Annotated in this window: 46 protein-coding genes, 1 tRNA gene and 1 pseudogene (2 of these 48 cut by a window edge); 18 read left to right on the top strand and 30 right to left on the bottom strand. The window is 67.6% G+C overall.

The features are described 5' to 3' along the window. Nucleotides 1–272, bottom strand: the 5' end (the start) of a protein-coding gene (locus tag NV1_RS30775; RefSeq protein WP_067899350.1) for a TIGR03619 family F420-dependent LLM class oxidoreductase. Its footprint begins 625 nt before the window's first position; the window shows 272 of its 897 coding nt (coding positions 1–272); it begins with the start codon at nt 270–272; the stop codon falls past the left edge of the window. A gap of 427 nt (nt 273–699) precedes the next feature. On the opposite strand from NV1_RS30775, the gene NV1_RS30770 reads away from it, so the two are divergent. The 4 genes and pseudogenes from NV1_RS30770 to NV1_RS30750 all read left to right on the top strand — a co-directional run. Next, nucleotides 700–2,340 (top strand): class I adenylate-forming enzyme family protein, encoded by a 1,641-nt coding sequence (locus NV1_RS30770; protein ID WP_067899347.1) that lies wholly within the window; start codon nt 700–702, stop codon nt 2,338–2,340. 25 nt (nt 2,341–2,365) lie between these two features. Further along, nucleotides 2,366–3,739 carry an MFS transporter gene (locus NV1_RS30765; protein ID WP_169813444.1) on the top strand — a complete coding sequence of 458 codons (1,374 nt, stop codon included), beginning with the start codon at nt 2,366–2,368 and terminating at the stop codon, nt 3,737–3,739. Nucleotides 3,740–4,119: 380 nt separating this feature from the next. After that, on the top strand, nt 4,120–4,839 hold the full coding sequence (locus NV1_RS30760) for a DUF8020 domain-containing protein (RefSeq protein ID WP_067899340.1): 720 nt from the start codon (nt 4,120–4,122) through the stop codon (nt 4,837–4,839). A gap of 210 nt (nt 4,840–5,049) precedes the next feature. Next, nucleotides 5,050–6,011, top strand: a pseudogene (locus NV1_RS30750) (IS3 family transposase); the annotation flags it as partial. 82 nt (nt 6,012–6,093) lie between these two features. Here NV1_RS30750 and NV1_RS30745 read toward each other — a convergent pair. The 3 genes from NV1_RS30745 to NV1_RS30735 form a co-directional block, all read right to left on the bottom strand. After that, a complete protein-coding gene (locus NV1_RS30745; protein WP_067899334.1) occupies nt 6,094–7,179 on the bottom strand; it encodes a tyrosine-type recombinase/integrase in 1,086 nt (361 codons plus the stop codon). Beyond that, a complete protein-coding gene (locus tag NV1_RS30740) occupies nt 7,176–7,601 on the bottom strand; it encodes a hypothetical protein (RefSeq protein ID WP_084526002.1) in 426 nt (141 codons plus the stop codon). Before NV1_RS30740 ends, NV1_RS30745 begins: the two co-directional genes overlap by 4 nt. 173 nt (nt 7,602–7,774) lie before the next feature. Then, a tRNA-Leu gene (locus NV1_RS30735) sits at nt 7,775–7,858 on the bottom strand. A 388-nt stretch (nt 7,859–8,246) separates the two neighbouring features. On the opposite strand from NV1_RS30735, the gene NV1_RS30730 reads away from it, so the two are divergent. Beyond that, complete coding sequence (locus NV1_RS30730; protein WP_067899332.1) at nt 8,247–17,669, top strand: type I polyketide synthase; 9,423 nt, start codon at nt 8,247–8,249, stop codon at nt 17,667–17,669. A 198-nt stretch (nt 17,670–17,867) separates the two neighbouring features. Next, complete coding sequence (gene acpS / locus NV1_RS30725) at nt 17,868–18,293, top strand: holo-ACP synthase AcpS (protein ID WP_067899329.1); 426 nt, start codon at nt 17,868–17,870, stop codon at nt 18,291–18,293. Between the two features lie 287 nt (nt 18,294–18,580). Here the strand turns inward: acpS and NV1_RS30720 are convergent, their stop codons facing one another. Beyond that, the gene (locus tag NV1_RS30720) at nt 18,581–19,213 is read right to left on the bottom strand and encodes a TetR/AcrR family transcriptional regulator (RefSeq protein ID WP_373864675.1); all 633 of its coding nucleotides are present in this window, start codon (nt 19,211–19,213) and stop codon (nt 18,581–18,583) included. A gap of 322 nt (nt 19,214–19,535) precedes the next feature. Between NV1_RS30720 and NV1_RS30715 the strand changes: the two genes are divergently transcribed. Then, on the top strand, nt 19,536–20,846 hold the full coding sequence (locus NV1_RS30715; RefSeq protein ID WP_157117469.1) for a DUF7159 family protein: 1,311 nt from the start codon (nt 19,536–19,538) through the stop codon (nt 20,844–20,846). An 825-nt stretch (nt 20,847–21,671) separates the two neighbouring features. Here NV1_RS30715 and bcp read toward each other — a convergent pair. After that, a complete protein-coding gene (bcp, locus tag NV1_RS30705; RefSeq protein WP_067899320.1) occupies nt 21,672–22,145 on the bottom strand; it encodes a thioredoxin-dependent thiol peroxidase in 474 nt (157 codons plus the stop codon). Between the two features lie 134 nt (nt 22,146–22,279). Here bcp and NV1_RS30700 point away from each other — a divergent pair, with 134 nt between their 5' ends. Further along, on the top strand, nt 22,280–22,504 hold the full coding sequence (locus NV1_RS30700) for a DUF3618 domain-containing protein (protein ID WP_067899317.1): 225 nt from the start codon (nt 22,280–22,282) through the stop codon (nt 22,502–22,504). Between the two features lie 97 nt (nt 22,505–22,601). Here NV1_RS30700 and NV1_RS30695 read toward each other — a convergent pair whose 3' ends face one another. The 4 genes from NV1_RS30695 to NV1_RS30680 form a co-directional block, all read right to left on the bottom strand. Beyond that, the gene (locus NV1_RS30695) at nt 22,602–22,913 is read right to left on the bottom strand and encodes an excalibur calcium-binding domain-containing protein (protein ID WP_067899314.1); all 312 of its coding nucleotides are present in this window, start codon (nt 22,911–22,913) and stop codon (nt 22,602–22,604) included. A 172-nt stretch (nt 22,914–23,085) separates the two neighbouring features. Continuing rightward, complete coding sequence (locus NV1_RS30690; protein WP_067899312.1) at nt 23,086–23,427, bottom strand: hypothetical protein; 342 nt, start codon at nt 23,425–23,427, stop codon at nt 23,086–23,088. A 1-nt stretch (nt 23,428) separates the two neighbouring features. Continuing rightward, nucleotides 23,429–24,124, bottom strand: a complete 696-nt coding sequence (locus NV1_RS30685) for a response regulator (protein WP_067899310.1) — start codon at nt 24,122–24,124, stop codon at nt 23,429–23,431. 22 nt (nt 24,125–24,146) lie between these two features. Beyond that, entirely contained in the window at nt 24,147–25,340 is a 1,194-nt protein-coding gene (locus NV1_RS30680) for a sensor histidine kinase (RefSeq protein WP_218027243.1), read from the bottom strand. A gap of 294 nt (nt 25,341–25,634) precedes the next feature. On the opposite strand from NV1_RS30680, the gene NV1_RS30675 reads away from it, so the two are divergent. Next, nucleotides 25,635–26,336 (top strand): VC0807 family protein, encoded by a 702-nt coding sequence (locus NV1_RS30675; protein WP_067899308.1) that lies wholly within the window; start codon nt 25,635–25,637, stop codon nt 26,334–26,336. Between the two features lie 258 nt (nt 26,337–26,594). Then, on the top strand, nt 26,595–27,437 hold the full coding sequence (locus NV1_RS30665; protein ID WP_084526000.1) for a DUF8020 domain-containing protein: 843 nt from the start codon (nt 26,595–26,597) through the stop codon (nt 27,435–27,437). Nucleotides 27,438–27,718: 281 nt separating this feature from the next. Here the strand turns inward: NV1_RS30665 and NV1_RS30660 are convergent, their stop codons facing one another. From NV1_RS30660 to NV1_RS30635, 6 genes are all read right to left on the bottom strand, one after another. Further along, nucleotides 27,719–28,822, bottom strand: a complete 1,104-nt coding sequence (locus tag NV1_RS30660) for a baeRF11 domain-containing protein (RefSeq protein WP_067899299.1) — start codon at nt 28,820–28,822, stop codon at nt 27,719–27,721. Between the two features lie 272 nt (nt 28,823–29,094). Continuing rightward, the gene (locus NV1_RS30655) at nt 29,095–29,289 is read right to left on the bottom strand and encodes a ferredoxin (protein ID WP_067899295.1); all 195 of its coding nucleotides are present in this window, start codon (nt 29,287–29,289) and stop codon (nt 29,095–29,097) included. Between the two features lie 11 nt (nt 29,290–29,300). Beyond that, the gene (locus NV1_RS30650; RefSeq protein ID WP_067899292.1) at nt 29,301–30,500 is read right to left on the bottom strand and encodes a cytochrome P450; all 1,200 of its coding nucleotides are present in this window, start codon (nt 30,498–30,500) and stop codon (nt 29,301–29,303) included. Between the two features lie 100 nt (nt 30,501–30,600). After that, a complete protein-coding gene (locus NV1_RS30645) occupies nt 30,601–31,203 on the bottom strand; it encodes a TetR/AcrR family transcriptional regulator (RefSeq protein WP_218027242.1) in 603 nt (200 codons plus the stop codon). Between the two features lie 79 nt (nt 31,204–31,282). Beyond that, entirely contained in the window at nt 31,283–32,356 is a 1,074-nt protein-coding gene (locus NV1_RS30640; RefSeq protein ID WP_067899290.1) for an MCE family protein, read from the bottom strand. A 210-nt stretch (nt 32,357–32,566) separates the two neighbouring features. After that, nucleotides 32,567–33,154, bottom strand: a complete 588-nt coding sequence (locus tag NV1_RS30635; RefSeq protein ID WP_067899286.1) for a TetR/AcrR family transcriptional regulator — start codon at nt 33,152–33,154, stop codon at nt 32,567–32,569. A gap of 165 nt (nt 33,155–33,319) precedes the next feature. Here NV1_RS30635 and NV1_RS30630 point away from each other — a divergent pair, with 165 nt between their 5' ends. After that, nucleotides 33,320–34,480, top strand: a complete 1,161-nt coding sequence (locus tag NV1_RS30630) for an acyl-CoA dehydrogenase family protein (protein WP_067899284.1) — start codon at nt 33,320–33,322, stop codon at nt 34,478–34,480. A gap of 12 nt (nt 34,481–34,492) precedes the next feature. Here NV1_RS30630 and NV1_RS30625 read toward each other — a convergent pair whose 3' ends face one another. The 5 genes from NV1_RS30625 to NV1_RS30605 all read right to left on the bottom strand — a co-directional run bounded on the left by NV1_RS30625 (nt 34,493) and on the right by NV1_RS30605 (nt 38,630). After that, a complete protein-coding gene (locus NV1_RS30625; RefSeq protein WP_067899282.1) occupies nt 34,493–36,022 on the bottom strand; it encodes a substrate-binding domain-containing protein in 1,530 nt (509 codons plus the stop codon). Nucleotides 36,023–36,158: 136 nt separating this feature from the next. Continuing rightward, nucleotides 36,159–36,887 (bottom strand): 2OG-Fe(II) oxygenase, encoded by a 729-nt coding sequence (locus tag NV1_RS30620; protein WP_067899279.1) that lies wholly within the window; start codon nt 36,885–36,887, stop codon nt 36,159–36,161. Then, on the bottom strand, nt 36,868–37,362 hold the full coding sequence (locus NV1_RS30615; protein ID WP_067899414.1) for a methylated-DNA--[protein]-cysteine S-methyltransferase: 495 nt from the start codon (nt 37,360–37,362) through the stop codon (nt 36,868–36,870). The genes NV1_RS30620 and NV1_RS30615 overlap by 20 nt, the downstream gene beginning before the upstream one ends. Nucleotides 37,363–37,685: 323 nt before the next feature. Then, on the bottom strand, nt 37,686–38,135 hold the full coding sequence (locus NV1_RS30610; protein WP_067899274.1) for a Cif family virulence factor: 450 nt from the start codon (nt 38,133–38,135) through the stop codon (nt 37,686–37,688). Between the two features lie 93 nt (nt 38,136–38,228). Beyond that, entirely contained in the window at nt 38,229–38,630 is a 402-nt protein-coding gene (locus NV1_RS30605; RefSeq protein WP_067899270.1) for an NYN domain-containing protein, read from the bottom strand. Between the two features lie 178 nt (nt 38,631–38,808). On the opposite strand from NV1_RS30605, the gene NV1_RS30600 reads away from it, so the two are divergent. Further along, nucleotides 38,809–39,252 (top strand): pyridoxamine 5'-phosphate oxidase family protein, encoded by a 444-nt coding sequence (locus NV1_RS30600; RefSeq protein ID WP_067899267.1) that lies wholly within the window; start codon nt 38,809–38,811, stop codon nt 39,250–39,252. Between the two features lie 25 nt (nt 39,253–39,277). Here NV1_RS30600 and NV1_RS30595 read toward each other — a convergent pair whose 3' ends face one another. Together NV1_RS30595 and NV1_RS30590 are read right to left on the bottom strand one after the other, a co-directional pair. Further along, nucleotides 39,278–40,198 carry an MBL fold metallo-hydrolase gene (locus NV1_RS30595; protein ID WP_067899410.1) on the bottom strand — a complete coding sequence of 307 codons (921 nt, stop codon included), beginning with the start codon at nt 40,196–40,198 and terminating at the stop codon, nt 39,278–39,280. A 76-nt stretch (nt 40,199–40,274) separates the two neighbouring features. Continuing rightward, the gene (locus NV1_RS30590) at nt 40,275–42,821 is read right to left on the bottom strand and encodes a tetratricopeptide repeat protein (RefSeq protein ID WP_067899264.1); all 2,547 of its coding nucleotides are present in this window, start codon (nt 42,819–42,821) and stop codon (nt 40,275–40,277) included. A gap of 135 nt (nt 42,822–42,956) precedes the next feature. Here NV1_RS30590 and NV1_RS30585 point away from each other — a divergent pair, with 135 nt between their 5' ends. Beyond that, complete coding sequence (locus NV1_RS30585; protein WP_157117467.1) at nt 42,957–43,445, top strand: hypothetical protein; 489 nt, start codon at nt 42,957–42,959, stop codon at nt 43,443–43,445. 58 nt (nt 43,446–43,503) lie between these two features. Here NV1_RS30585 and NV1_RS30580 read toward each other — a convergent pair whose 3' ends face one another. The 7 genes from NV1_RS30580 to NV1_RS30550 are packed head-to-tail and all read right to left on the bottom strand — an operon-like array spanning nt 43,504 to nt 50,789. Further along, the gene (locus NV1_RS30580) at nt 43,504–45,180 is read right to left on the bottom strand and encodes a serine/threonine-protein kinase (protein WP_067899261.1); all 1,677 of its coding nucleotides are present in this window, start codon (nt 45,178–45,180) and stop codon (nt 43,504–43,506) included. A gap of 52 nt (nt 45,181–45,232) precedes the next feature. Next, nucleotides 45,233–45,976, bottom strand: coding sequence for a PP2C family protein-serine/threonine phosphatase (locus tag NV1_RS30575; protein WP_067899258.1), 744 nt, complete (start codon nt 45,974–45,976; stop codon nt 45,233–45,235). Further along, nucleotides 45,976–46,401, bottom strand: a complete 426-nt coding sequence (locus NV1_RS30570; protein ID WP_084525994.1) for an FHA domain-containing protein — start codon at nt 46,399–46,401, stop codon at nt 45,976–45,978. Before NV1_RS30570 ends, NV1_RS30575 begins: the two co-directional genes overlap by 1 nt. Next, a complete protein-coding gene (locus tag NV1_RS30565; RefSeq protein ID WP_067899253.1) occupies nt 46,389–47,051 on the bottom strand; it encodes a 4Fe-4S cluster-binding domain-containing protein in 663 nt (220 codons plus the stop codon). The genes NV1_RS30570 and NV1_RS30565 overlap by 13 nt, the downstream gene beginning before the upstream one ends. Continuing rightward, entirely contained in the window at nt 47,048–49,003 is a 1,956-nt protein-coding gene (locus NV1_RS30560; RefSeq protein WP_067899251.1) for an AAA family ATPase, read from the bottom strand. The genes NV1_RS30565 and NV1_RS30560 overlap by 4 nt, the downstream gene beginning before the upstream one ends. Continuing rightward, entirely contained in the window at nt 49,000–50,121 is a 1,122-nt protein-coding gene (locus NV1_RS30555) for a hypothetical protein (protein WP_067899250.1), read from the bottom strand. The genes NV1_RS30560 and NV1_RS30555 overlap by 4 nt, the downstream gene beginning before the upstream one ends. Continuing rightward, nucleotides 50,118–50,789: a hypothetical protein gene (locus tag NV1_RS30550; RefSeq protein WP_067899247.1), complete on the bottom strand. Its 672-nt coding sequence runs from the start codon at nt 50,787–50,789 to the stop codon at nt 50,118–50,120. Before NV1_RS30550 ends, NV1_RS30555 begins: the two co-directional genes overlap by 4 nt. Before the next feature lie 201 nt (nt 50,790–50,990). Here NV1_RS30550 and NV1_RS30545 point away from each other — a divergent pair, with 201 nt between their 5' ends. From NV1_RS30545 to NV1_RS30525, 5 genes are all read left to right on the top strand, one after another. Next, a complete protein-coding gene (locus tag NV1_RS30545) occupies nt 50,991–52,370 on the top strand; it encodes a hypothetical protein (RefSeq protein WP_157117466.1) in 1,380 nt (459 codons plus the stop codon). Beyond that, nucleotides 52,367–53,752: a hypothetical protein gene (locus NV1_RS30540; RefSeq protein WP_067899240.1), complete on the top strand. Its 1,386-nt coding sequence runs from the start codon at nt 52,367–52,369 to the stop codon at nt 53,750–53,752. The genes NV1_RS30545 and NV1_RS30540 overlap by 4 nt, the downstream gene beginning before the upstream one ends. Nucleotides 53,753–53,800: 48 nt before the next feature. After that, complete coding sequence (locus NV1_RS30535) at nt 53,801–55,129, top strand: CHAT domain-containing protein (protein ID WP_067899238.1); 1,329 nt, start codon at nt 53,801–53,803, stop codon at nt 55,127–55,129. A gap of 364 nt (nt 55,130–55,493) precedes the next feature. Continuing rightward, nucleotides 55,494–56,930, top strand: coding sequence for a phenylacetate--CoA ligase family protein (locus NV1_RS30530; protein ID WP_067899235.1), 1,437 nt, complete (start codon nt 55,494–55,496; stop codon nt 56,928–56,930). Further along, nucleotides 56,927–57,671, top strand: partial view of a ThiF family adenylyltransferase gene (locus NV1_RS30525; protein ID WP_067899232.1) — the 5' portion only. The gene runs 338 nt beyond the window's last position; only the first 745 of its 1,083 coding nucleotides appear in the window; its start codon is at nt 56,927–56,929; its stop codon lies beyond the right edge, outside the window. Before NV1_RS30530 ends, NV1_RS30525 begins: the two co-directional genes overlap by 4 nt.

Raw genomic sequence — 57,671 nt, 5'->3', positions numbered from 1 at the left:
ACTGCCACGCAGACGCCCAGCCTGGCTCTGGTCGTGACCGCCGACAGATGGCCGAGGGTGGCGACCCAATCGAACCAGTCCTCGTCCGGTGGGGTGAAGAAGCGGCCGTCAGTGCTGAACGGGTACCTGGACTGGGTGTCCTCGACCAGTAAGGTGTGATCGGGCACCCACAGCGAATCTGCGCCACATTCTTCGGCCAGTCGGGCCATCGCGGCAAGTTTCCCATGATCTTGGTTGTGTGGCAGGTGGACGCCGATCGATACCCGGCCCATCAGTCTCCCTCTACTGAACAATCTGACCGCATGCTATACGAACGGGTGTTCGTTCGTCAATTTTCTCCGAATCCATTGACAGAGCTGATCGTCCGTCTACGATACGAACATGCGTTAGTAGTGACGCGGCACACGTGCAGACGGTCGTCGAGTCCGGACTGCCGAGCGCCCCAGTTGAAATGACCAGATTCGCCTTCATTTCGAATGGGGATTTGTTCTCGAAAGGAATTTGCCCTTGCTGTAGCTGTAACTGCTCCTTCAAGTCCTTCCTCATCCCACAGTTCTGCCTCTACGTCCGGTCCGCCGCACACTTTGCGCTCCGGCCAGGCGATGGTGCGCGGTCCATCTCAATGGCGGCAGGTCCGCCCCAATATGTCTGACGTGAGTGTTCGGACAATGTTGTTTCTACTCCCGGAAAGAAGATCGAATGAACTACGGCCACGAAGTATTCGGTGAGGGTACGTCGCAACGGTCGATGCGGGGTGCCGGCTCGCGCGCCTGGGGGGATGCGAATCAACCTCTCCTGCCGGACCTTGTCGGAAGGCTGGCGGTCACCCGAGCCGACGGTGTTGCGTACGCCGATGGCGAGCGTTCCCTCAGTTGGGCGGAGATCGCGTCCCGCCGCCTCGCATTGACCGGGGCGCTGGCCGAGTTGGGTATGAAGCAGGGGGACGGCACCGGAATTATTGCTTCCGACCGTGTCGAGTTGCTCGAACACTGGCATGCTTGCCTGGTCGGCGGTTACGTCAGGGTGGGCATCAACTGGCGTTACTCTCCTCGCGAGATCGACCACATTGTGCAAGATGCCGACCTGCGCGTGATTTTTATCGAAGATCGCTTCTCGGATCAGCTTGCCGCGGAGATTCACCGATGGCGAGACGAGGGGCGTGTCCTGGTCGGGATCGGTGCAGGCCACGATCTGGAGCACGACATGCGAGCCCTGTGCGATCACGCTGACGGCGAGCCCGCGGCCGTCGGTCCGAATGACACTGTGGCGGTTTCCTATACCTCGGGAACGACAGGATGGCCGAAGGGCGCGATTCTCACCCACGGGGCGGCCGGTGCTGCTCTGTTCGCCACCGCGCTTGGTGCCGGGCTTCGTTCCGATGACGTGATCTTGAACAATCTACCCGGTTCGGGCTTCCCGATATTCATACACACACACGCTGTCGCAGTGGGAGCGACGACAGTGCTACCCACCCGGTTCAGCGCGGAAGGCAGCCTCGAACTGATCGAGCAGCACGGTGTCACCGTGATGTTCTGCGTACCGACGATGCTGCACGGCATCGAGGAGCTAGCGCGTGTTCGGGGAATAACGAACACCAGCTTGCGTACCGTCGTCACCCTTGGTAGTCCTTCAGTTCCCGCGGTCGTCGACCGAGTCCGGCGAACGCTCGGTTGCGAGGTCCAGAACTGGTACGGCTCGACCGAGGCGACTGGCGCCGTGTGTCAGCTGCGGCCCTGGGACCTCACCGAGTTGTCGGCAGAGCCAGAAATGGTCGGACGCTGTGTGGGGCGGCCGATGGCCCACGTCGATCTTGTCATCCGAGGGGAAGACGGCCGGGAGGTACCACGTGGAGCAGTTGGGGAGATCTGCGTCCGCGGTGCTGTGATGGCGGGCTACCTCGGTCGTCCAGCTGAGACCGCTGCTGCCCTCCACCACGGTTGGCTGCGCACCGGAGATCTCGGCAGCCAGGACTCTCGCGGGTTCGTCTACGTGACCGACCGCAAAAAGTTCATGATCATATCGGGGGGATACAACGTGTACCCCGCGGTCGTCGAGAATGCGCTGGCCGAACATCCCGATGTCGGCGAGGTCGCCGTCGTCGGTGCGCCACACGAGAAGTGGGGCGAGGTGGTGGTCGCGGTGGTGGTGCCCGTCGGGGAGCGGAAAGTATCCGCCACTGCGCTGATCGACTATTGCGCACCGCGTATGGGTAAGTGGGAAGTCCCGAAGCACATCGAATTTGTGGAAGAACTTCCGAAAGGAACTACCGGGAAAGTGCAGAAATCAGAGATCCGGCAGTGGTTCGATCAGCGTCCGGAACTTCTTCCTTGGAATTCTTGAGAACACACTGATGAGAGATTATGGCATGAATGTATCCAGTGTTCTCGATCGGTCGAAAATGAGGCCGCTGCAGTATCTGGTCGTGGCGATGTGTATTTTGTGCAACGCGTTCGACGGTTACGACATCTTTATCACCGGCTTCGCGCTGCCGCATCTGCCGCCTGGCTTCGCGTCGAGTGCAGAGAAAGGTCTGCTGGTCAGCGCAGGCTTGGTTGGTATGGGAGTCGGCGCGCTCTTCCTGGCCCCGCTTGCGGACCGTTTCGGCCGCAGGACGCTGATCGTCGCAGGGCTGGTGATCGACGTCCTCGGCATGAGTTGGAGCGCGTTGGCCGCGAACGCGACAGTTCTGATCTTCGGCAGGTTCGTGACAGGGCTGGGAATCGGGATCATCACGGCTCTCATCATGGTGGTCGCTGCCGAATACACACCCGCGCGGCGGCGAAACACCGCGATCGGCCTGGTGACAATAGGTTTTCCGGTAGGCAGCACGCTCGCTGGCCTGATCAGCGTCTGGCTTGTGGATGGAGCCGGCGGCTCCTGGCGGAGCCTTTTCTGGGTCGGTGCCGTACTCAGCTTCGTCGGATTGCTGGCCGTCCTGGTCAGTTTGCCGGAATCGCTGGAGTTTCTTGCCCTTCGCGGCACACCGCAGTCGCTGAGGAAACTGGAGCAGATCGCGGTCAGGCTGAAGCTCGATACCGAAGGTGCCGGTGAAATATCGGGCTCGACGACGTTGAGTCGAGGAGCTGCGCGGCCTCTGACCGCTGTACTCGGTCCGGGGCTGCGGGAGCAGACCCTCCTGCTCTGGCTGATGTACGGCTTTATTCTGGCCGCGTTCTATTTCGTGACCAGCTGGACCCCGCAGCTGATCGCGAAAGCGACCGGTGACGTCTCGACAGGATCTGTTGTGGGGACGGCATTGAGCGTGGGGAGTCTGGCGGGCTCGATCGTATTCGCGGTGCTCGGCGTCCGAGTACCGGCGATTCACGTCGCTTGGGTGGGCCTCGTCGTGTCGGCGGTTGGTGTCATCGGGTTTTGCAGTCTCCTCAACTCTGGGGTTGCAGTACTCATTGCGATCGTGCTCGGCTTGGCGATCTACACCGCGGTGGCTGCCGTGACAGCGATGGCGCCCCAAATGTATTCCGTCGAGCTCAGAGCGACCGGATACGGCTCGATGGTCGGTGTGGGCCGTGTGGGCGGCATCGTTGCGCCGATCCTGGCTGGCTATGCGCTGGCGGTGATGACCCCGAGAGGCATGTATGCGGCGGCGTCGGTTCCACTGGTGATCGCGGCGCTCGCGGTCATCCGGCTCTGGCAGGTCGCGCGTCGCCGGTCCCAGGTCAGTTCCATCAGCGACACGCTGGGGGCAACGACGCTCGCTGTTGAACTACCGAATGAATAGCCCGAACTTTTCATGGCATCCATGCCTTTGACCTCCATGATTTCTCCGCCCTGTGGGTGGATACGATTCCGCTCGTCGCAGAATCGCAGGAAAATCAATTATAGAAAGGTGTCGACGTTCATCAACCCGGCCTGTTACGCCCTGGTCAACGGCACCGCGAACAGATCAGCTGGATCGGAAGGGCTGATCAACACAGCATGAGCCCACACATCGACGCTCTTACGGTGTACGCACGCGCAACCGCAACGAAGCCAGAGAATCAATCAACAGGAATTTCTTCTGGCTCAGGTCTTCTCGCTCAACAATGGGCGAGAAAGTAAGAAAAGCAAGATGAGGAACCCATGAAATCAGCATCACTGAATCCGTATGACGGCGCACGAATGTCCAAGTCGACACAAGGAGCCCGATTCGCGGCGACCGCAATCCTGATATCGGCCGCACTCGGGGTCACGGCCGCGTCCGCTGGCGCCGCGCCGGCGCCCAGCAGTGCGGTCGACTACCGTGCCACGACGAACGCCCACTCCACGATCATCTCGACCGATGCGGGCTCGATGACTGCGGACCACGGCGTGTTCAAGATCAAAGCGGCGAACGGAACTGTGCTGGCCGGCACCGACCTGTCGTTCCGGGTGGACGACTTCGTGTTCCCGATCGCCGCGCAGATCCACGACCGCACTGCCACGCTGACACCGCAGTTCGACCTGGCACACGCAACCTACAAACCCGTGGATCTGCCGTACCAGGATTCGGCACCGTGGAAGACTCCGTACGACCGTGAACAGGCCGCGTGGAGTCGTCTGGCGTCGACAGTGACGACGGGTGCGACGGTCGGCACCCTAGTCGGCGGGGTCACCGGCGGTGCGGTGGGATGCCTGCTCGGCGGAATCGCCGGCGCGACCGTCGCTGCCGCGACCATCGTCGGAATGTTCGGCCCGTTCATTCCGGCCGCCGCGGTCGGGTGCCTGGGCGGGATCATCGCGGTCGGTGCGCTGGGTACTCTTGCGGGACAGCTTTTGGTGACTGCCCCTGTGGTGATCATGGCCGCGATCCAGTACTTCACGACCATCAACGCTCCGATGCCCGCCTCGCCAGCCAAGTAACCACACACCACCAGTCAACAGAGGCCACCGGACAGCGAACGGTGTCGCCCAATCCGGTCGGTGGGCCCGACGGGAGTGCGGACACACTCATCTTGGTCCACCGACCGGCCCCGAGGCAGTCGACAAAACCGTAACCCAACTATGCGGCAGGTCACGGTGTCACCTCTCCGTGCAGCAGTCCCGTCCGGTGTCACCCGGACGGAGTCCGAAGAGCTGCGTGAGCTGCGTAAACGCAACAAGTTGCTGGAACAGGAGAACGAGGTCCTGCGGCGGGCGGCAGCGTTCTTCGCTCGCGAGCTGCCCCCAAAATGATGTTCCCGCTGGTCCGAGATCTTGCCGCTGACCGAATCCCGGTGGCGGTGGCCTGCCGGGTGCTGGGGTTCACGAAACAGGCGTACTACAAATGGGCGCAAAATCCTGTGTCCCAACGTGATTGGGACGACGCGCACCTGATCCACGCCGCGCTCGATATTCATGCCGATGATCCGGAGTTCGGGTACCGGTTCATCGCCGACGAACTCGACGACCTCGGGTTCGAGGCCGGAGAGAACCGAGTCCAGCGCTTGTGCTCGCTGCAGGGCATCTACAGTGCGTTCGCCAAGAAACGCGGCCTTACCCGTCGGCCGGGCCCACCGGTCCACGATGACCTGGTCCGCCGCGATTTCACCGCTGAGGGCCCGAACCGGCTGTGGCTGACCGACATCTCCGAGCACCGCACCAGCGAAGGGAAGCTCTACATTTGCGCGGTGAAGGACGTGTGGTCCAACCGGATCGTCGGTTACTCGATCGACGACCGGATGACCGCGGCGTTGGCGTGCTCGGCACTGCGTAACGCGATCGGCTTGCGGGAACCGGCCGGCACGATCGTTCATTCCGATCGTGGCAGTCAATTTCGTTCCAGAAAGTTCGTGTCTTTGTTGTCCCGCAATGGATTACAAGGATCTATGGGCCGGGTCGCCGCATGTGCGGACAACTCGGCGATGGAATCGTGGTTCGCGCTACTGCAACGCAACGTGCTCGACCGGAAACGCTGGGACACAAAGGAAGAACTCCGCCTGGCGATGGTTCATTGGATCGAGCGGACCTACCATCGCCGGCGGCGTCAGCGTGGCCTGGCCCGCCTGACACCGGTCGAGTATGAGACCCTGAACAAGGCCTCACTCGCGGCCTGAAACCACCACAACCCGCGAGTCAATCAGATCCGGGGCAGTCCCGGTGTGTACAGGGGCGTGGACGTGTGATCGGTATGCACGCTCATGCGGTCGCGTCCTTGGCCAGGTGTGACGGTGTGTGCTCGGTGTCGTGCTGAGAGCGAGAGAGCGCCGTAGGGGCGAGGGGGTGGGGTTCGCCGGTGAGGACGGCCAGGGCGGTGGCGATTTCGGTGATGTCGGCTTTGACGTAGGTCAGGGTTGTGCCGTGGGTTTTGCCGCGGTGTCCGGCGTAGGCCTGGGCGAGGGCGTAGCTGAAGGTGCGTTCGACCCAGGTGAGTGTGGTGTGGCGCAGCCAATGTGCGGTGATGCCGTGCAGAGTGACCCAGGGCAGGTCTTCGCCGATGCGTGCCCAGAGGTGGTCGTAGCGGCGTTTGGTGATGGGTCTGCCGTCGGAGTAGCGCAGCAATTGCCCGGAGTGTGTTGCGTGCCGTTGGGTGGCGTGGTCGAGCAGGTGCCGCATCAGAGTCGGTGAGACAGGTTGCCACCGATCGGTGCCGTCTTTCTCGCGCAGCCAGATCAAGCACTGCTGAGGGTCGAGATCCATGGGCCGCAACTCCAGTGCGCCGCCGCGGCGGCAGGCGGTTTCGATGTGCAGACGTAGCAGGAGCGAGTCCAGCTCCGGGTCGTTGCCCGCGGCCGCGGCGATCTCGCAGATCTGCGCCAACTGTGGTGAGGCGATCGCGTGTCGCCGTGATGTGCCGCGCTTGGGCATCGGCACGCGCCGAGCAGGGTTGTCCGACGGCTGGATCCAGCCGTTGTCTTCGGCGTGGCGGTAGACGCGGCGAGTGGCGCTGAGGAAGTTCTCCACCGCACCGGTTCCGCCGCGCGAGGCGCGATTAGCGCGTGCGTCGCGTCGCACGGCGCGTGCCATCTCCTCCAGTTCGGCCTTGGACGGCTCGTTGACTTGTCGTGTCCCCCATGCGGTTTCCAACCGGACCAGATGGGTGTCATAGGTGCGCAAGGTACCTGGTGTCAGGGTCGCCCGAACCTGCGGCACGATCTCGGCGAAGGTCGGCACGGCGACCGGGGTGCCGGTGAGATCCTCGGGAGATACACCCAACTGCGCCAACAGGACACGGGCCGCGGTCAGGACATCGGTAGAGGCGGGATTCGTCGCTTCTGTGGTCATCGGCTCGCCTCCTCGAGCGCACGCAGGGTCGAGGCGAACAGGTCAGCCACCGCGCCGGGTGCGTGAACAGCCAGCGACGCGGCGTTCGGGTCGGCCAGCAACAGGACTCGGTCGCCGATCGTCAGGCCTGCTCGTCGGCGGAGCCGGAACGGGATGCGCATAAAGCCGTCGTGCATCGTGACCGGCCCGCCCGCCACAGGGTTTGCCACGAGGAGCCGGCGCTCGGTGACTCTGAGGGACAAGCGAGTTCCCGGTGCCCAGCCCAGCGCGGCGAACAGAGACCGGTCCGTGACGCGTCCGGCCTCGCCGACCGTCGAGATGCCGTACAGCAGATCCGTGCGCGTCGGGGGAGCGGCCGCTGCCGCTGGACGGTGCAAAATCTCGTGCAGGGTGCCCTGTGGGGGCACGATCGGCTCGATCATGCGGGCCCTCCCGCACGACGCCGGGCGACCCGAAGGGTCGGGACGAAAGGAGGTTTCCGGCAGCTTCCCCGGAAAACCTTGCAGGTCAGACACATTCTCATAGTTGGCCTCCGCGTGCTCTAGTAGCTCTTGAGCACCGTCGCCGCGGATGTGTCACGGGTGACCCCGTTTTGTGCGCGAGAGGGGACTTGAACCCCTACGTCCGTCAGGACACTGGAACCTAAATCCAGCGCGTCTGCCATTTTCGCCACTCGCGCGTGCTGGTACGACCGTCCAAACTCTACCGGGCGTGGCGGCTGGAGCGAAGCGCCGGATCGGCGTTTCGTACTCGCGAGTAACACCACCTGGCGTTATAACAATTGCATAACGGTCAATATGAGGAACCCTCAACTTTTCTGAACGGGGGTTACCGACCTCACCAGCGGGTTCAAACGTGAGGGAGGGTCATGTTTGGCGGCGTTCTTGTACGTATGTACCGAAATACTCGGCGGTAGTCGTGGAGGTACGAGGCAAACGTGAGGATTTCCTCATGATTTTGTGTCATCCTCGCCAGTGATCAGTCCTCAGGGCCGAGGAGTGCGGTGTGCACACCAGGTGCGGCTCCGAGTGCAGGGGCGAGCCACCACGAGTAGGAAGTCGAACGTCTTGACGATCAACGAGAGCACCGGGACCGGATCTACCGCCAAGGTTTCCGGGGGGGTTCCCGACACGGGCATCAAGTCGTCGCTCGTGGACCGACTGCTGGCGGGCGAGGCCTATGCGCTTGCCTTCGGCGGTCAGGGAGCGCAGTGGCTTGGCGAGCTCGAGGAGATCGGGCGCGACAGCGCCCTGGAACCGGAGCTGACCGCACTGGTGAACGAGGCGGCGGCCCTGTTGGGACCGGTCGCTTCGCAGCTGCTGGTGGTCCGGCCGGTCGGTTTCGACCCGGTGGCCTGGATGCTCGAGGACGAGCTGGCCGACGAGGACTCCGAGGAGATCTCCGGCGCGCCCTCGCCGCAGATGCTGCGCTCGGCCGCGGTCTCCATGCCGGGTGTGTTCCTGAGCCAGGTCGCCGCGCTGCGGGCGCTGCGGTTGCAGGGCCTCGATGCGGCCGGGCACGCGCCGGTCGCGGTGGTCGGCCACTCGCAGGGCCTGCTCGCGGCGAAGGCCGCGCAGGAGCACGGCGCGCGCGATGCCGAACTGCTCGTAATGGCCCAGTTGATCGGTGCGGCGGCGACTCTCGTGGCGCGCCGTCGCGGTCTGATTCCGGTGGGCGAGAAGTCCCCGATGGTCGCGGTGTCCAATGTCGACCCCGAACAGCTGCAGGCGATCGTCGCCGAGGTGGCCGAGGGCGTGGATCCGGCAGCGGCCGCGGTCCTGTCGATTCGCAACGGTCGCCGCCGGGTGGTGCTGTCCGGCACCGTCGCCCAGCTGGATCGGGTGCGGCAGCGTTGTGCGGAGATCAACGCCGAGCAGACCCACGATCGCGAGGGCAAGAAGCGCGGCGGAGCGGTGTTCTCCCCGGTGTTCGAGGATGTCGAGGTCGAGATCGGCTTCCACCACCCGGCGCTGGCCGAGACCGTGGAGCTGGTGTCCGGCTGGGCCGCCCAGTGCGGTATCGACGCCGAACTGGCCGGTGAACTCGCCCGGCAGATCCTGGTGGACCCGGTGGACTGGGTGTCCATCGTCGAGAGCACGGTTTCCGAAGGCGCACAGTGGATTCTGGATCTGGGCCCGGGTGATCTGCTGACCCGCTTGACCCAGGGATCGCTCAAGGGCACCGGCGTCGGCATCGTCGCCGCGGCGACGCGGCCCGGCCAGCGCGCACTGTTCACCCCCGGTGCGGCCCCCTCGGTTGCCGCGGCCTGGACGACGTTCGCGCCCAAGCCGATTCGGCTGCCCAACGGCCGCGTCGTGGTGGAAACCTCGTTCACTCGGCTCACCGGCCGCTCGCCGATCCTGCTGGCGGGTATGACGCCTACCACGGTCGACGCGAAAATCGTTGCGGCGGCGGCGAATGCGGGACACTGGGCCGAACTCGCCGGTGGCGGTCAGGTGACCGAGCAGATCTTCGCCGATCGCGTCGCCGAACTGAAGACCCTGCTGCACCCGGGACGTTCGGTGCAGTTCAACTCGCTGTTCCTGGACCCGTATCTGTGGAAACTGCAGCTGGGCGGTAAACGCCTGGTGCAGAAGGCCCGTGCGGCCGGAGCGCCGCTCGACGGTGTGATCGTCACCGCCGGAATTCCGGAACTCGACGAGGCCGTCGCGCTGATCGAGGAACTCACCGAGGTCGGCATCAGTCACGTCGCGTTCAAGCCGGGCACCGTCGCGCAGATCCGCGCCGTGCTGCGGATCGCCGACGCCGTGCCGGACTACCCGGTCATCATGCACATCGAGGGCGGGCGCGCCGGCGGCCACCACTCCTGGGAGGATCTGGACGATCTGCTCCTGGACACCTACGCCGAACTGCGCAACCGCGCCAACGTCGTGGTGTGTGTCGGTGGCGGCATCGGCACCCCCGAGCGCGCCACCGAATACCTGACCGGCCAGTGGTCCCGGGTGCACGGATATCCGGCGATGCCGCTGGATGGCGTGCTGGTCGGCACCGCCGCCATGGCGACCCTGGAGGCCACCACCGCACCCGAGGTCAAGCAGCTGCTGGTGGACACCCCCGGCACCCCGGACTGGGTCGGCGCGGGCACCGCGACCGGCGGAATGGCTTCGGGCCGTAGCCAATTGGGTGCGGACATCCACGAGATCGACAACGCCGCCTCGCGCACCGGCCGCCTGCTGGACGAGGTCGCCGGTGACGCCGACGCGGTCGCCGAGCGTCGCGAGGAGATCATCACCGCGCTGAACGGCACCGCCAAGCCGTACTTCGGCGATCTGGTCACGATGACCTACCTGGAATGGCTCGAGCGCTACGTCGAGCTGGCGGTGGGTCTGGATCGGCGCAAGGACTTCGACTGCGGTACCGACCTGGGCGAGGCGATCGCCGACGCGACCAGTTCGGTGTGGCTGGACATCACCTGGCGGGACCGATTCGCGGAAATGGTGCGCCGCACCGAATCCCGGCTCAACCCGGCCGACCGTGGCGAGATCGCAACGCTTTTCGCGAGCGACGACGCGTTCGAGACTCCGGTGCAGGCGATCTGCACACTGAAGGAGCAGTACCCGGCCGTCGCCGAGGCGGTTCTGCACCCCGCCGACGTGCCGTTCTTCGTCGCGCTGTGCAAGACCCCGGGGAAGCCGGTCAACTTCGTGCCGGTCGTGGACGGCGACGTGCGGCGCTGGTGGCGTTCGGATTCGCTGTGGCAGGCGCACGATCCGCGGTATTCGGCCGATCAGGTGTGCATCATCCCCGGCACGGTCGCCGTCGCGGGAATCACCCGGGTGGACGAGCCGGTCGGTGAACTGCTCGACCGCTTCGAGCAGGACACCGCGTACTCCCTGCTGCGCGAGGGGGTTACGCCTCGCGCCGTGGACGGTCGCCGTCGCGCCGAGGTCGTCGCGGGTGTCATCGATCTGGTGTTGGCCGCACCCGACGTGCAGTGGGCCGGTCGCACCACCCCGAACCCGGTGCACCGACTCGGCGATCCGGGCGAGTGGACCGTCGACGAGCAGGGCGCGCACCACCGCTCCACCGGCGCGTCGCTGGCGTCGGTCGAGGGGCCCGACGCCGACAACGCGTACGTCGAGCTGAGCGTGCCGCTGGCCCGCCTGACCGGTCGCGAGGCGAATGCCGGTGCGAGCGTGCGGATTCGGCTGACGGTGCCCGCATCGGCCTACAACGGCGGTGCGCCGGTCGTGTCCGAAGAGGACGCCGAGGCCGCGATGTCCGCGCTGCTGGCCGTCGCCGCCGGACAGGCGCTGCCGGAGGTCAAGTCCGCCGCCCGCTCGGGCGGTCAGGGCCCGGAGGAGGCAGCTTGCGTAACCACGCAGGGCCCCCGCCCGAGCGGCATCGAACACGGCACGCACGTCGCGCATGTGAACCTGGCCTGGTCGCCCGATCTGATCGCGGACCACGCCGGCGTCACCGGCTCCGGTCTGCCCGCGACGCTGAGCACCATCGGCCGGATCGTGCCGGACGTGCTCGTGGGCGCTTGCTGGCCCGCCGTCTTCGCCGTGCTCGGCGCGACCCGCACCGCACAGGGCGGCAGTGTTATCGAAGGCATGCTGGATCTGGTGCACCTCGATCACCGGATCGAACTGACCGGTGATCTCCCGGACGAGCACGCGGTGCTGGCCGTGCGCGCGGAGTCCGGTGCGGTGCTCGACACCGATCTGGGTCGCGTGGTCGAGGTGAGCGTCACCGTCGGCGTTATGCGCGACCACGGGCTGGACACCCCGGTCGCGGCGAAGCTGGTGGAGCGCTTCGCGATTCGCGGTCGCAACGGCAGCGGCGAGCTGACCGATCCGCCGCGTGCGGCCGGGACCGTCTCGGACGACGCGACCGACACCCCGCGCCGCCGTCGCCGTGACGTGACGATCCTGGCTCCGCGCGCGATGGCCGCCTTCGCCGCGGTCTCCGGCGACCACAACCCCATCCACACCTCCGACAACGCCGCCAAGCTGGCCGGTCTGGGCAGCCCGATCGTGCACGGCATGTGGCTGTCCGCCGCCGCGCAGCACGCGGTGTCGGCGGTCGATCCGTCCTCGCCGCTGCCGCCACGCAGCCTGACCGCCTGGACCACCCGATTCCTGGGCATGGTGCGGCCGGGCGCGGAGATCGACGTGCGCGTCGAGCGCGTCGCGGTGGACGCGGGCAGTGAGATCGTCGAGGTGTCCTGCCGTATCGACGGCGATCTGGTGATGACGGGCACGGGCCGGCTGGCCGCGCCGAAGACCGTCTACGCCTTCCCCGGACAGGGTATTCAGGCCAAGGGGATGGGCCTGGATGCCCGTTCGCGCTCGAAGGCGGCCAAGCAGATCTGGGAGCGCGCCGACAAGCACACCCGCGAGGCGCTGGGATTCTCGATCCTGGCCGTGGTCCGGGACAACCCGACCTACCTCAAGGCGCGCGGTGTGGAGTACCGGCACCCGCAGGGAGTCCTGCACCTGACGCAGTTCACCCAGGTCGCGATGGCCACCCTCGGGGTGGCGCAGGTGGCCGAGCTGCGTGAGGCGGGAGCGTTCGTCGAGGGCGCGATGCTGGCCGGACATTCGGTCGGCGAGTACAACGCCCTGGCCGCCGTCGCCGGCGTACTGCCGCTCGAGGCGGTGCTCGAAGTGGTGTTCCAGCGCGGTTCGGCCATGCACGAGCTGGTGCCGCGGGATGCCCAGGGCCGCAGCGACTATCGGATGGCCGCCATCCGTCCCTCGCAGATCGGGCTGCCCGACGCCGAGGTGATCGACTGGGTCGCGGAAATAGGAGCGAATGCCGGAGAATTCCTGGAGGTCGTGAACCTGAACCTGCGCGGCGCGCAGTACGCGATCGCGGGCACGGTCAAGGGCCTCGAGCGACTCGAGGACGAAATCGAGCGTCGCCGTGCGGAATTCGGCGGTAAGCGGGCGTTCATCCTGGTGCCCGGCATCGACGTGCCGTTCCACTCGACCGTGCTGCGCAAGGGTGTTCCGGAGTTCCGCGGCAAACTCGAGGAGCTGCTGCCGCAGGAGCTGCACCCGGAGGTGCTCACCGGGCGCTACATCCCCAACCTGGTGCCGCGGCCGTTCTCGCTGGATCGCGAATTCATCGCCGAGATCGCCGATTACGTGCCGTCCGAGCCGCTCGCGGCCGTGCTGGCGGACTGGGAGAGCTGGTCCGCGCGGCCGTCCGAACTGTGCCGGGTCGTGCTGATCGAGCTGCTGGCCTGGCAGTTCGCCAGCCCGGTGCGCTGGATCGAGACCCAGGATCTGCTGTTCGGCGATCCCGGCCAGGGTGGTCTGGGCGTCGAGCGGTTCGTCGAAATCGGTTTGGCCGCAACGCCGACCGTGGCGAACCTGGCGAGCAACACCCTCAAGCTGCCGCAGTTCGGCACCGCGAAGGTGGAGGTGCTCAACATCGAGCGCGAGGCCGGTGTGGTGTACTCCACCGACACCGATCCCGCCCCGGCGGACGAACCGGAGGAGATCGCCGCTCCGACCGAAACCGCTTCTGCCGCAGCGGCTCCCGCGGTTCAAGCAGCCGCCCCGGCCGCTCCGTCCGGCGGCCCGCGTCCCGATGACATCGCCTTCACCGCCGCTGACGCCACCCGCGTGCTCATCGCGCTGTGGACCAAGCTGCGGATGGATCAGATCGGCCCGGTGGACACCATCGAGGGCCTGTGCGACGGCGTGTCCTCGCGCCGCAACCAGCTGCTGGTCGACCTGGGTTCGGAGCTTTCCCTCGGCGCGATCGACGGCGCCGCCGACGCCGATATGGGTGCGTTGTCGGCCACGGTGGACCGCCTGGCCCGCACCTACAAGCCGTTCGGTTCGGTGCTGTCCGACGCGATCGGCGACCACCTGCGCAAGGTGTTCGGTCCGTCCGGTAAGCGGCCCGCCGCGATCGCCGAGCGGGTGAAGAAGGTCTGGGAACTCGGCGACGGCTGGACCCACCACGTGACCGCCGAGGTCTCCCTGGGCACCCGCGAAGGTGCGAGTATCCGCGGTGGCGACCTGGGCGGGCTGGTATCCGGCGCGCTGGGTGACGGCGCCGCGGTGGACGCCGCGATCGACGCGGCCGTGCAGGCCGTGGCCGGGCGTCGCGGTGTGGCGGTATCGCTGCCCGCCGCCGGTGGTGGCGGCGGCGCGACCGTCGACGCGGCCGCGCTGGGCGAATTCACCGAGCAGATCACCGGGCGGGACGGGGTGCTCGCGACCGCGGCCCGCGTGGTGCTGGATCAGCTCGGCCTCACCGATCGGGTCTCCGCGCCCGAGGCATCGGATGAATCGCTGGTGGATCTCGTTGCCGCGGAACTGGGTTCGGACTGGCCGCGGCTGGTCGCCCCGGCCTTCGACGCCCGGCGCGCGGTGCTGATCGACGACCGCTGGGCGACCGCTCGCGAGGATCTGGCCCGGCTGTGGCTGGGTAGCGACGGCGAGGAGAACGTCGCCGGCTTCGTCGGTGCGGGTGAAGCCGTTGCCGCGCAGGCGAACTGGTGGCGCAAGCGGGCGATGGGCGAGGCCCGCTCCGTGCTGGCCGCACAGTACGAGCGCATCGCCGAGGCCGCGCTGAACACCGCCGAGCCGGGCGCGTGGTCCTCGGACGTCGCCGTGATCACCGGCGCCAGTAAGGGTTCCATCGCCGCGGCCACGGCCGCGCGGCTGCTCGGCGGCGGTGCGACCGTCATCGTCACCACCTCGAAGCTGGACGACGCCCGTCTGGCCTTCTACAAGGGCCTCTACCGCGACAACGCCCGGCACGGCGCGTCGCTGTGGGTGGTGCCCGCGAATATGGCCGCCTACGCCGATGTGGACGCCCTGATCGAGTGGGTCGGCAGCGAGCAGATCGACAATGCCGGCGGCGCGAAGGTTCTCGTCAAGCCGGCGATGACCCCGACGCTGCTGCTGCCGTTCGCCGCGCCGCGCGTGGCCGGTGACCTCTCCGACGCCGGCGCCCGCGCCGAGATGGAAATGCGGGTGCTGCTGTGGTCGGTGGAGCGGCTGATCGCGGGACTGTCCGCGATCGGCGCGGATCACGATGTGGACGCGAAACTGCATGTGGTACTTCCGGGTTCGCCCAACCGTGGCATGTTCGGCGGGGACGGCGCGTACGGTGAGGCCAAGGCCGCCCTGGACGCGGTGGTCGCCAAGTGGCGTGCCGAGAAGTCCTGGTCGCAGCGGGTCACCCTGGTGCACGCGCTGATCGGCTGGGTGCGCGGCACCGGCCTGATGGGCGGTAACGACCCGCTGGTCGAGGCCGTGGAACAGGCCGGTGTGCAGACCTGGTCCACCGAGGAGATGGCCGAGCAGCTGCTGCGGTGGTGCACCGGACAGGCCCGCGTGGTCAGCGAATCCGGTCCGCAGCAGATCGACCTGACCGGCGGTCTGGCCCGCGCCGAGCTGGATCTGCCCGAGCTGGCCAAGCAGGCCCGCGAGCAGGCCGAGGCGCAAACCGATGCGGACGAGCGGGATTCGGCTCCGACGATCGCGGCGCTGCCCTGCCCGCCGACCCTGAGCTCGGCGTTGCCGACACCCGAATGGGGTTCGGTCACAGCGGATCTCAGCGACATGGTCGTGATCGTCGGCGCCGGTGAGCTGGGCCCGTACGGTTCCGCGCGCACCCGTTTCGAATTCGAGGTCTCCGAGGAACTCTCGGCGGCGGGTGTACTGGAGCTGGCCTGGACGACCGGTCTGGTCACCTGGGAGAACGACCCGAAGCCGGGCTGGTACGACACCGAATCCGGTGAGTACGTGGACGAATCGGAGATCGCCGAGCGCTACCACGACACCGTGGTCGAGCGCTGCGGCATCCGCCGCTACGGTGACGACGGCGCCATGGCCGAGAACACCGCGCCGCTGCTGACCTCGGTGTTCCTGGACAAGGATCTGACCTTCGTGGTGAACGGCGAGGCCGAGGCGCGTGCGTTCCACGCCGCGGACCCGGAGCACACGGTGATCACGCCCGTCGCGGATTCGAGCGACTGGCAGGTGATCCGCCAGGCGGGCACCGAGATTCGGGTGCCGCGCCGGGCCAAGCTCTCGCGCACGGTCGGCGGGCAGATCCCGACCGGCTGGGATCCCACCAAGTGGGGTATCTCCGCGGATATGGCCGCCTCGATCGACCGGGTCGCGCTGTGGAACATCGTGTGCACCGTGGACGCGTTCCTGTCCTCGGGCTTCAGCCCGGCCGAGCTGATGAGCTGGGTGCACCCGTCGCTGGTGGCCAACACCCAGGGCACCGGTATGGGCGGCATGTCCTCGATGCGCTCGCTGTACATCGACAACCTGCTCGGCGAGCCGCGGGCCAACGACATCCTGCAGGAGGCGCTGCCGAATGTCGCTCTGGCGCACGTGGTTCAGTCCTATGTCGGCAGTTACGGCGGCATGATCCATCCGGTCGCGGCGTGTGCGACCGCGGCGGTCTCGGTCGAGGAGGGCGTGGACAAGATCCGGCTCGGCAAGGCCGATCTGGTGGTCGCCGGCGGCTACGACGATCTCGGCATCGAGGGCATCGTCGGCTTCGGTGACATGTCCGCCACCGCCGACTCGGCGGCCATGAGCGCCAAGGGAATCAGCGATCGCTACTTCTCCCGCGCCAACGACCGGCGGCGCGGTGGATTCGTCGAATCGCAGGGCGGCGGAACGGTTCTGCTGGCCCGCGGTGACGTCGCGCTGGAGATCGGCCTGCCGGTGCTCGGCGTCGTCGCCTACGCGCAGTCCTTCGCCGACGGCGTGCACACCTCGATCCCCGCGCCGGGCCTCGGTGCGCTGGGCGCGGGCCGCGGCGGTCCGGAGTCCCGGCTGGCGGCCGCGCTGCGCAAGCTGGGCGTCACCCCGGACGAGGTCGCGGTGGTCTCCAAGCACGACACGTCCACGGGTGCGAACGATCCCAACGAGTCCGAACTGCACGAAAGGTTGGCGGACGCACTGGGTCGATCGCAGGGCGCGCCGCTGTTCGTGGTGTCGCAGAAGTCGCTGACCGGTCACGCCAAGGGCGGTGCGGCGGCATTCCAGATGATCGGTCTGTGCCAGGTGCTCGAACAGGGCGTCGTCCCGCCGAACCGCAGCCTGGACTGCGTCGACGAGAAGATGAGCGAGTACCCGCATCTGGTGTGGGCGCGGGAGCCGCTGCACTTCGGAGATCGCTTCGCGCTCAAGGCCGGTCTGGTCACCTCGCTGGGCTTCGGGCACGTCTCGGGTCTGCTGGCGATCGTGCATCCGCAGGCATTCCTCGAGGCGATCGACCCCGAACGTCGCGAGGACTACCAGCAGCGGGCGCAGCAGCGCCGGCTGAACGGGCGGCAGCGGTTCGCCGAGGCGATGTGTGGCGGTGCGCCGATGTACGAGCGTCCGGCCGACCGGCGGCTCGGCGGCGACGGCACCCCGGCCAAGCAGTCCCGTCAGCTCGAGGCCGACGTGCTGCTCTCCGAGCAGGCGCGCCTGGGATCGGACGGGCTGTACCTGGCCCAGGACGGCTGCGGCACCGGCGCACTCGCCGAATAGGAATGATCGGCTCGGCGCCGTTCGTCTCACGAGGCGAACGACGCCGAGCCACAACGCATATCAACTCGTTTCCGCCGCGGCGGCGCGCCGATACCGTAAGGTCGGCGGGTGGTCGCGGCGGAAACGCCTCGCAGCACAACCCGTCCGTATCACGTCGCCCGCACCTCACCCCGTACTACTACGAGGAGCTCGTACGCCTTGACGATCCTGGGTATCGGTTTGGACCTGGTCACCATCTCCGAATTCGCCGAACAACTCGACCGCGCCGGAACCACCATGCTCCGGGAGAGTTTCACCGCCGGTGAACGGCGCTACTGCCAGAGCAAAGGCACCGATCCCGCGCGCAGTTACGCCGCGCGCTGGGCCGCGAAGGAGGCGGTGCTCAAGGCGTGGGCCACCTCTCGTTTCGCCCGCAGCCCGCAGATCGGCGACAACCCCTATCCGCTCATCGAGGTCGTCAATGACGCCTGGGGCCGCCCCAGTATCAAATTGCACGGTCTGGCAGCCGAATTCCTGCCCCGGGTCCGGGTACACCTGTCACTGACCCACGACGGCGATACCGCCGCGGCGATGGTGGTTCTCGAGGATCCGGGCGAGCTCGCCGATCTCATCGAGCGGTCCTAGCTCCCGGCAATTCCACATCCGGGCACGCCGGCGTCGCAGCGCGCTCCGTGCTCGGGTACACGGCATCTGTTCGACATGCCGGTCCGGCGGTGTCGTAGCCGAGTATCGGGCGCATTCGGGTCGCAGCGCTTTCCGGGCGCGCGAGGCGCTCCCGGCCCGCGGACCGAATTCGGTTGTGCGACTTCGGAGTAGCGTCTTCGGCCCGCAGTGTGTGCGCGACGCAGCGGGTGGTCGACGCTGGGCCGACCGGTGTTGTGCTGCGTCGGCCGTCCGGCCTTGCGCGGGCCTCAGTCCTCGGGCCGGCGTTGTCCGCCGCTGCGGGATTCCTTCTCCGCCACCAGGAGATAGGCGACCATCAGGCGCTTGAGCTCGCCGACGGCATCCTCGTGACGCAGGCCGTCCTGCACGGAGAAGTTGAGCATCGAATAGACCACGTGCACGAGTACCTGCGCCATCATCGAGCGGCGGGCGCGGGGCGTGCGCGGCATCAGCGGGCGCAGCATCTGCTGCACGACCTCCGCGAACTCCTTCTCGTGAATGGTCCCCGTGGCGCGGGTGGACGGGGTGGACTGCATGGCCAGCCACACCTCGCGCCGGGACGGGTCGGTCATCCACAGATCGGCCATGTGGTCCACGAACTTGTTCATGTGCCGCAGCCAGTCCATCGAGGGGACCTCGCCGTTGAAATCCGACAGTTCGCGGGTCACCGCGACCAGGTCCTGCCGATTCAGCTCGCACACGATGACGTACTTGTTGGCGAAGAACTGATACAGCGTGCCGATCGGCACCTCCGCGCGCGCGGCCACTTCCTCACAGGTGAACGATTCGAATCCGACCTCTACCAGCAGCTCTCGGGACGACTGCAGCAGGGCGTCGAATTTGCGTTTACTGCGTTCCTGGGTGGGGCGGCGCCGGGGCATGAGCTCCTGTGGATCGTCCTGCAACTCCAACGCAGGGTCCGGGCGTCGGTTGGACCTCGTTGCCGTGCGCGCTTCCACCACGTCCACCAGGCTAGCGGTAGCGACACGCTGATGACACGCGGCTGCGCCGTTGGATTCCGGTTTCGTTGCGGCTCACGACCCATCCGGGCCGGATGTCGTGACGAAGACATACCGAGTACGCGTGCATCTAGGCGACTCCCCGCGCTGAATTCCGCATTCCGCGTCCGGCACCTCGGCGCGCGGCGCGCGGAGCGCGTATCGCAGGAACCCGGCTTCACCGGCACGTCGAAAGGCATGATCTGTGGTAGCACGATCTGTGGTCACCTTCGGTGTTTGCACCGAGCGCGGCGCGGTCCACGCGGTAGCCCTGTCCGAGGGGGACGGCGCACTGTCCGATCGGCTGCTGGTCCAGCGCACGTTCACCATCGGCGACGGTAGGACCGATCTGGCGCGGGCGGTCGAGGCCGCGCTGGAGGCCTTGGCCGAGGAGATCGACGCTGATCAGCAGGTCGCCGGTGCGGCTGTCACCTATCGTGACTCGGCCGAGCGGCGCGCGATCGTGACGGGCCTGGCCGCCGGCCCGTGGCGCAGCGCGTCGATGGTCTCGGCCAAATCCGCCCATCTGGCCCTGGCGCGAGCGATGCCGTGGACCGACGAGTTCGAACATCTGCTGATCTGCGAGGTGGTTCGGGGATACCAGTGCTTCTCGCTGATCTCCCCGGGCCGGGATCGGGTGGTGGCCTCGATCGCGGCCTCGGGGTCCGCGCTGAGCGAGGAGTCCCTGCGTCCGGCGGTGACCGCGGCGTGGGATCAGTTCGATGCGGCGGGTGTGCAACCCGATGCGGTGGTGCCGATCGGCTCCGGCGCGCGCACCTCGGTGGTCGAGGGCAGCTTGGCCAGGGGCTTCGGGGTTCCGGTCATACCGAGCCGGAGGGGTTCGGCGGCCGCGGCGATGGGTGCGGCACTGGCCGTGCAGCCCGAGCCGGAGGTGGCGGTCCACCGTCCGCGGGTGACTCGCGGCGCCGCGGTGCTGGTCACCACGGCCAGTGTGCTCGCCGGTGGGTTGGTCGCGGGCGGTGTGTACGCGGCGACCTCGGATTCGCGCACGAGCACCGCCCCCGACCTGGCCGATGCCGCGAACGCAACCCCGCAGCGGCATCGCGCGGTCCCGGCGCCGGAGCCCGCCGCGCGGCCCGCCCCCGCGAGATCGCCTCGCCCGCAGCCGTTCTCGGTGCACCCCGCGCCGAGGGTCGATGCGCCCGGCGGGACTCCGATCGATTCTGCGGGAATGCTGTGGGGGCCGTCCGGGACCCACCGGATGGATCAGCAACAGCGAACCCCGCAGTTGATGAAGGTGACCCCGGGCCCGGCCGCGGTCGGCCCCTCGACCGAATTTCCCCCGCTGCCCGAGCCGAATTCGCCGGTGGTCGGGCCGAATCAGCAACTGTTGTTCCCGGGCGAGACGCCGCCGCCGACACTCACCTCGCCGGAATTCGCGGCGTGGTGGAACAACCACTGGCGGCTGATGCTCGCCTGGGCCGCCGAACTGATGCCGCACCCGGCGCCGCACGCCGTCCAGCCATCGAGCCCGGCCGCGGCGCAGCGCATGTGACTTCGCGGCCGTCAAAGACGTGGATGCTTCGTGGACGACGCATCCGCGAACAACGGTGTGGCCCGGATGTTTCCGGCGTCCGGGCCACACCGCTTCGCAGCCGGGCTCGCACCGTCTCGCCTCCGGTGCGAGCCGTAATCCTCGCTCTACGGACCGTACAGAGGGTCAAACGACGTGTATCCGCGTGACAGACAACGGAACTCCGACACAGCAAGCCCCGGACGGAGGAACATCCGGGGGTTGCAGGTTCGGGGGATTCGGTTTCGGAGGCTTACTTCTCGGGGTCGTACTCCGCGTACCGAGGGGTGAACGGAGTTGTGATCATCAGCTCGTGAGCAGCTTGGTCCAGCACCTTGATTGCTTGGTGCACCGGAACGGCCCACGCAGGCGCTGAGAAGCAAGAGGGGCCGGTAACCATCTATGTACCCGAGCAACCAGGGCCGCAATTCTGGGTAGGCACATCCGATGGATTTCCGGCCTTTGTCGGCGTCAGGTTTCCTGCCGATTTCCCGGGTATCGACATCGAGACAACGCAGCGGGTTGTCAGGGGCGAGGCTGAGCAGACGGAAGCGCACTTCGGGATGCGGTACTACGCAATGCCACTCGAAGACGATGAGGAACTGTTCGCGTCACCGGCGGAGGTGAACGCAAGCGGCATATTCCGGCCCCTGTGATTGGGTCAGGAGAGACCGGGTTCTATCCCTCCGCGCGTTGAATCCAACAACCCGACGCGTAGGCATACCGGCGAAAGTGGACGACAACCTCGGCGAATGCAGTGCGGCCCGGCCATTTCCGGCTTCGGACCGCACCGCTTCGATTCGACGGCTATACCGACAGATCTCGCCGCAGCTTGGCCACGTGTCCGGTGGCCCGCACGTTGTACTGCGCCAACGCGATCCTGCCCTCCTCGTCGACCAGGAAGGTGGAGCGGATCACGCCGGTGATCTTCTTGCCGTACATCGTCTTCTCGCCGTAGGCGCCCCACGCGCTGAGTACCTCGCGGTCCGGATCGGACAGCAGTGGGAAGGTGAGCTTCTCGTTGTCGCGGAATTTGGCCAGCTTGGCCGGTTTGTCCGGCGAGATGCCGACCACGTCGATGCCCGCGCCGCCGAGTTCGGCCAGATTGTCGCGGAAGTCGCAGGCCTGCTTCGTACATCCCGGGGTGCTGGCCGCCGGGTAGAAGTAGACGATCACCTTGCGGCCGCGGTAGTCGGCCAGGGACACCGGCTTACCGTCGGCGTCGGAAAGGGTGAAGCCGGGCGCGATATCGCCCGGAGCGAGCCGGGAATTCTCGGTCATGCCACAGCACGGTAGCTCACTCGTGCGCCGGCCGGGGCCGCAGGCGGCGGCGGATACTTCGGCGCTCCCGCGCCGACGGATAGACTCCACGGGCAGCGACGCACGCCCACCGGACGAATCACAGGAGATATAACGTGGCGAAGGATACCGAGAGCATCGAGCGGGAGATCGAAGCCGCGCGCAACCGGCTCGCGAACACACTCGATGAGCTCGCGGTTCGGGCCGACCCGCAGCGGATCGCCGACAAGACCAAACACGCGGTGCTCGCGAAGTTGAACGAGCCCAAGGTGAAGTACAGCCTCATCGGCGCGGGCGCCGTGGTCGTCGCGGTGACACTGGTGAAGATCTTCCGCCGCTGAGGCCGGCGATCTTCCGCCGCTCGGGCGTATCGGGCCCGAACGACGAACACCCGGTGTGGCGTTGCGCCACACCGGGTGTCGTGTATCGGGGCAGGACTTAATGCGTAGGGCAAGCCATTCCGGTGCCGTCCGGGTCCAGGTACGGGGCGTAGCCCGGTTCGCCGCGGAACAGCGGCGCCTTGCCCGCCCTGCGGACCTCGTCGCAGTTCTTGTACACATGGCCGCCTGCGGAACCGGTCTGGGCCAGACCCGCGGATCCGGTGGCGCCGATCAGGTCGTCGATGCTCGAAGACCCGGTGCCCGCCGAGCCCGACGGGATATTGGGGCTTCCGGCAGATGCGGAGGGGGCCAGCGGGGCGGCGAGTGCCAAGCCCGTGCCCACGGTCACGATGAGCCTGCGAACGTTCATGTATTCCTCGATAGTAGCTACGGATGACTGGGCGGGACCCGACCGGCACTCCCCGTGGTGCTCGGGCCGGGCTTGCGAGTCTACTGTTCTGTCGGCGTGGGCCGTTGTCAACCTGGTGTCCCGAGTGCGCCCGAATCTCCCAGCCGGTTCCCAGGGTGCGGACGCGCCGGGATCAGCCGCCGGGCGGCTCGGGCGGGGCCGCGTGCCACGGCTTGACCGGCGGTTTCACCCAGAGAATCTTCTCGTCGGAGCAGGCGCGTTGCGCCGCAGGGTGATTCGGATGGCGCTGGGCCCAGGAATCCTTCTCGTCGAGTAATCGTGCTGTCAGGGACCAGGTTTCGTCGGTGCTCGGGGGATTGGTGTCCGCGGCGCGGGCGAGTTTGCGGCGGGTTGCCGGGGACAGCGCCAGGAGTTCGGCGCCGGTGATGTCGCGCTGCCAGATGTAGGCCGCCAAGCGGCGCGCCTTCTCGGCGCGGCCCTTGGCGGCGAAGTCGGAGTGTGCGTAATCGGCCATGTCAGGGCTGTGCCAGGCCGTGCCGGTAGGCGTAGCGGACGGCGTCGGCGCGGTTGCGCGCGCCGATCTTGGCGAACGCGTTGTTGATATGCGTTTTGACGGTCGTCTCGGAGATGTAGAGCGATCGGGCGATCTCGGCATTGTTCAGGCCCTGCCCGATGAGGCCGACCACCTCCGCCTCCCGGGCGGTCAATCCGTCCGGTTTCGACGTTGCGGCCGTGGGGTTTTCGCGTGCGGTCCGGGGGCGCGCACCGGTGGTGTCGGACAGCGCGGCGACCAGGCGCTGGGAGACGGTGGCGTCGAAGGTGGACTGCCCGGCGGCCGCGGCGGTGATGGCGGCGGCGATCTCGGCCCGGCCCGCATCCTTGGTGAGGTAGCCGCGCGCCCCCGCCCGCAACGCGCCGAAGATGGATTCGTCGTCGGCGTAGGTGGTGAGCACGATGACCGCGGTGCCGGGATGTTCGGCGATGATCCGGGCGGTAGCGGCCGCACCGTCCAACACGGGCATGCGCAGATCCATCAGGACGACATCGGGGGACAACTCGCCCGCCGCCCGCACCGCCTCCTCGCCGTCACCGGCCGAGCCGACGACGCGCACCCCGTCGACGAGTCCGAGCAGGGCGACCAGACCCTCGCGCATCACCTGCTGATCATCGGCCACCAGCACCCGGATCTCGGTGCCGGGTTCGTCGCTCATGCTCTCCCTTTCGGCCGCCCGCTCAGCCGGGTACTTCCGCCGTCACCACCCAGTCGCGGCCGTCGCGTCCCGGTCCGGCGGACAGGGTGCCGCCGACCAACGCGATGCGCTCGCGCATTCCGGTCAGACCGTACCCGCCCTCCTCGCCGTCCGCCCGCGGTGGCTCGGCCGGTTCGGTGTCCGCGAGGATCGGATTGCGCACCGACAGCCGCACTCGTTGCGGAGCGAAGGTCAGCGCCACGGTCACCGCCGCGCCGGGTGCGTGCTTGGCGGCATTGGTGAGCGCCTCGCGAGCGGTGCGCAGCAGCGACACCACCGCGGCCGATTGCACGGCGCGCGGTTCGCCGTCGACCAGGCAGTCCACGCTCATCCGCCGGTCCCGGCGATAGCCCTCGACGAGTCCGCGCACCGCTTCGGGCAGTGGGGGAACGTCCTCGCGGAGCGCGGCCACCGCGCCGCGCGCCTCGGTGAGCCCGTCCCGGGCGAGGCGTTGGGACCGACGCAGGTGGGTCAATGCCCCGGTCACATCGCCCTTCTCGCTGAGCAGGCCCTCGGCGACCTCGAGTTGTACGGTCAGCGCGCCGAGAGAGTGCGCCAGTACGTCGTGCATCTCCCGGGCGATGCGGGCGCGCTCGTCCAGCGCGGCGGCGCGGGCGTGTTCGTGCTGGGCGCGGCGGGTCTGTTCGAGCAGCATTTCGGTCTGATGGATCTGCCAGCGGTACTGGCGCCGGTACAGACCCATCAGCAGGACGATGACCAGAACCGCGGCGGGTGTGAGCAGATGGGCGGTGAGCTCTCCCGCGAGCAGATCGCTGACGGCCAACACCATGCCCGCGGCGGCGACGGCGGTCACGATCCTGCGGGTGCTCACCGTGATCTGCCGGGCGAAGACGGCGACGGTCACCCACAGCTGGATCACCGGGGCGTTCACCGCGTTCGCGTCGGGCCACGGCCCCGACGCGGCGGCGGCGAGCATCATCGAGGCGATCAGCGCGGGCGTCACCAGCCGCGGCCGACTGTCGCCGTAGACCTCGTAGATCAGGAAGATCGCGTATGCGCCGCCGAACACGATCCACAGCCACGTGGGTACCGGGTCGCGGTGATTCCACAGCAGATTCGCCGCCAGCAGCACTCCGCCGATGATCCGGAACAGCGGGCTGCTCTCCGGATCGCTGCCGAGTAACCGTCGTGCGGCACGCAGGATCGTCTGCGTCATCACTCTCCTCCGGATCGTCACCGCCCAGCATCGTCATAGATCGCTGACGGCGCAGCGCGCCTGCGGTGTGTCGTACGTCGCCGGCGCGGCGGGCGCACGCTGTACCGGACGATGTCGACCCTAGGCAGTGCGTGGGTGAGCGGAAACCTGTCGACGGTGGATTCCGCGGGTGGAGATGTCCGCGCTACACCTCCGGGTGGAGATGTTCGATTCCATCCGTCGGCCCACGCGCCGCGAGCTCGTGCGAAATAGCTTGATGGGCAGACCAATTCGGCGATCACCAGGGAGAACCCGATGTACCGGCCCGCACCTGCCACACAGCCCGCACCTGCCACACAGCCCGCGCCCGGCGAAGCCTCCGCGGCCACAGCCGGTTCCGGTCGGATCGAGCGGATCCTCGCGAATCTGTGCCCGGTCGTGGTTCCGATCGGCTCGTACTACCTGCTCACCGCGCTCGGCTACAGCAGCTTCATCGCACTGCTGTGCTCCACCGTCGTCTCGGCGCTGTGGGTGGTGGTGCCGGCGGTGGCGCGGGGTCGCTTCGACGGCCTGGCCGGATTCGTTCTCGCGATCAACGGTCTGGGGCTGCTGTTGGCGCTGGTGAGCGGCAGCGAGCGGATGATCCTGGCCAAGGACCCCATCGTCGATGCGGTGATCGGCGTTCTGCTGTTGGGCAGTTGCGTGATCGGGCGTCCGGCGATGTTCGGCATCGTCCAGCGCCTGCGTGCGTCCGGGCCGGACCAGGTTCGGGCCTGGGATGAGCTGTGGCACAGGGACTCCGAGGTTCGTGGGATCTTTCTGCGGTCGACCCTGGTCTGGGGCGGCGCGTTCGCCGCGGTAGCGCTGGTGCGGTTCGGGATGATCGCCACGTTGCCGGTATCGACGGTGGTCGGGCTCGGTAATCCGGTCGAGTGGGTAGCGCTGGGCCTCGCGTTCGCCTATTCGATGCACGCCCGTAAGCGGATGAATATCGACGCGCGGATCGCCGCCGCATAGTTCGCCCGATTTTCTTTCGATACGAGCGAACAGATTTCCATCATTGTATCGGGGATTTCAATCAAAGAAATCGCCGATACAATGATTGTAATTCGCCGGGCGATTTTCTGATGAGTTTCTGTGGAAAGGCTCGGCTTTCCATTTCAATTTCACCTTTCCGAAATATTGGCACGGCCTGATTGACCGGTGAGGATCGGTGGTCCCGCGCGGAATTGAGCAGGACCACCGTGGTCGAAGAAAGGTTTGAGGTCGTACCAGATGAGGAAAATTGCTGCGAGTGCAGCGTTGGTGGTGAGCGTCGTCGGAATCGCCGCCGCGCCCGCGTATGCCGCCCCGGCCGTACCGGCGGCCCCGGCCCCCGCGTCGTCGATCCGGGTTGTGCCGAAGTCGTTCGACACTGTCCCGGCTACGCAGACCGCGGATATCGACGGCATCCACTACACGGTGACCCGTGACGGCGGATCGGCCGTCGTCCGGGCCGCCGACGCGACATTCGAGAAGGTCGGCGACAGCCTGGCCATTTCGAATACCAGAGGCGTCGTCGTCGACTCGGTTCCGCTGGTGTACCGCAAGGACGACACCCAGTTCCCGATCAACGCCGACATCGCCGCCCACCAGGTGCGTCTGACTCCGCGGACCACCAATGGGACTCCGGTCGCGCACCCGATCTCGGAGAGCCGGCTGCAGAATCTGAAGCCGGTCGCTCAGGTGAGTTCGAAGCAGATCGACGAGTCGTTCACCCCGCGTGATCAGCAGGAGTTGTCGGCGTTCGGTTCGCGCGCCACCATCTCGAGCCTGATCGGCGCCGTGGTCGGCGCTCTGATCGGCGTCACCGTCGGCTGTGTCGCCGGTGGCGTGGTCGGTTCGGTCTCCACCGCGATCACCACTCTGTTCGCGGGTGTGCTGCCCGGCGCGATCATCGGCTGCGTCGCCGGTGTCGCGACCATCGGCACCGTGGGCACGCTGCTGGGCACGATCCTGGTCGGCGGCCCGATGATGCTGTGGTCGGCGTACCAGTACTTCAGCACCATCAACGAGCCGTGCACCACGCCCGGTGCGTACTGCACCAACCCGGCTGCCCCGCCGGCACCCAAGAAATAGTCCGCATCGATGAAACGGGCGGGTCTCCTCACCGGGAGGCCCGTCCGTCGGCGTGCCTACGGACGTACCTGGCCGGGGTGTGCGTGGGCGCGATCGCAGATCGTGGCGCACGCGCACGGCGGTCTCGTGGCCATCGAGATTCCGCCGTGGCCCCCTGGTCGGCCTGGGCGGGCACCGCGCCGTCCCGATGGGCGTGGTGACCGCGGCCGGGGCCGTCCTCGCGGTGGTCGCCCGCGTCCGGCGGTCGCCTACGGGAACCGCGCAGCGGCCGGGCCGCCCGGTCAGGGAACGTAGCGCAGCAGGGCCGCCGCAGGTGCGCCGTCGGGCAGGTCCGCGGCGCGCACCGCTACTACTCGGCCGTCGGAAAGCAGTGCGCGGCGGGCGATTTCGTCGAGGACACCCGGCGCTTCGACCTCGCCGGTGGATGCGAAGGTGACTGATCCGTCCTCGCCGACGGTTCCCGCGATCGGGGTGTCGATATCCACCATGAGGGTCTGCACCGAGCCGTACGTCGCGGCGCGGGCGATATCGGAGAGATCCGAGGTGGCTCGCCCGTCACCGCGACGTCGCTCGAATTCCCTGCGCAGCTCGGATAGTTCGTCGGCGTAGTGCCCGTCGAGTACGGTGCGGGCGCGGGCGGCCAAATCCGCGTCGGACAGATGTTCCGGGTTGCCCGCGATCTCCTCGGCCAGCAGTCCGGGATAGCTGTTCACCGAGCGGTACAGCGATGCGGCCGGTTCGGTGGCGGCCAGGATCAGTGGAATATCACTGCCGGACAACACGTTTCGCAACGCTTGATCCACCGCGCGGCAGAATTGCCGGATCCGGACCTTCCGGCCCTCGGTGCCCTGCAGTCGTCCGCGCGGGCTGCGGCTCATGCCCGGCTGGCCGATGTGCTCGGGCAGGCTCACCGGCAACCCGGCCACCGCGACGTCCTGCGCGGGCTCGTCCGGGGTCACCTCGACCAGGCGCACCGCGTGCTCCGACAGCGCCAGCACGAAGGCGTCCTGCGGAAAGGTGACGGTGCGCAGCAGTGGTGTGATGTCGAACCGATCCCCGACCGTGGTGCTCGCCTCGAGCCGATTCGGCACCCGGAACGTCCGGGTCCGCTCGGGTGTCGCGAGCACCACCAGCGTGCGCGACTGATACCGCCAGTAGTAGTCGTCGTCGATCAGATCGTCGAACTCCTCCTCGAGAGCCACCCGGGCCTCCTTGTCGGTGACCTGCTCGAGCGCCTGCCGGGCCTGATTCTGGAACGCGACCCGACTCTTGTCCGGCGTCCGCGTGCCCACCTCGGTCGGTGTGTAGACCGAGACGCACCACGGCTCCGTGGTCGATACGAGGGCGAGGATCTCACCGCGGGTCGGAATATCGGTGTGCAGCATGCGTATCCTCCGTATCTCGGCGTCGGCGGGTTCGAGCCCGTCGGCGGATCAGAGCAGGCCGAGCGACCGTGAGCCGGACAGTTGCCAGAGGCCCATTCGGGAAGGATATTAAGAGCTCGAAGCATTTGCGAAGGGTTCGCTGGATCTCGAACGGGTCACGATTGGTCGCGACCCTCCCGGACCTGGGCAGGTACGGAGTCGAACGCGTCGCGATGCGGGCCGCCGACCACCCGGTCGACGGCCCGCAATCCGGTTTGCCAGGTGTCCGGTCGCTACTCCTCGATCTCGATCGCCAGCGCGGGACACACCCGGGCGGCCTCACGCACCGCCTCGTGCTGGTCCGCGGCGGGCCGGTCCTGGAGCAACACCACGACGCCGTCCTCGTCGCGCTGGTCGAACACGGCATCGGACAACATCACGCACTGGCCCGATCCGACGCACTTCTCTTGATCCACGATGACTTTCATGAGCGAGCTCCTTACCAGGCGACGGGGAGGGAATGGACGCCGTAGACGACCATGTCGTGTTTGAACCGCACGTCCTCGATCGGAATCGCAAGGCGCAGCGTGGGTATCCGCTTGTACAAGGTTCCGTAGACCACCTGCAGCTCCATCCGCGCCAGCGGCTGCCCGAGGCACTGATGTACGCCGTAACCGAATGCCACGTGATGCCGGGCCTTGCGGTGGATGTCGAGTACGTCCGGGTCCGGGAATGCCGAATCATCCCGGTTACCAGCGTCATTGGCCACGATGACGCCCTCGCCCGCGCGCACCAGCTGTCCGCCGACCTGGACATCCTGCAAGGCGACCCGCCGCCGTCCGCTGTGCACGATGTTCAGATACCGCAGCAACTCCTCGACCGCGTTCGCGATCAACGCCGGATCATCGGTCTCGCGCAGTTCGGCGAGTTGGTCGGGATGTTCCAGTAGCGCCAGGGTGCCCAGCGCGATCATATTGGCGGTCGTCTCATGCCCGGCGATCAGCATCAGCACGGACATGTCCGCGGCCTCGTCCACGGTCAGCTCGCCCGCGGCGACCTGCCCGCTGACCAGTCGTCCGATCAGGTCATCGGTCGGTGTCCGCTGTTTGGCCGCAATGAGTTTCAGCAGATATTCGCGCAACGCCTCGTTCGCGGCCACCGCTTCATCGGCAGGCGTGTTGCGGGAGACCATCTTTCGGCTGCAGGACTGGAAGAATTCGTGATCCTCGTATGGCACGCCGAGCAGTTCGCAGATGACCAGCGAAGGCACCGGCAGCGCGAACGCGGTCACCAGATCCGCGGGCCGCGGACCGGCGAGCAGATCGTCGATCAGGCCGTCCACGATCTGCTGCACCCGCGGTCGCATCGCCTCGACCCGTTTGACCATGAAGTTGCGGGTCAACATCTTTCGCTGTCGATCGTGTTCGGGATCGTCCATCGCGATGAACGCGCGGAAGGTGCGCCGCCGTGCGTTGATCGCGGCCGACTGATGCGGATAGCCCTCCTTGGTGGTGTCGGCGCTGAACCGCTGATCGGCCAGAACGGCGCGTTGCTCGTCGTAACCCGTGACGAGCCATGGTGTTTCGCCGCTCCAGATTCGCACCCGGGAGACCGGATCGAGCTCGCGCAGCTGCGGCGGCGGATCGAACGGGCAGCCGGTGGCTCGTGCCATGGGGAATGCGGGAAGGGCTTCGGTCATGGTGACCCCCTGACAGAGTTACTAAACAATCGTTCACTAACTCGGCCAGGATAGATCCGGTTGGTTCTGCTAAGCAACGATTAGCGAGATGTGAAGGGAGTCAATCGATAACGAGCGAGATGAGCTCGTCGACGAAATCCGTCACGGTCTCGGCCGGCTGCGCGCCCTGGCTGGCATGCCACAGCGCGACCCGGCCGTGCGTGCCCACGAACACCACCACCGCGGCCCGATCCGGTGGCAGCCGCAATCGCACCCCCGCCTCGCGGCAACGTTCGAACGCGGTGATCACCTGCTGAACGAACTGCATCAGCGGGCCCGGACGCGTGGCCTGGGCGGGCCGGTTGTCGATCATCAGGCGGTAGTGGCCCGGACTGTCCAGGGCGAATCGGCAGTATGCCTTCATCTGCGCGCGCACCCGGTCCAGCACCGCGTCGTGCGGTAGCTCTGCCTGCGCGGCGGCCATCGCCGCGGCCAGTTGGGTCGCGTCGTATTCGATCAGACCGTCGACCAGCGCGGATTTATCGTCGAAGTGCTGATAGATGCTCGCCGGCGAGATTCCGGCCGCACGGGCCACGCCGCGGATCGTGAGCCCCTCCTCACTGCCCAGATCGGACAGCAACCGCGCGGCGGCCTCGAGGATTTCCAGCCGCAAGCGCTCGCCCTGGCCCCAGGGGTTGCGTGCGCGTTGCGAGGTCTCACCCACGCGAGCACTGTAACTGTTGCCGGTGCTGCGAGTCCGGCCCTGCCCGCCAGTGCCGGCGAGCGTCGCCGAGTAGCCGGAATCATCGGGTGAGCCCCAGAATCGCCGCGGTCAGGCCGAAATCAGGGCCGAGATCCTGAACCTGTCCGGTCCGGCAGCCATCGGCCCGCAACCCGACCCGCTCGCAGAAGGTGCTGACGATCTCCCCGCTGACGGTGCCGATGAGCGCATGGGCGCGGCCGAACCGGCCGCGGCGATCGACCAGCCGATCGAGGTTCTCCAGGGTCAGCGGCGCGACGTCCACGGTCTCGGTGAGCTGGGACGCGTTGGCGCGCAATTGATCGGTGACGTTCGTCAGCCCGGTCAGGCTGGTGGCCAGCCGATCCTGATAACCCCCGAAGGTGGTGCCGGTATTGGCCAGGAACGACTCGAGTTGATCCAGGGTCGCCTGGAGTCCGGGGGCTTGCTCCGCGAGCATCGTGGACATCCGGGTGACGTTGTTCCCGAATTCCCGCACGGCTTGGTCGTTGTCGGCGAGCATCGAGGTCAGATCGTTGAGCTGGACGATGATCTGCGAGATCGCGTCGCGGTTGTCCACGCCCGTTCGCAGAGCGCCGGTCAATGCCCGCAAGGTGTCGCGGATCTTCGCGCCCCGGCCGTCGACCATGTCGTAGAGCAGGGTGCCCGACAGCGGGCCCCCCGTGCTCCCCGGCGGCGGAGCCAGGGCGGCGGTGAACTTGTCGATGGTCTGCAGCAGGGTGTCCAATTCGACTGGGCTGCGGGTGGATTCGACGGTCAGGTGCGCGCCGTCGGACAGGGCCGGGCCGCCAGTGTAGGCGGGGGACAGTTCGATATGCCGATCGGTCACGATGGACTGCGAAATCAGCGCGGCCGTGACGTTTTCGGGGATCGTGACGTCGTGGTCGATACTCAGGTGGACCTCGGCGTACCGGGCATGCGGGACGATCTTGTCGACCGTGCCGACCCGCAGGCCCAGCACGGTGACCGGATTGCCCGCGAACATGCCCGAGATACTGCGGAAATCGGCCGTGATGTGGGTCGGCCCTCGACCTCCGAATATCGCCGAGCAACCGGCGCACACCAGTGCGACCATGCCGATCAGCGCCACCGCCGCGCCCCATCTTCCAGATTTCATGGTGCTGCTCCTCGGGGCGGGGACGGCTGGTGACGAGGCATCGCCCGGTAGTAAGCCAAGGTAGCAGCGTTGCGCCGCCCCGGCGGCGCAGTTGAACAATTTTCTGGACATCTGTACCGCCAGCGGCGATTCATTTGTGCCCGAGCAGGATTCGACGACAGATGTGTGATGCCGGTCACAGCGCTCGGCAACGTCACGGCTAACGCAGGATCATTCCTCGACGGTCACGTTGAGTCGTGGTTTGGCGGTATCGGCCTCGTCGGCAACCATCTGCCAGACCGACTCGATCATCGGCGCCAGCAGCAGTTCGCCGAACTGTCGCACCAGCACCGCGAGCACCTGGGTCGATTCGCGACGCGCGGTCGAGGCCAAACCCGCCTCGCGCAGCGCGACGACCTCGCTGCGCACCAACTCCACCTGGCGTTCCAGGAATTTCAGCCGCGCCGGCTCCGGTTCGAGGACCGCGCGACGGATGTAGTTCACCACGGCCGGATTCTCACGCAGCATCGCGCGCACGGCCTCGTCCCGAGCGCCCGCCACCTCGCCGGGGGTTCCGGTATTGGGCACCGAGTGCACTGCCTGATAGAAGTACTCGCTCACCAGTTGGTCGACGGCCTCGCGCAGGCCCGCCTTGGTCTTGAAGTGGTGCTGGACCAGGCCGAGGGTCACGCCCGCCTCGGCGGCGACCGCCCGGAGCGACACTCGGGACTCGCCGTACTGCGCGAACAGATCCATGGCGGCATTGCGGATCCGCGCTTTGGCGGTCAGATCCTCGTTCGTCGCGCGTGGATTCAGCATCGGTCCTCAGCTCGTCTGGGTCTGGCGGAGATCTTACGTCGTGTAGTAGCTCAGTTCCGTAGGTTGTTGCGGTGCTATTGACCGGTGAACAGTACAACTGTACTGTCCGTTGCCGTGAACGACCGGGGGTGTCACCCCGCGCGCCGGAAAGCAGAGGGATCACGCATGTCCGAACTCTTCCCCGACTACCGTCCCTCCTGGGAGACCGACCAACATCGCGAACTGCGCAAGCACGCGGCGGCCTTCTTCCGCAAGGAGAGCGCGCCGCACCGCGAGCGCTGGAGCGCTCAGCACATGGTCGACCGCGAGTTCTGGAACAAGGCCGGTGCGGCGGGTCTGCTCGGACTGGATCTGCCGGAGGAATTCGGCGGCGCCGGAGGCGATTTCGGTATGCAGGCCGTTGTGCAGGAGGAGCTGGTCTACGCGCACGACAACGGTTTCGGCTTCTCGGTGCACTCGCCGATCGTGTCGCACTACATCCACCAGTACGGCAGTCCGGAACAGCGGGCGAAGTGGCTGCCGGGCATCATCGCCGGTGAGTTGGTGCTGGCCGTCGCCATGACCGAGCCGGGGACGGGTTCGGATCTGCAGGCGGTGCGCACCACCGCGATTCGCGACGGCGACCATTACGTCGTAAACTGTTCGAAGACGTTCATTTCCAACGGTACCCACTGCGATCTGGTCGTCATCGTCGCCAAGACCGATCCGTCCAAGGGCGCCGCGGGCGTCTCGCTGATCGTGGCCGAGACCCGGGATCTGCCCGGCTTCGAGCGGGGCCGGGTGCTGGAGAAGATGGGCCAGCACGCGCAGGACACCCGCGAGCTGTTCTTCTCCGATATGCGCGTGCCGGTCGCGAATCTGCTCGGCGCGCAGGAGGGTCTGGGCTTCTACCAGCTCATGGAACAACTGGCCCGCGAGCGGCTCATCATCGCCACCATCTGCTCCGCACTGGCCGAGGCCGCGGTGCTCGAAGCGCTGCGGTATTCGCGCGAGCGGGAGGCGTTCGGCCGCCCGATCGGCAAGTTCCAGCACAACGCCTTCACCCTCGCCGAGGTCAAGACCGAGGCGCTGGCCATCAAAACCCTTGTGGACTACGCGATCTCGCAGTACGTCGGCGGGCAGAACGATCCGGCGACCGCGTCCATGGCCAAATTGTTCGCCGCCGAGACCGCCGACAAGGTGGTCGACAAATGCCTGCAACTCTTCGGCGGCTACGGCTACATGATGGAATATCCGATCGCCAATATGTACACCGGCTCGCGGGTGAACCGAATCTACGGTGGCACAAGCGAAATCATGAAAGAGATCATCTCCCGATCGCTGTGACCGCCGCGGGCGTCATCGCTGCGGGCTGCACGCGGCGGGATCGGCGAGTTCACCGCACGGTGTGCCGCCGTGCGAGCGGATGATGTCCTTGCCCGCGCGGTCGGTGAGATAGCGCAGGAATGCCGCGGCGAGCGAATCGTACGGCAATTCGCCGTTGCTGTAGGCGTATTCGACGCCCCAGAGCGCGTAGTCGTGCGCGAGCACCTCGTCGCGGGTGGCCTGATGCCCGTCGATGGAGACCACGGTGACTCCCGGATATCCGGCGGCCTCGGTGTAGGAGGAGTAGCCGACCGCGCCGGGAATGGCGGCGACGGCCTTCAGCATGTCACCGGTCAGCGGCACCTCGCAGGCGGCCACGCCGGGCGGATTCGTGACCTGGATGGTCCGGCAGCTTGCCTCGGGCAGCGTCACGGAGTTGCCGCCGAGCAGTCGCTGCTGGAAGGTCTCCCGAGTGCCGGATCCGAAGGCGCGGTTGACGAGTCGCACCGGCAGGTCGGGGCCGCCGAGCTTGTTCCAGTTGCCGATCCGGCCCTCGAACAGATCCCGGATCTGCTGGGCGGTCAGATTCGGCACGCCGAGATCGCCGTGCACGATCACCGAGAACACGGCCATGGCCAGCGGGCGCGGCAGCAGAGCCGGATAGCCGACGCCCTTGGGGCCGTCGGTGATCGCCAGCAGCCCCGGATCACCGTGGCCCTCCTCGTCGACGGTGGTCAGCCCGCGTTCGCTGCCGTCGAATGCGAAGGTGAAATCTGCTGCTGGACAGGTCTTCCGGTAGGCGGTGGCGGCATCCCGGATCACCGGTTCGAAGGCCGAGGACCCCACCACAGTGAGCCGGCCCGCGAGGCAGTCCGGCGCCGGCGGATTGTCTCCGGCCAGCGAGACGCCGAACTGCACGACGATCACGATCACCAGAAATCCGATGAACGCCAGGATATTTCGGGACAGCCCGGTGCGGCTCTGGGTCGCGCGGACTCGCCCGCCCTTGAGCTTGCCGTGCAGTGAGGGTTCCGGATACGGGCCGTCGCCGGTCCCGCGCGAGAGAACGGCGAGGATCTTGTAGTGGTCCCGCCGGTTCATCGGCACCTTCGGCAGGTCGATGATGCCCAGGTCGTGCGCTTCGTCCGCGTGCGCGGCGATGCCCCGGCCCGGCTCGAGATAGGACCCGAGCACGCTATCGCTGAGCTCGGTCACCGCCATTCCGGCGATCCGGCGATGCGGGAAATGCAACCGCAACCCGACCCGTTCGTCGTCCGGCATCGCGTAATCGGCGGAATCGATGTTCGTGACACCGTCGTTCTCCACGCGAATCAACACGATCGACAGGTCCCGCAGATGCGTATCCGCGGTACCCCCGTCCGGCTCCAATTGTTCCAGGACGCCCGGAAATACCGACTTGGTCTCCCCGGTCAGCGGAGTGTCCATCTGCACTCGATAGCCCAGGCGCTTGCGCCGCATGACCACGAATTCCCAGAAGAACGCGACCAACGACACCACGAGTGCGATGACCGGCAACCCGATCTGCACCAGATAGCTGTCCACTCGGATCTATCCCCCGAATATCTTGATGTCCAGCCATTTTCGCCCCGGATGCCCGCGAGCCGACCCGCTGACCTCAGTGTTGGGCAACTATTCACCGCCTGGATGGTTCGAGTGCTGCCCGCGCGATCGGGGCGCATCAGGCGTCGTGGAAGACCAGACCGAGGGTGTGGCGGTGGCCGGACCGCACGACGCTCACCCCGTGGCGCATCGGGGCGGCGGACCACCCGCGGGCCCCACGTACCGGGCGCTCGCGGGTGGTGAAGATCAGTCCGTGGCCGTGCGGTAGCAACGTCGCCGAGCCGCGGGATTGGGCTCGCGGGCGCTGCTCGACCATGAGGAATTCGCCGCCGGTGTAGTCGCGGCCGGGCTCGTCCAAGCCTATGACCACCTGGAGTGGAAAGATCATGTCGCCGAACAGGTCTCGGTGCAGCGCATTCCAGTCGCCGGGGCCGTAGCGCAACAGGATCTGCGCGGACTTGCGCTGTCCGGCCTGGTGGCACAGGGCGATCCAGTCCTCCAGGCGTTCGGGCCAGCTTCCGGGGCGGCCGAATTTCACCGCCCAATCCCGGGCGACGGGAAGAAGTTTCGGATAGAACGCCGTGCGCAGTTCGTGAACCAGCCCCGGCAGATCGTGGTCGAAATAGCGGTATTCACCTGAGCCGAAGCGATGTCGGGACATGACCACAGTGCTGCGGAACAACTCGGGGCGATCGTACAGAGCGGCCAGCGCCCGGCATTCCTCGGGAAGCAGCAGCGGTCCGGTGAGCGCGTACCCGTACTCGTCCAGCTCCTCGACCAGTGCGGGCCAATTCTGGTTCTCGACCCGGTTGGCGATATCGCTCGAATCAGATTGCACAGCTGGCATTTTCGAGTTCCAGGAGTACTCGCTTGTTGTCGAGGCCGCCCGCGTAGCCGGTCAGGGAACCGTTCGCCCCGACGACTCGGTGACACGGCCGTACGATCAGCAACGGGTTCGCGCCGATGGCCGCGCCCACCGCGCGCACCGCCGCGCGGGACGCGCCGATCCGCTCGGCTATCCAGCCATAGCTGACGGTCGTTCCGTAGCGGATCTCGTCCAGTGCGCGCCACACGCGTCGCTGGAAATCTGTTCCGGCACTGGCATATTCGAGATCGAAATCCGTTCGATCGCCCGCGAAATAGGCGTTCAGCTGGGTGGTCACCTCGGTGAACGCCTCCGGCGTGGCGGTCCGCTCGCCCACGAACGAGGGCTGTTTCCCGCCGCTCATGGACACCGAAACGAGCGCGAGGCCATTGCGGCCGAGCTCGCCGGTCAGCAGCAAGTCCCCGACCGGGCTGTTCATTGTCGCGTACACGGCCATCGCGATTCCTCTCACTTGTCGCGTCATATCCCCACCGACGACTCTGCCCCAGTTCCACACCCGATACCAGCGGTAATCGGACATGGCATTCGGCGCCGGTTCGGCACCGTATTGCCTGTTCGTGGCCATACCCACGCGGAAATCGGACGAATCGTCGACCGTGATGGGCCGGCCGGGATCCGATCAGTCGGTGCCCGCTTGCCCGGGACGGATATCGATCTCGCTCTCCGCCAGGAGCGCGCCGAGCTTACTCATGTCGAAACGATGGCCGTTCCGTTGCTGTTACGCAGGGGCGACGGTACGAAGCTCGGCGGGACGCGGAATCAGGAATCGGGGTTCGTGCGCGTCAGGAACGATCTCGATTCGTCTACCGGGGTGTTCTGCGCGGCGGACAGCCACCATCGCCCGTCGCGTTCCACCAGGACATACAGGGCGACTTCGGAGAACGCCCGCGGGTCGAGGGCCTGTCTGCGAATCTGGGTGACGACCACGCCCGGAGCCGGGCTGTTGGCCACCACGACCTCGAAGCGAGACGGCGGAGCGACGGGTTTGCTCAGCCCCATCATTCGGCGGTGGATCGCGTTGATCCGGCTGTATCCCACGATCAGCGCGCCGAAAGGGCTGCCCCACAACACATCCGCGGCGAACGAGTGGTCGTAGCGGTCGGCGTCGGCGGTCTCACCCGCCTGCTGCAATTCGGCGGCGAGGTCCGCGGCGACGGCTCGTGCGGTCGCATCGGCGGCCGGGTCGTGCACGTTCGGTCGAGTATTCATGTCATCCTCCGCTTTCCGGTACTGATCACAGCCTGCAAACTCAACCGAAGTTCAGGTCAAGCGGTGTGGGCGAGGTGACGGTCTCCCCCTCGGCTACGGATTTCGGGCCGAATCGATCCGGTCCAGGAGCCATCGTGGCCCGGTTGTGCGTGCGCCCAGCGCTTCGATGCGGGTGCGCAGACCGCGGTCCGCGGTGACGACCAGGACCCGTGACCGGTCGCTGTGTCCGGCCGCGGCCGCGACAATCGCGTCGTCTCCCGAACCCGCGGCACGTACCACCCTCAGATTGCGGAATTCATTGTCGCTCACCGCTTTCGCGGCACCTTCGAGGACGACGATCACCTCGCACGATTGCGGGAGGCGTTCGCGCAACACCGCCAATCCCGTCAGCAACCGGCGGGCCGCTCCCGCGCGGTCACGCCACCAGCCGTCGGGGCGGGAGCCGACGACATTGGCCGCGTCCACGACGAGCATCCGCACCGAATCGTCCACCATGCCCTCAGTCTCCACCAGGGGGAATCGGGCGGGCGGCTTGCCATACCGCGAAGCTGATCAGGCACAGCGGTATCGCCCACGGGTCAGCCTCAGCGAGATGCTTTCTCGTACTGCGTATTCACCGCGCGCACGCCGCCACGGGCGCATCCGCCGCCGCGGAATTCCGTAGACTGCCCAGGTGACCGATCTCGCGGATTTCGCCCGGCTGATCGCCGGTGATCATGGGCTCAGCGTGGTGTCGACCGCCCGGGCGGACGGCACGATCCACTCCTCGCTCGTCAACGCGGGCGTGCTGAAACATCCACTGACCGGCGAGGACGTGGTCGGGATGGTGTTGCGCGGTGGCACCCGCAAGCTGACGAATCTGCGGGCGCGGCCCCGGATGACGGCCGTCGTGCGCGTCGGCTGGGAGTGGGCCGCGGCCGAGGGGCCGGTGTGGATCGCCGGACCCGACGATCCGGTCCCCGGCATCGACACCGAACGCCTGCGCCTGCTGCTGCGCGAGGTGTTCACCGCGGCCGGGGGCACCCACGAGGATTGGGACGAGTACGACCGGGTGATGGCCGAGGAACGCCGTGCGGTCGTCCTGCTCGTTCCGGATCGCGTCTACGCCAACGGCTGAGCGGCTGCCCGGCCGTCCCGCACGTTCAGCTCGGCTCGCCGTGTGGATCGGTGGCTTCCCAGGCGACCGGCAGCACCACGTCCACGGCGTCGCGCTGTGCCAGTAACAGCACCATCTCCATCGCCGCGTCGAATCGATCCGCGAAGTACGGCAGCGGACGCAGCGGCTTGTCCAGTCCGATGAAGAAATCGTCCCAGTGCACCAGCACGACCCGGCGCGCGCCGACCGCGCCGACAACCTCGTCCCAGTACCGTCGCACGAAGTCGCGCGATTGCCGGCCCAGGCCCCCGATGCCCAGGTAGACGACCTCGGCGCTGCGCCCGGTCAGCATCCCGGGGCGATGATTCGCGCTGGCGTGCAACAGGATTCGTCCGGTCGGATGCTCGATGAGCACCGAGTACGCGGTGCCGGTCTTCCACGCGCCGGTACGCGCCGGTGGAACCAGCGGGCGCGTCACGATGCCCGGATACCGATCGCCCGGGCTGTGTACCGAATCCAGGAATGTCAGCGTAAAGGCCCCGTAGTCGACCGTGTCCCCGTCACCCACCACTCGCAACGAGCTCTCGGCGAGTCCGAGCCCGCGCCCGATATTCGCGGTGGACTCCGATCCGACCAGCTCCGCCCCGGTCTGCAGACACCACAGCGGGGCATCGAGAGCATGGTCGTAATGCGAGTGCGCGCAGAACACCGCGTGCAGTGTCGTCACGTTCAGCCGCTCGATCGCGGCGCGGACCAGCCCCGCGTCCGGCGCGATCCGCCCCAGCCCGACCCGCACCAGTCCCGGACGCGTGACGAATCCGTCGCACAGCAGAGTGGTCGCGCCATCCGACAGCAGCAGTGAGCTCGTCCCGAGGAAGTGCGCCGTCAACCCGCCGGGCCGCACACCGGAACGCTGCTGGTAGGCGCGGTAGGGCGCGAGATCGGGACGACCGAACGGAGTTCTCACCCCGTCATCCTGCACCCGTGACCGTTCGATCGGGCGCAGGGGCCGCGGCGCCGGGAACGGGTCGAGGATCGCGCCGTCACCAGGCCCGCAGGTCGGGCGGCCGGTCGAAGCCGCCGTAACGCTCGTCGGCCGCGCGGAGATGCCGTTGCAGTGCGATTGCGCCATCGGGCATCCGCAGTGGCGGCGCCGGGTGGATGGGTAGGGTCGCGCCGCGGATCAGCGCCCCCACCGCATCGGACGGCTGGTTTGCGGGTGCATCGCCGGGGCGCCGGGCGCGATCCTGGACCGGAGGGCCGGGAAGTGTCTCGCCGATCAGCAACGCGAGGTCGGTGGTCGTCGAGTCCGGCGCAGGGCCGCCGTGCACGCCGACGTTGATCGAAACCTCGATCAGCTCCGCCATCAGCGCCGCGTCCGCGAGCCGGTGCACCCAGTCGAACAGCATGGCCTGCAGTGCGCTGTACAACGCGGCCGAGCCGACGCGCCCGGCCGCGTCCGACAACTGCACTCGCCGGGACTCCACGTACAGCATCGCCGGAAGCGCGAGGTCGAGAGCCGAACGCAAGGACCCGCCCGGCCGCATGCTGCCGGTCTCCGCCATCAGAATGTCGATGAGCGCCACTTCGACCAGCGCGCCCAGCTCCATGCTGATCTCGCGGGCGCGCGCCAGATGGGTCAGTGCGAGCTCGTGGTGGCCGCGGGCGCGGTGCGCGATGCCGATGTTCCGGTGGCAGGCCGCGGTGTTCGCTCGGTGCGCGGGGTCGGATTCGAACTGGCGCAGGGACGATTCGAGTAGGGCCAGCCCCTCGGCGGCATGTCCCTGCATGACGATCGCCACCCCCAGGTTCTGCCGGCACGCGGCGGCCCGATGTGGGAAACCGATTCGCTCCAGATCCGCGGCGGCGAGGCGGAAGGCCGCGGCGGCGTCGGCGAAGTTGGCCTGTTTCATGTGCACCCCGGCCAGATTCGCGCGCGCCTGAGCCAGGTCCACGGTCCGGCCGACCTCGGTGAACAGTGCGATCGAATGGTGGAACGCGTCGATCGCGCGGTCCAGGCGCCCGGTGTCCGCGTACAGCAGGCCGAGATGCTGTGCGGCAGAGGCCTGATGGGCGCGGGTTCCGAACGAGCTGTGCGCGGCGAGAGCCTCGGTGAGGGCTCGCTCCGACTCGTCGTAGCGGCCGAGCGCCAGCAGGCATTCCCCCTCGGTGGCCCGGCAGGCGGCCGCGAGTGGCCACGACCCGATGCGCTCGAATGCCAGGCGAGCCTGCGTGATTTGCGTTGTGGCCCGCTCGTATTCGCCGACGGAAAACAGTGCGGCGCCGACGTTCATCAGGCAGCCGGCGTGGAACTCGGGATCCTCGCCCTGCTCGGCGAGCGGCACGGTCGCCGTGGCCAGTTCGAGGGCCCTTGCGAATTCGCCTCGTTGCAGCGCAGTGGAACCGAGGTACTGTAGCGCCTGGGCGAAAAGCTGCCGCTCGTCGGCGGCTTCGAATACGGCGCAGCACTGCCGGAGAGCGAGTTCGGCTGCCTCGAAGTCGCCTCGCGACAGGGTCACAGTGGCCAATTCCATGTCACAGCGCGCGATCTGGATCGTGTCACCCGTCGCGACGTGGTACTGACGGGCCCGCTCGAAGGCCGCGCGCGCCTCGTCGTACCGGTCCAGATTCTGCGCCGTCGACCCCTGCACGACGGCCATCTCGGCGGCGATGCCGAGTTCGCCGGATTCGGCCAATTCGTCCGTCGCCAGACCGAATTCCTCTGTCGCCAAAGCAACTTGACCCGTCTTCAGCATCAACATCCCGATCCGCCGGTGGCAGTCACCCGCTCGCAGATGGTTGCCCACGGTGCGCAATCCGGTCGCCGCCGCGCCGAACGCCTCGATCGCCTCGTCGATGCGGCCCTCTTCGGTGAGTATCTCGGCCAGCGCCTCCCGGCAGTCGGCGATCGGCTCGGTCGACGCGCGACCCGTTGCATCCTCGGCCCGCCGGTACGATTCCACCGCGGCGGCATACAGCTCGCGCGCGGTGTGCGCGTCGTCATCCGCCATAGCGAAATCCCCGGCGGCGTGCACGCATTCCGCGGCATCCGAAAGGTTCTGGATGGCAATGAATTTCACACTCGCCTCGCGCATGGTCTGCCAGGCGGACCGGAACTCCGCCACGTCGGCCAGCGCCAGCGCCAGCGCACTCGTGCATTCGGCTTCGCGCTCCGGATCACCGAGGGCGCGATAACCCCGAATCGCCTGCCGCAGATACGGAATCGACTCTTCGGGCCGATCGAGGGCGTCGAGCGTATCGGCCGCGAGATGGGCGCAGTCGGTGAGCAATTCGGACTCGCTGCCGTCATCGAGCAGCCCGATCGCCTCGATGAACGCCTCCGACGCGGCGGCCGGATTCTCGGCCCCGAGGTGAGCCAGGCCGATCCAGCGCAGGCAGAGTGCGGCATTCTGATCGAGTCCGAGTGCGGCGCAGAGGGTCCGGGCCCGGTCGAACGATTCGATCGCCCGGGACGTTTCCTGCTGCTGGAGCAGGTCGAGCCCGGTCTCCAATAAAGCCTGCGCGACTTCGATGTCCGCATCGGCCATCGCGTGATCTCCGAATTGGGTTCCGTCGTGGATGTCGTACATGTGAATGATTTTCGGGCACACCCGGCGGTGCTAATTTTTGAATCGTCCCCACGGATTTTTCCGGTTGTCATGGGATTCAACGGAATTCACGGAGGCCGGAAAGTGTTCGGCCACTCCGAGACTGGAGTATTCGACATGCAGATTTTCCTTGTTGCGTTGGCTGTCGGTCTGATCGCGACGTTCGGCGTCGGTGCGGTCGGCGGGTTCGGGGCGGGATTCGTCGCGTTCCTGATCTGGATCGGTGCGGTGCTGGTGTTGGGGTGGGTGCTCAGCGCCGTGGCGACGCGGCAGGTGACCTTGGGGACGTCCGCGTCCGTCGGGCTCGTCATGGAGACGATCCTGGACGAATTCGGGACGTTCGGCTGGAAGCGCGTGGACGGGCGCGGTGCGCTGAATTTCAAACCACGCGGATTCGGCATGTCGGCGGCCACTCTGAAGAAGCCGGTGGTGTCCATCGATGTCGAGCGGGTCGACGACGGCATCACCCAGGTGGACATCTGGATGTCGCAGTGGTCGACCCAGGGCGGCATCGTAGGTTTCTGCGATCGGGTCGTCACCAAGGTCTGGTTGCTGCAACGGCGGGTGGTGCAGCTGGAGGCCGATATGCGAAGCGACGCACAGTGATTCGGCGATAGTGCCGAAATCCGGGCCGGGGAGAGCCTCGGCCCGGATTTTGTCGCTGTCACAGGCGTGCATCGCGGCGCAGGTCGGCGAACCAGCTCACTTCCTTGGCGGCGTTCAGTCCGGATCCGTTCAGGCGGGTCCGAACCCGGTCCAGATACCCGTCGACGACCGTGTCGTCCGAGGCGGCCATCAGCAGCGCGTGCCGGGTGATGTGGCCGCGCGCGGACGAATCCAGCGTTATCGCACGGATTTTCGCAATTTCGAGCGCTTGGCCGACCATGTCGTGCCAATTCGCGTCGATCATCCGGAATCCGGACCGCTGCTCGTTGTTGCCGAGCCCGGCGAGCAATTCACTGTCGTACAGCGCCTGGACCACATGCTCGGCGGACCAGTCCTCCACCAGCCGGCGCAGATCCGCCGGCGTCGACACCGCGTGGCCCGCGTAGACCAGGGGCGCCGAGGGCGCCAGCCGGGCGACGAAGTAGGTGACCAATTCGTCCGGGCCCCAATCGGTTCCGTGCGTCTTCAACGCCGAGTAGGTTTCGCTGGTCCGCACCTCCGTGGTGAGCCACTCGATCAACCGCAGGCGGCCCTTCCCGGCCAGGGCGCGGGCGGCCGCCTCGGGATGTGCCGCCATCGCCAGACCGAGTTCCTCGGCGTCGACGAATTCGCCGACTCCGGCGATCACGAAGGATTCGGCCGCACGCGGCCGGGCCGGCCCCGCGTCGGCCGGCGGGCGGTGTACCTCGGGTGACTTCCCGTCCAGCCAGGCGACGACCTCGTCGTGGCCCCAGCGCTCGCGGTGATCGCGGGTCAGCAGACCGGACAACAACAGTCGCCAACGGGCCTGCTGTTCGGACGAGAGCGGGGTGTCGTCGATCGCGGCCAACGAGACGTCGCCGTCGAACAGTGCGCGCCCGATGACCCGTTCGTCGATCGTGTCGCCGTCGGCGCGGACGAAGTAGTGCTGCCCGACCAGGACCCGGTACAAGACCATGCCCAGACTCCACCAGTCGGCGGCGGGCGTCTTGAACAGCACGAGTTCGGGTGCGCTGTAAGCGGCGGTGCCCAGGCCCAGGTTGGTCACCCGGGACCGGTCGCCCATTTCGGCCGCCAATCCGAAGTCGGCGAGTACCAGTTCGAGCGGTTCGGCCTTGCGGGCCAAAATATTTCCCGGCTTGATGTCGCCGTGCACCAGCGCGGGACCGCCCGCGCCGCCGTGCAGACCGTGAATCGCCCGCGCGAGTGTGGTGAGTATCGCGCGGGCCCGGGCGTCGGTGACCGGGCCGGGCTTCTCGACGAGCAGCTGCTCCAGGGAACCGAGGCGGCAGTACTCCATCACCTCGTAGTGCACGCCGTGATCGGCGTCGCGGGTGAAGACCTCGACGGTGAATTCGCGATCCAGATTCGCCCGGTATTCCGGTGCGTCGAAGTCGACGCTGTAGATCGGCGCGTCCCGATAGAGTTTGATCGCCGCCTGCTCGCCGGTATCGGTATCGCCGCACAACCACACCGACGCCTCGCCGCCACGCCCGAGCAGACGCTCGATGTGGAAGCGCGATTCCAGCCGGGGCGGAAGCCGTTCGGGGTGGTATTCCTGCTGCGGAGAGGCGGTTACGGTCTTGGCCGGACCGGTGCCCTCCACCCGGGTCGGCGGCGCGGCGGTGGCCGCGTCCGTCCGCGTTTCGGGCGCCGATCGCGGCGCGGGGGTCTCCCGCCGAGTGGGGTCTGCCATTGTATTCTCCTTCGTAACGCCTCTGGCGTATTCGCCAGGCGGACTGTCGTACTCACACCGCCGTGTCGCCGATCGCCTCCAGCCGGACCATCGTGACGTTGTCGCCGCCGCCACCGGCGAATGCGAGATCCCTGGCAGCGCTCAGGAATTCGGGTCCTGCGGTGACCGCGAGACGTTCGAGGTCGGTGGTGTCCGCGTAGTCGGACAGACCGTCGGTGCACAGCAGCAGTCCCGGAGCGGGCGGGATCGGGCAGTCGAAGTAGTCCGGTTCCGGGGCCATCCGGGCACCTCCGCCCAACGCCTGCCGTAGAACGTTCGAACCCGGACGGCGATGGTCGACGGTCAGTTGCGCCAGGTAGCGGCCCTCGACGCGGTAGCAGTGCGAATCGCCGACGTTGAACACGACCGCCCGGCCGTCGGGCACGATCACCACGCCGACGACGGTGCAACCCATGCGCGCCAGCCGCGGATCGGCCGCGCCGGCGTCGTCGATGATCTCCGATGCCCGCCGCAGTTGCCCGCCCAGCATCGCGACGATCTCGCCGGTCGCCGTCGCTGAGCCGAAAAGACCCGGTTCGGTGAGGGTTTCGCAGGCCAACCGGCTGGCCTCCCGGCCGCCCGCGTGACCGCCGAGGCCGTCGCACACGACGATGGTCGTCGGCTGCGTGATGTCGAACTCCACGGTGAGCGGCGCCGGGGTGGGGCCGGTGAAGGCCCATCCGCCCCAGCCGACGCAGTCCTCGTTGACAACCCGGCGCAGCCCGCGATGGGTGAGCGCCTCGACCCGGATCCGCATCAGGGCTCCCGGACGATGTCGATCGGTACGTCCGCGGCCAGGCGCAGGCTCTGTCCCGGCCGGACCTCGTATTCGGGCCCGCTGGCGATGCGGACGCCGTCGACGAAGGTTCCGTTGCGAGAATCGGTATCGATGACGAACAGCCGTTCGCCGTCGAAGCGGGCGATCGCATGACGCCGCGACACGTTGGTGTGCGCGCGAAAGGACGACTCGGCCGGATAATCGTCGTCGCGGCCGAGCAGTAGCTGAGCACCGGCCGTCAAGGTGTGGTGCGCGCCGTCCACGATGAGGTCGATGCGGGCCGGCTCGACCGCTTCGGTGAGTTCGGCCAGAGTCGTGCCACAGTCCGGACACTGTGCGAGTTGCGCACTGTCCCAGCAAATTCCGCACCCACAGGTGACGGGAGCGCGCATTACGTCAGCCATGATGTCCTCGTCAGGTCGATGCCGCGTTCGGCGAGATCGTGTTCGAGCCGGCGCAGGTCGCCGGGCAGCGGTATGCCGACCATCCAGACGGCCCGGTCGTCGACGTGCACCGCGAGATTGTGCCGCTGTTCCCGGTAGCCGTCCTCGAGCGTGGCTTCCGGGTACCGGTCGCGGCCCAGGTCGGTGAAGGTCCGCACGATCTGGTTGTCCGAGCCGCGCAGCGCGCAGTCGGTGGCCCGCGCCGCCACGAACGGTTCGCTCACCAGTACGTCGATCGAGTCGGCGAGCCAGCCGAACTCCCGGTCCAGATGCTCGCCCGAACGGCCCGAATACATCAGTAGGTCGACCGGGCGGCCGTAGCCGATGCGCCAATCATCCAGTCCCGCAAGCAGTTCGCGAAGAGCGCCGGGCTGGTCGGTGGGTTCGCCCCCGGACAGGGTGATGCCGTCCACGGTGGCCGCGGGCAGCGCGTGTACCCATGCCAGGACGTCCTCGACGCTGCTGCGGCGGGCCGGATCGAACGGCCAGGTGTCCCGGGAGACGCAGCCGCGGCAGTACACGGTGCAGCCCTGGAACCAGATTCCGGCGCGACATCCGAAGCCGAGGTTGTGAATCGGAAAGTGCAAGCGGGACAGCAGAAGCGAGGTCATCCCAGCACCGCCGTCCAACCCTCGGGGGATTCGGTGAGGTCGGTGACCGCGGCCGATCGCGTGCCGTCCGGGAGTGCGAACAGCGCCCGGGCGAGCGGATTCACCAGCAGCGACTCCACTACGCTGGAAACTCCCCGGGCTCCGAAATCCAGTTTGGTGAGTGCCTTTTCGACGAGCTGGTCGTGCACCTTCTCGGCCACCGACACCTCGATCCCGGTCGTATCGCGGACCCGGTCGGTCACGTTGCCGATGAACCGTGGGATCAGCAGTCGCGCGGTGTCCTCGCCGATGAAGTCGAACACGACGATGTTGTCGCCGATGCGGTTGAGCAGTTCGGGGCGCCCGATCTCGCGGGTGAAGTGCTCGCCGACGGCCGCGCGGATGGTGAATTCGACCTGCCGATAGGCGATTCCGCGCGCGATCACCGGTGCGCGCTCGCCGCGCTCGTCGAGGCGATAGACGCCGAGGTTGGAGGTGAACACGATGAGGGTCTCGGTGAAGAACACCGTCGCGCCGGTTCCGTCGGTGAGCCGGCCGTCCTCGAGGATCTGTAGGAATTTGTCCAGGATGCGCGGATGGGCCTTCTCGATCTCGTCGAACAGGACCAGCTGGAACGGCTTCTGGCGGATCGCGTTGGTCAGTTCCCCGCCGGTGTCGAATCCGGTGTATCCGGGTGGTGCTCCGATGAGCCGGGCCTCGGCGTGCTCGGCGGAGAACTCGCTCATATCGAAGCGGACGAACGCGTCCTCGCGGCCGAAGACGAGCTCGGCGATGGACTTGGCCAGTTCGGTCTTGCCGACGCCGGTCGGTCCCGCGAAGAACAGCACGCCCTGCGGGCGGGTCGCGCTGCCCGTGGTCTGGGCGCCGGTCAGGCCCATGGCGGACCGGATCAGGATATCGACCGCCTTGCGGACCGCGGCGGGTTGTCCGAGGACCTTGCCGCCCAGCAGCTCCGGTGCATTCTCGATGCGTTCGCGAAGATCCGGTGCCTGCCAAGGGTTTCCGGGCACCCCGACGCGGAACGTCCGCACGGCCTCCTCGATGGAGTGCGCACCGATCCGCCGATCGATGGCCAGCCGGTTGATCTCCCGGATCGAGCGCAGGGAGAGTCCGGCCGTGCGGGCAGCGTAACGCAGCACCACCTGGCCGAACGCCTCGCTGCCCCGTTCGGGCGCGTCGAGCAGGGAGGGGACCAGCGTCGTGGTCAAGGTGATGCGCTGGGACATCTCCGGCTCGGGAATGGATACCACCCGAGCGGTTTCGCCGCCGATGAACCAGTGCGGCAGATCGTTTCCGCGATCGAGCAGCCAGATCACCGTGTTGTACAACAGGGCCCGGTGCGGGCCGGGCACCCGCACGCGCGGCGCGGTGATCATCGACTTCTCGGCGGTCACCAGGAGCCGGTGCATCGCCGGATCGGCGAACTCGCCCTGCGGGGTCAGCCGGGACGCACCGTCGATGATCAGGCAGACCGGCCGCGTGGAATGGGTCACCGCCCGCAGCAGTTCCGGCAACCAGCCCAGCAGCGGTATGCCCCCGTCCTGTGGCCGCGCCGCGCGGATGAGGGCCGACGCGACGTTGTCGCCGTCGAGGGCGGGACGTGCGCCGTCGACCGTATCGGCCACGACGACGGAAGTGTGTCCGGCGGCGGCCAGTACCGCCAGTAGTGCGTCGACCACTGATACGATGCGCGGCAGGGTATCTCGTACCGGTGGCGTGTCCTCTGCCGAGTATCTGTTGTGCGGCAACGAATTTCGTGCCAATGTCGATGCGCTGCCGCCGGACGCGGTGTGTGGCGCCGCTTCCGATGCGGGCGCGGCGTCCTGCACCGGGGGAAGCAGAACGATATCCCGGAGATCGCCGGTGACCAGCAGTTGCGGGTGGGCCGCAAGGGCGACATCGATCTCCCGGAGCCATTCCGGGAACCGGTCGATCCGCTCGGCCGTCGTCACGACGTGCTCCGATCGATGGTCCGGGGTGTGGCCGAGCGCTTGGCCCGTGCGGCCGGTGTGGTGAGCCGGACTACTGGGGGCGTCACGGTGCCCGGCGGGAGCCGGCGCACCCGGCCGGGTTCGATTCCGTGCCGCCGGAGCTCATCCAGCAACGGATCCACTGTCGCGCACAGTGCCGCGTCCGCGTCCCGGTCGGCGTTCGGGTCGGTCTCCGGGCCGGTGCGCACCGTGTGCAGGTCGATCTCGTCGTCGGTGATCCGGGCCCGTATTGCGTGCGCGCCGGAACGATCGGGGCGCAATACGATCGAATCGGCGGTAGCAAGTTCGACGGGTGCGACGTGATACCCCAGTCCGGTCAGCGCGTCGGTGACCGCAGACAGGACGAAACGCCGGTCGCGTTCGGCCCGTGCGGCGATCGTGAGACGCTCGAGTCCGGTGCGTGCGTGCTCGATCACCAGGGCTGCCTCACCGCCCTCGCCGAGTATCGAGTCCGCGTGCCGAAGCAGCGTCATCACCTGCTCGTTGTCATCCAGATCAGCTGCCTCGCAACGCAATTGCTCCACGGCAATGCGCTGCTCGAACCGCCGCGCGGAGAGCGTGTTGGCCGCACGCACCCGCGCGTCGAGATCGCCGAGCAGCAGCCGTGCCCTGGCCGGTTCGGCCTGCAGTACCGCCGACGCGGCGGCAGTGAGTTCCGGTGAATCCTCGGTCAGGGAGGCGAGGATCCGGGACACCCGGGACCGAATTTCGAGTGCGGGGGCGTGAGTGCGGTCGGCCGGGTTCGCGGTGGCAGCCTCGCGTCGGGCCAGATCGTCCAGCAGGCCGGACAGGTCGTGCTCGATGCGGCGCGAGCGCTGCTGAGCCAACCGGTCCTCGAGCCGTGCCTCGGCGGCGCGGATCTGCCCTTCCAGGGCTTCGCACGCGGCCTCGAGCGCGTCGACATCCGCGCCCGCCGCGTTGTCCGGTGTCGCGACCAACAGATCTGGAGCATCGAATGCGTTGCAACGCAAAGCATGTGCGCGTAACCGGCCGATCAGGCGGCGTCGGCGTCGCCGCGCGTCCTCGAGCCGTTGTTCTGCCGTGCGGACGCGATATCCGATGGCCGTCGGCCCGCTCATTCTGCCGCCCCCAGGTTCTCCGCCGCGGCGAGGGTGCGCCGGTAGAGGCCGTACACACAGTGGGCGAGGACTGCGAGCAGTGGTGCCCAGCACCAGCTCATCGCCGACCCGGACCCGGAGAACGCCTGCACGACCAGGATGAGTGTGCCGATCGCGAAGCCGCCGATCGCAGGCCCGGAGATGACCTCCTTGCCGTTCGGGTACGGCAGTAACAGCGCAATGATGGTCAGCGCCGCCACCATGCCGATGAGCAGTTCTGCGCTCATCAAATACAGCGTGCCCGGACCGCTGCCCGCCGTGTCGCCGGTGTCGCCGTTCAGGAAGATCACGCGACTGACATTGTCGTCGGCGGCCGACAGGAACGATCCGACGATCGGGATCAACAGCCAGATCGGTGCGCCGGCCATCAGCAGGCCGAGTGACTGTCGCCGGATCCGGCGCAGGCGGTCGCGACGTTCCCGCCGTCGGCGCAGCACGAGCTGATTGGCGGCCTCCCGCCGTTGTTCGCGCTCCTCGGCTCGCCGGGCCTCGGTTTCGGCGCGCACCCGCACCGCGTCTTGTTGTGCCTGCGTTGCGGTCGCGTCGACCAGCAATGCCAGTGCCATGTCATGGCTCGATCGCATCATCGCTTCCCCACCGTGCTCGTCCAGGTCAGCCCACGATGGCATGGCGAATCCGGCGTGTCTGTCGTCCGAACACTCGACATCCGGTGTGCTGCCCGCGATCCGAGTGATCCGGCCCGGCGAGGCGGCCGCGCACCTGTCGGCTGTTCGAATGAACTTCGGGGCGAAGGGATTCCGCGCACCGGGGTAGGCGGGTGAGAATGCGCGAGACAGTAGTTGCGGCCGAGACCGAGGACGGTGGGGCGGATGCCGGGATACCCGAAGCCGACATGGGTGGCGCCCTCGTGGTGGGCGTCGCCGCCGAATTCGCGGGCGACATCGCGGCGGCGGGTGACGGATCTGTGGGTGCGTGCGGCCCTGCCGCCCAAGCCTCGGGTCAAGGAGTTCGCCGCGGAGATGCGCGGATGGTCCGGTGTGCTCGGCGTGCTCGCCTGGGTGGCGGCGAAGTACAGTGCCCTGGCGGTATTCCTGGCCCGGGTGGACACCGAAGTGGACGAGCCCGGCGGATGGCTTGCCGTATCGCGACTGTATGCCGACCACGTCGACGGGCTGGCCCGGTTCACGGCCCAATTCGCCGCTGCCGCACATGAATACCGGCCGCAGGGCCTGCCCAACACGCTGGCCGAGACGATTCGCGGCTATCAGCTGCAGGTGCCGCGTGAGGTACGCGCGGCGATGGCCGGCCCCGCCGTTGGCGAGGTCGGCGGGGTGGTCGAGACCGAGGCGCAGGTGTGCCGGTTCCTGGCCGATCCGGACAGCCGCCACCGGGTGTACCACCCGTTGGCCATGCGTCGTTACGCGTCGATCCTGCTGATGAAAATGCCTGCGTTCGAAGGTGATCCGGGCGCGCTGGAATCCTTCGCCGCGGCAGTCGAGGCATTGCGGGCATTCGGTGAGCCCGATCGGCCGCGACCCGACCCGACCGAGGCGCAGCGCCGACATGTCGACGCACTGCTCACCGCACAGTTACGGGCCGACCTGCGCCTGCTCGACGACCCGTATCTCGACGAGGCGTATCGCCGGGCACGAAACACCATGCTGCGCTGGGCCGTCGACGGACGAGAGCTCGGCAATGCCGCCGTGCTGTACACGAAACTGCGTGCGGCCAGGCTGGACGGGCAGCGCACCGACCGGATCGTCGCGGACCATGAACAACCGGTCGCCGAGGTGGTCACGGTGCTCGAAACCGTCGACGAGCCGATGGATCTGCGCCGGATCGTCGATGCCGACATTCTGCGGCGCGCGGCGGCGGTCGTGCGCGAGGTGTCCGCACCCGGCCCGGACGATTGCCCGGACTGCTGGGAGAAGACGACCGCTCTCGCGATTCTGACCGACGGTGCGGCGCAGTCGGATACGACCGCAGTGGTGACCGCAGCATGGTCGGCGCAGCAGCCGTCGGGGCACCGTACCCGGCCGCGCGGCGCGGTGAGCGCGACCGCCACCGCGGCCACCGAACTCGTTTCGGCTCTGCTGTTCCTCGGGGCGTCGTCGATCGCGCAGACCGGCGATCTCCCCGATGTCTTCCGGGACGCGTCGGCGATCGGCCGGATGTCCAGCCGCCAGGCCGAGATCACGAACCTGTTGCGCCGCTATGGGTTCGACATCGATGGAGACGATCAGCAATGAGCGAGGAACAGGACGGGATACTCGTCGTCGAGGCCGACGGCGCGGTGAGCTGGTGGTCGCGTCGCGCGGCGGCGGTGGGGGAGGTCGATCTGACCATCGCCGCCGGGATCAGCGCGCAGACCGATGCCGCCCGGCCGGATATGTTGCTCGCCTGGGCGATTCGCCCCGCAGCGCAACCGGACCCGCTCGCCGTCGCGGTCGGCGATCCGGTGCTGGCCGAGGTGGTGGACGAGCTGCGGCGACACGGCGAGCGGGTGTGCACCTACCGGTGCCCGCCGCTGGTCCCGGTCTGGCGTCGGCGCGCATTGGTCGCGGCGATCGGCCGGTGGACGATGCGTCCGCTGCACAACGGCGCGTTCCTGCTCGACGAGGCGGTCGCGGAGAAAGACCTCGGCCATGAGGCGGTGGCCCGGCGGCTGTTCACCTACGCCGAGGCGGCGCTGCTCGACCTCGGTGAACGCTGTGCGTCGAGCGAGCTGTCCGGCAATGTGCTTCCACTGCTGCGCCGTGCGGCCACGGACGCGACGGTGCTCGGCGTAGGCGATGACGAGCTGGTCGCGACGTTGGCCGGCCTCGAGCGGGTCGACGACGAGGAATTGCTGCGGGTGCTCGGGCAGTGGAGTCAGACCAGCGGCGTCGCCGGCGCTGTACCGGTCGCGTCGGCCCTCGACGCGTCCGCTCCCGGGCGTGATGTCGACAGTTCTCCGCTCGACCCGGCCGTACTGCCGCCGCGAATCGTCGCCTGGCACGGCGCGCGGTCGAGCGAACTGCTGGTGGAATACCGGCGCTCGCGCGATGTCTTCGCGGTGAGTGCGGCGCTGGCCGAGCGGGTCGATCCGACCTGCCGCGAGCTCGGCGAACTGCTGGCGTACGCCGCCGACCCCGATACGGGCCGGGTGCTTTCCGTCGTTCCGGTTCGGGTGCAGGACCGAATGATTCGCGCCGAACTCCCGGCTCCCGGCGCCCGGATGGGCGCGGTGGCATTCGGGTTCTGCCGGGGCGATGTCGCGGCCGCCGCCGCGCGTTGCGTCCCGCTCGGGCGGGCGCTGGTCGACATCGACCGCAGCGTGCTGGACGGCTGGAATCAGCACCGCGCCGCGCTGGCGAAGTTGTCGGCGGCAGGTGACTCCGGCGGGCGTGCCCGGGCGGCCGGGGAGATGCAGTGGTTCGCCGCCGCGGCGTCGGTGCGCAACGCCCGCAGGCAGCTGCGTGATCTGCTCGAATCCGTCGCCGGATATGCGGATCAGGAGGTGATCGCGACCTTGCATGCCCGGCGCGCGGCGATCGACGAGTATCTGGCTCTGCTGGCCGAGCCGACCGGCGGCGATACCACCGAACTGCTTCTGGCCGAACTGATTCCGCCGGATCCGGAGGATATGTGAGTCCCGTGCGCGCACGGTTGCGGTCGAGTGCGCACGGCGGGGCCGGATATGAGCGGTGAGACCGAGGTGCTGTTACGGGCCGTCGATCGCAGGCACACCTATCTGGCATGGCGCTGGCTGGATCGTCCCGATGAGCCCGATTACGTGGTCGTCGATGGCGCCGCGGCGGCCGCCGCTGGTGCTGCCCTCGAATCGGCGCTGTTCACCCCGCTACGGGGCGAGACCGGCGCGGAAGCGGTGCACCGGGCCCTGGTCGCGGGGGCGTTCGCGGACCCTGATCGCGAACGGGCCCTGGCGCGCAGCCTGACCGACGCGTTCCTGCCGGATCGGCTGCGCGCGCAGATCCGGGACCGGTGGTGTGCGGGTGCACGAGTGCGGGTCCGGGTGACGCCCAGCCCACGGTTGGCCCGCGTGCCGTGGGAACTGCTCTGGATCGACGCGCGCCATCGCCTGATCGATGCTGCGACCGTCGTCCACGAACCGCCGGCGGTGGTGCACGCGGGTCGCGCACGGGCGCCGGAGAATTGGCAGGACGTGCGAGATCGGCCCGCCCTGCTCGTCATAGATCCTGAAGTCCCCTCGAGCGCTGCGGCATTCGGGTTGAATCAGGCGCTGTCGACAGGTTCTCTCGAACCGTTCGCGCAGCGGATCGGTGACTACATCGCCGCCGGGCGTGCCCGCGCCGATGACCGCGACTTGGCGATGGCACCGATATTCACCCGGCGGGATCTGGCCGAGGCATTGGCGATTCCGCGATCACGGCTGCTGTACTTCGGGCACGCCTCCGCCTCGCCCGACGAACCCGGCTCCGCCGCAGTCCATCTCAGTGATACCGCCGCGATCTGGGGGCTGGCCGCGCCGCTCGTCCGGCCCGGGAGCACACCGTCCGCCGGCGACCATCGCCCGTTCGCGGCCATCGATCTGTTGCTGGGAACCACAACGGGGGACGAACACGCGCGCCGAACCTATGGCATCGAGCCGCGCAGCGGTCCCGACCTGTGGCCGATGCCCCCGCGAGTCGCGCTCATCGCCTGTGAGAGCGGTGTCGACTACCGATCGGCCGAAATGTTCGGACTCGTCGTCGCGATGGTAAATGCCGGTGCGGCACTGGTGACTTCGACGCGATGGACGTTGCCGACCGACGATTCGCTGCGACAGCGGGCCGGGCGGGACCCCGCCACCCGCCCGACCACCGATCTGACGCTGCGGGTGGACGCGGCCCACGAGGAACCCGATCCGGTGGAGGATCTGGCGCGATGGCAACGCGCCCAACTCGCCGCGTGGTCGGACGGTGCGTGCGATGCCATGACGCCGTTGGTCTGGGCCTCGATCACCAATACCGTGGCGCCGAGGCGGCCGTCGGCGCATCGGCCGTGACCGCCTCGGCGGGTGCTGTGGATTCGGCGGACTACTACTCCCAGTAGCCGTCGTGATCGCCGCAGACCCACCCCGTGTCTCTGCACTTGCTGCAGTGCAGCGAGTCACCCAGGATGCTCTGTCCCGGGTGCCCCTTGCATGCCTGGCAGCGCAACAGCGGACGGTAACACTTGGTGCATTTCATGGGCCAAACCCTTTCGGAATTTCGGTGTGATTCCCCCGGTGACGTCGCCGAATTAAGCGTAGGTACGGCGCTTGCCCGGGACCATCGGCCGAACGGGGGACACCGGCGGCGGGCCGCATGAGCGGGGGATCGGTGTTCGTGGCGAGGACTTCGGTTCTCGCTCACGAGAGGAGATCCCCGATGAACGTAACTCCGACCGGCATCACCGGTTTCCCACCGGGATGTGACCGGGCGCTGGACGTATTCCACCGGGCAGCCGCACATGTACCCGCCTATCGAACCTTTCTGGCCGACAACGGAATCGACCCCGCCTCGATCCGCACGCCGGAGGACTTCGTCATGCTGCCCCCGGTGACCAAGGCTGCCTATCTGCACCGATTTTCACGTCGAACACTGTTGTGGGACAACGAGATCGAGCAGGCGGAAATCTGGTCGACGAGCTCCGGATCGTCCGGTGTGCCGTACTACTGGCCCCGGGCGGGAGTGTCCCTGGCGCACGCCGTGGACCTGTACGACCGCATCTTCCGATCGGGATTCGGCTCGCACCGGCGATCGACGCTGCTGGTCGTCGCCTTCGCCATGGGCGTGTGGATCGGCGGCACGTACACCTGCCGGACCGTGTCCGGACTGCGCGAGCGCGGGCACAAGCTGTCGGTGATCACGCCCGGAATCGACCGTGACACCGTGCGGGCCTGCATCGCCGAACTCGGCCCCGAGTACGAGCAGGTCGTGCTCGCCGGTTATCCGCCGTTCGTCCAAGACGTCCTCGACGGAGCGGATTCCGCTGTGCTGCAGCAGGATCTGAAGATACTGCTGGCCGGGGAGAGCATCACCGAGCAGTGGCGCGAGCACATTCTGGACCGCATCGGCGCGCCGGGCGACCCGGGGCGGATTCGCTCGATCTACGGCACCGCCGATGCCGGGGTGATGGGCCACGAGACCGCGACCACGATCACGGTCCGGCGGCTGGCCGCTGCCGACCGGCGGTTGGCCACCGCCTTGTTCGGCACGGACGAGGTCCTGCCGACGCTGGTCGAGTACGACCCGTCGATGCGGTACACCGAGATCGACGAACAGGGCCGTTTCCTGTTCACCGTCGACAACACCCTGCCGTTGATCCGCTACCGGATCAACGATGTCGGCCGGATCCTGACCGCCGGGTGCGTCGACGCCGCGTTGCGTGAGTTCGGCTATCGGACGCCGGTCGAAACCTCCACGCCCGAGTGCGGATTCCTGGTCTTGCGGGGCCGCACCGATGTGGCCGCGAGCTTCTACGCCGTGAAGTTGTATCCCGACAGCGTCCGCATCGCGCTGGCCGAGCCGGGGGTGCGTGAGTACGTGACGGGCAAGTTCGTGCTCTCTCGCCGCACCGGCCGAGAATTCGAGCAGATTCTCGCGCTCGCCGTGGAATTGCGCGAATCGGCACTTCCCGCAGCCGGTTTCGCCGAGATCGTTCGTGATCGGGTGGTCCGGGCGCTGATCCGGACCAACGGCGAGTACCGCCGTCTGCACGCCGAGCTGGACGTGGCCGCCGAGCCGGTCGTCGCCTTGGAACCGTTTGGCGGCAACGCATTTCGATACGACATCAAGCACACCTATGTGAGGAACGAACGATGATCGAGATTCTCGACCCGGCCCGCGACGGCGCACGCATCGCGGCGTGCCTGGAACCCGGCTCCGGCTACCGGTTCGTCGATGCCTGGGAGATCGCCGCGCACGAGTTGCATGCGATCGCCCCGGCTTCGCCGCCGCCGCAGGCGCGGTACGTGGTGTACCCATGGCGCCGCACGGTGGTCAAACTGCCTGCGCGAGAGCCTTTTCGGCAGCTGCGTACCACCCGCAACCGCTATCTGATCGATGATTCCGAACAGCGCCGGTGGTCCGGCGCGTTGATCGGGATCGCCGGGCTCAGTGTCGGCTCCTCGGCGCTGACGGTGTGCGCGCTGACCGGCGCGGGCCGGTTCCGGCTGGCCGATCCGGACCACCTGGGTGTCAGCAACCTGAACCGGTTGCCCGCCTCGGTCTGTGACATCGGCGTGTCCAAGACGGCCCTGGCGCATCGGCGGGTGCTCGAACTGGATCCGTACAGCGCGGTGACGGCGTTCCCACAGGGCTACCGCGCCGATACCGCCGAGCCGTTTCTCGGCACCGCGCCCGGCGACGAGCCGCTCACGGTGCTGGTGGAGGAGATGGACGATTTCGGGGCCAAGGTCGAGATCCGGCTGCGGGCGCGGGCGGCCGGGATCCCGGTGCTGATGGCAACGGACAACGGCGACAACGTGATCCTCGATGTCGAGCGTTTCGATCTCGACCGCGGCTATCCGCTGTTCCACGGCCGGGCCGGGAACGTGGCCGAAT

The organism is Nocardia vaccinii NBRC 15922 (assembly GCF_001613305.1).
GTDB lineage: Bacteria > Actinomycetota > Actinomycetes > Mycobacteriales > Mycobacteriaceae > Nocardia > Nocardia vaccinii.
The sequence above is the reverse complement of the archived record's forward strand: the minus strand, read 5'-3'. Positions and strand labels throughout refer to the sequence as shown.

Coding starts and splice junctions, on each gene's coding strand:
- NV1_RS30770 (WP_067899347.1), top strand. CDS start 700: ATGAACTACGGCCACGAAGTATTCGGTGAGGGTACGTCGCAACGGTCG.
- NV1_RS30765 (WP_169813444.1), top strand. CDS start 2,366: ATGAATGTATCCAGTGTTCTCGATCGGTCGAAAATGAGGCCGCTGCAG.
- NV1_RS30760 (WP_067899340.1), top strand. CDS start 4,120: ATGTCCAAGTCGACACAAGGAGCCCGATTCGCGGCGACCGCAATCCTG.
- NV1_RS30745 (WP_067899334.1), bottom strand. CDS start 7,179: ATGACCACAGAAGCGACGAATCCCGCCTCTACCGATGTCCTGACCGCG.
- NV1_RS30740 (WP_084526002.1), bottom strand. CDS start 7,601: ATGATCGAGCCGATCGTGCCCCCACAGGGCACCCTGCACGAGATTTTG.
- NV1_RS30720 (WP_373864675.1), bottom strand. CDS start 19,213: ATGCCCCGGCGCCGCCCCACCCAGGAACGCAGTAAACGCAAATTCGAC.
- bcp (WP_067899320.1), bottom strand. CDS start 22,145: ATGACCGAGAATTCCCGGCTCGCTCCGGGCGATATCGCGCCCGGCTTC.
- NV1_RS30695 (WP_067899314.1), bottom strand. CDS start 22,913: ATGAACGTTCGCAGGCTCATCGTGACCGTGGGCACGGGCTTGGCACTC.
- NV1_RS30690 (WP_067899312.1), bottom strand. CDS start 23,427: ATGGCCGATTACGCACACTCCGACTTCGCCGCCAAGGGCCGCGCCGAG.
- NV1_RS30685 (WP_067899310.1), bottom strand. CDS start 24,124: ATGAGCGACGAACCCGGCACCGAGATCCGGGTGCTGGTGGCCGATGAT.
- NV1_RS30680 (WP_218027243.1), bottom strand. CDS start 25,340: ATGACGCAGACGATCCTGCGTGCCGCACGACGGTTACTCGGCAGCGAT.
- NV1_RS30675 (WP_067899308.1), top strand. CDS start 25,635: ATGTACCGGCCCGCACCTGCCACACAGCCCGCACCTGCCACACAGCCC.
- NV1_RS30665 (WP_084526000.1), top strand. CDS start 26,595: ATGAGGAAAATTGCTGCGAGTGCAGCGTTGGTGGTGAGCGTCGTCGGA.
- NV1_RS30660 (WP_067899299.1), bottom strand. CDS start 28,822: ATGCTGCACACCGATATTCCGACCCGCGGTGAGATCCTCGCCCTCGTA.
- NV1_RS30655 (WP_067899295.1), bottom strand. CDS start 29,289: ATGAAAGTCATCGTGGATCAAGAGAAGTGCGTCGGATCGGGCCAGTGC.
- NV1_RS30650 (WP_067899292.1), bottom strand. CDS start 30,500: ATGACCGAAGCCCTTCCCGCATTCCCCATGGCACGAGCCACCGGCTGC.
- NV1_RS30640 (WP_067899290.1), bottom strand. CDS start 32,356: ATGAAATCTGGAAGATGGGGCGCGGCGGTGGCGCTGATCGGCATGGTC.
- NV1_RS30635 (WP_067899286.1), bottom strand. CDS start 33,154: ATGCTGAATCCACGCGCGACGAACGAGGATCTGACCGCCAAAGCGCGG.
- NV1_RS30630 (WP_067899284.1), top strand. CDS start 33,320: ATGTCCGAACTCTTCCCCGACTACCGTCCCTCCTGGGAGACCGACCAA.
- NV1_RS30620 (WP_067899279.1), bottom strand. CDS start 36,887: ATGCCAGCTGTGCAATCTGATTCGAGCGATATCGCCAACCGGGTCGAG.
- NV1_RS30615 (WP_067899414.1), bottom strand. CDS start 37,362: ATGGCCGTGTACGCGACAATGAACAGCCCGGTCGGGGACTTGCTGCTG.
- NV1_RS30610 (WP_067899274.1), bottom strand. CDS start 38,135: ATGAATACTCGACCGAACGTGCACGACCCGGCCGCCGATGCGACCGCA.
- NV1_RS30605 (WP_067899270.1), bottom strand. CDS start 38,630: ATGGTGGACGATTCGGTGCGGATGCTCGTCGTGGACGCGGCCAATGTC.
- NV1_RS30590 (WP_067899264.1), bottom strand. CDS start 42,821: ATGTACGACATCCACGACGGAACCCAATTCGGAGATCACGCGATGGCC.
- NV1_RS30585 (WP_157117467.1), top strand. CDS start 42,957: ATGCAGATTTTCCTTGTTGCGTTGGCTGTCGGTCTGATCGCGACGTTC.
- NV1_RS30580 (WP_067899261.1), bottom strand. CDS start 45,180: ATGGCAGACCCCACTCGGCGGGAGACCCCCGCGCCGCGATCGGCGCCC.
- NV1_RS30575 (WP_067899258.1), bottom strand. CDS start 45,976: ATGCGGATCCGGGTCGAGGCGCTCACCCATCGCGGGCTGCGCCGGGTT.
- NV1_RS30570 (WP_084525994.1), bottom strand. CDS start 46,401: ATGGCTGACGTAATGCGCGCTCCCGTCACCTGTGGGTGCGGAATTTGC.
- NV1_RS30565 (WP_067899253.1), bottom strand. CDS start 47,051: ATGACCTCGCTTCTGCTGTCCCGCTTGCACTTTCCGATTCACAACCTC.
- NV1_RS30555 (WP_067899250.1), bottom strand. CDS start 50,121: ATGAGCGGGCCGACGGCCATCGGATATCGCGTCCGCACGGCAGAACAA.
- NV1_RS30550 (WP_067899247.1), bottom strand. CDS start 50,789: ATGCCATCGTGGGCTGACCTGGACGAGCACGGTGGGGAAGCGATGATG.
- NV1_RS30545 (WP_157117466.1), top strand. CDS start 50,991: ATGCCGGGATACCCGAAGCCGACATGGGTGGCGCCCTCGTGGTGGGCG.
- NV1_RS30540 (WP_067899240.1), top strand. CDS start 52,367: ATGAGCGAGGAACAGGACGGGATACTCGTCGTCGAGGCCGACGGCGCG.
- NV1_RS30535 (WP_067899238.1), top strand. CDS start 53,801: ATGAGCGGTGAGACCGAGGTGCTGTTACGGGCCGTCGATCGCAGGCAC.
- NV1_RS30530 (WP_067899235.1), top strand. CDS start 55,494: ATGAACGTAACTCCGACCGGCATCACCGGTTTCCCACCGGGATGTGAC.